This window comes from Psychrobacter sp. L7 (assembly GCF_002810365.1).
GTDB classification, from domain to species: Bacteria; Pseudomonadota; Gammaproteobacteria; order Pseudomonadales; family Moraxellaceae; genus Psychrobacter; species Psychrobacter celer.
The window spans coordinates 1-57,671 of sequence record NZ_NEXR01000006.1; the positions used below are offsets into that span (position 1 = coordinate 1).

The following is a 57,671-nucleotide window of genomic DNA, read 5'->3' on the forward strand; positions in this document are numbered from 1 at the left end:
ACTGAACAGACATGGCCATCGTATTCTTTGGTTGCCACCCTACAGCCCTGATCTAAACCCCATTGAAAAGAAGTGGGCACAGGCAAAATTTCTACGTCAAGGCTGGATGGAGAATAATCTACCTAAGCTGTTTCATGATATGGGTTGTATCTCTTTTATTCTAGACTGACTATAACGGTAGGCTTTTTATATCTTGGAAAGTCATATCCTTGAAAGGTAACTCCCATAGGTTGAACATCACCTTCTTGAAACGCTTTGTATTCAGGATTAGCGTTATATAACTCTTCGGCCGTCATATTCAAAGCAATTTCTAAAGGTTTATCAGGCATAACAACCTTTGTTTTAGTTTGGCAAGAAGTAGCTATTAATATGATAAAAAAAGAAGTAATGAACCTTAATCGCTTCAATATATCTATCTACTCATTCAGATCAAACATCAAAGTGCACTGCTTCTTACTATTCTAATTTCTATCATTAAGTCAATCGATTTTTTGGCTGTTATAAGATTTTAAAGCATCATATGTTTTAACCGCATCAAAGCTTGTATTTAAATAACCGATTGACTTTAGTTGTAACATTTCTTCTGATGTTAAATTTGAAATATTATTTACTTTATCTATTATATGACTGCTGACTATTTCTTCAGAAATTAAACGTGCTCTTTTTCGTACTGCGGAGCTTTTTGCCTTATCTGTTGATAAAGCTACAAAATATTCAAGTGGAGCTGCACCATTTTTAAGCATACATATCTTATAGTTGATATCTGAACGATATAATATGTAATCTTTAACTTTTTTTATGTCAATTTCACTTATCTTCTTTAAAGTATTTTCATTAGGTAAAGCTCTGTTTTTTTCTTCAGCAGTGCATAGATCTATAGTGTTCTCGTACTGTTCTATTGCTGATTCTAGAGTAATTTTATCCTCTAATTGTGTCTCTGTTTTAGCACAAGCCGATACTGAAAATATGATTAATATTAATGAAAAGAATATAGTTTTTTTCATGGTATACATCCATCGTAAATAGATTTAAAGAATTTAATTTCATCGTTACTTGCTCCATCATTTTGAAGGTCAATGACAGCCATACCTGCTATGTCTTCAACTTTTCGTCGAGTTATCTTACTCACGTCTCTCATACCTTCTGCAAGCATTATCCAGTCTGTTGATTTTACTGCAACTTCTGCATTTAAAGTTGTTCCGCCTATAAAGACAGTAGCTACTCCTCCTATACCTAAAAATCTTGTTAGCCAGCTACCAAGTTTAAGACGAGAGTTAATGTCATCTAAATATTCAGATCCCTTTGCACTGAGCACCAAATTATCAAATACAGGACAAGCTTTTAAATTTTTGTTCCCCTTTGTAATCTTCACCTGTTTAGTTTCACCATCTAAGGTAGTTTTATCTGTAGAATATTGAGGCGGTTTTTGCATAACTAATAATCTCCATTCGTTGATAGGTAAAGGTGAACATTAAAGTTTTCCTCAAGTGATGATACAAGGTTTTCAGTTTCACCCTCAGCATTAGTGATTCCAAAATAAATTAACTCTTTTACCTCAGATATTGCACGATAATGAACATGGCTATAAGGGTTACCATCATCATCAGTAAATTTAAATTTAAATTTAACTTTATAAAGTTCAATAGATCCCCAAGGGTCTTCATTTCTTAGATGCACTTTAATCTTATTGGAGTTAGAGCTAAAGAAAGTTTCCGTATTTCCCTCAGTATCAGTTATGCCTTCAAAAGTCTCTTTTGTATTTTCATTAATAGCAATATACGGTGTATTGGCATAAGCAATATCATTATCGTCAGCAAATCTAAATTGTGCCTTGTACATTGCTCCCGCTATCAAACTCGGCAATACCCCAAGCCCCAGCCCATCCATTCCACCTCCCGCCTTACTATGCTTACCCCCTTTCTCCGTCACCTCTTTGGCGGCGATAGTGATATTGCTACCATCAAGAGTAATACTCGCACCGCCTGCCGTTATCGTCACTTTATTGGTTGCCACGACTTCTACCTCTTTAGTTGAGGAGGCGATGTTCACATCTTGCTTGGCGGTTGCTTCCAGTTTCCCTGTATGGGCGGATAGGGTGATATTTTCTTTGGCATTGGTCATGCTAAATTGACCATCGGCGACTATATTGAGTGATTCGCTGCTGATTTGATTATGGCTATCGCCACTACTGATCATCATGTTCGCTTGAGTCGTAGTAATCATTTCACCCATTGAACGTTGAATGAGCGTGTCTTCACTGACATAGCTGCTATCAGCCGCACTATCAATCAGCGTGAATGGCGTGGATTGATGGGTTTTGGTTTGCTGTTCCTCTGCAATAGTCTCAAGCTGGGCTTTAATCGCTTTATGGTCGTTCACATTACGACCAAGTCCCGTTGCCAGTTGCGTCAAACGCTCAGTTAAATGCTGACCACCTAATGCAGTTTGGGCCAGAGTCGGGGTGTGGTGCTGGTAGTTATGCTGTCCTGTTTGCGCGTGGGTCTGCGGCTGAGTGGATAGAACAAGTGCTTCCCCTGATTTGATACTGATCTGCGCGTTGGTGGCCGCATTGATCCCTTGACGTTTGGCGGTGTCTGATGGATTGATCACGCCCATTTTTAGACTGGCGGATATCCCAGCACTGTCTACTTGTAGCTGAGAGTAAGCTTGCTCTGTACGGTGGTCAGTCACCCATTCAGATAGGCCGTTTTCAGTGTTGCGATAGCCGCTCTCGACCGCTTGCTCATTGTCAGTGGCAAACAGGCTAGGGCGACTTGATGATAATAAGCTACCGGTATTCGTCAGATGCTCACTATCACCGATAGCTTGCATCAGAGTTTGGTCATCTGCTCTATGGGTAAAGTGGCTGCCATAATTGCTTCCTGCTTGGGCCTCAATACGGTTAATTGCTTGGGCGGGGTTATCTAATAAGTAGTTGCTTGTTGGGGTGATAAGATTATAGCAAAACAGTTTGTAGCCACTCCTGCTTTCCGCTGCTATTTTAACTGCCCACAGGAGCAGGCACTAAAGACCGTGCCGTTCCTGCTTTGCGATAACGTCTCTGCCTGAGTTCCTGTAATCCTGGGATCAGCCAAGGATATCCTCTGCAATCAGGGCTAGCGGTGGCATCTGACGTTCGCAGAGGGTGGTCGTGGTTGGAGTTTTTATGCTGAGTAATGCCTATAATTTGAAGTTAAGTTGAATGCTTTGAGTTTGAGATGTTTCTTATTTAACGAACGACAAAAAAACCACCCGAAGGTGGCTTAAATAATTACTTATATTAAGTCATCTAAATCAAGTAAGTTTGAATCATCATCAACGCCAAATGCTGTTTGTCCTAATCTCTTAAAGTCGATGTACTGAATCTCAATCAAGTCGGGTAAAAGATTGAGATGGACAAAGATATTCATCTTATCTATATTTTTGATAGAAGCATTATCACTAATCGCAAGGGCAGGGACAAAGCCAAACATTTCATCGTATTCAAGTGCTCCAAATTTTTTCACACAACGCTTGAATAGAGGTTTGCTATTGTTATCAACCATATCAACATATTTTGTCTCTTTAAAAGCAAAAAATAATTCAATTTTTCTATCTGCTAGGCCTTTTGCAATATCTTTCGCTTCCCCTTTTTCTTGATAAACCCAACCAAGAGTTGGAGTAATTGTATAGGCATGACCTATTTTTTCACCCCAAACGTATAACTTGCCAAAGCCACTACGAGCGATAACATAGTAGTTATCTTGTTTTAGAACGTCCTCACCTAACCAAAGGGCTAGTTCATCTTCATAATCAGTTGGATTGACTATCCAAAACAAGCCTTGCTTAAAGCGGCAGAAGCCCATTTTCTCCCAATAGAAAAGAAGCTTATCAGGCAATTTACCTTTATAATAATCTAGAATTGCCTGATCGGCAGGCTGTTGCCAGTCAGGTTGTCCAAAATCTTCCATAAACAAGTCAAATCCTTCATCAATAATAAAATTATTCATTACAATTTCCTATTTTAATTATCTACAACGGTTTAATTCTACCTTCATTTTGGTTTGCCCGCCTTGAGACTTTTGTGCTTCTTTAGCGGCCTTATCCATCTGTGCAACTCTACTATTTGCTTCAACTTTATTAGACCATTGTCCACCTATGGACTTATTCACATCAGCACGACCCAGTCGATTAATTTTATCTTTACCACCTGCAATCATATCAGGATCATGTAAAGCATTCAGGTCTTTCATTATTTCAGGAGTGCGTTTGTTCGCCAACCGTTTAGCTTCTCTAGGAGATTTTCCTTGTTTCTCATAGCTATTTTTTAAAGACTCATTGATCTTATCTTCATACTCTGTTCTAGCGTTTGCCTGCGCCCCATTACTTTTCGGTCTGCCATGCGTTTTAAAGGCATCACGACCTGTCAAATACTCATCAACAGTTAAGTTGTTCAGTCCAGCTTCTTGGTCTTTTAATTGACGATAGTACTCTTTTTCAAACTTTGCATTTGCTTTACTGTCTTTAGCAAACCTACTCTTTAAGCTTTTACTTGGCTTAAAGCATTTAGGGGTATGTTTTTTCATAACGCCTTTTCTAGCAGGTCTCGACGTGATACTGCTATTATGACTGACTGTTTCGCCAGAAGCTTTTCGGTTGGTTGATGCCAATGCTGTGCTGGGTTTATTACCAGCTGTCCGACCCACACCTGCGCTATTAACACTCGCCGTAGCCGGTGTCATCTTTGACCATCCATCAATCTCATTGATAATTTGCTGACCGAAACGATCAAAGTCCTTTTGAATCTGTATCAGCTTTTGCTTATTAGACTTACTTAAACTGTTTAGAAACTTAGGGGTCAAGATACTATTCAGTAACCCTTTTAGCTTACTAACATCTAACGCTTTCTTTAGCGCTTGCTCTGCATTACCTTTACCAAATTTTCTGATAAAGGCAAATAAATCAGCAGGATTTTTACCGCCAATTTTCACTGCTTTAATGGCACTTTTGACCGCATCACCAACGACAGGGATCAGCCCTATTAATGCTGCTATGAGTAAAAACCACAAAGTAGTATCAGAGGGCTTGTCTTTTAGGTTCATGACTGCCTTGATGATGTCTCGCGCATCAATAAGCTGTCCTGCAATAGGAACTGCACCGATCACAATTTCAGCGAATAGTGCCCAAGACGAGGTGTTTTCACCTGCTAGAAACGAACCTGTCTCTTCTTTTAATGCTTTAAACCAGCCTGTGGGCTTTTCTTGTTTGGCTTTCTTATATTTTTGAGGAGTGTAATCCTTCCCTATGTTACTAATCCCTAGTGCGCCGCCGCCAAAGCCATTACTACTCATATACCATCCTCCATATCTATATCAGGCTTGAAGTCAGCAGGGTCTTCACCATAATAAACATGAGCTTGACCCTTAGGCACACCTTCTAAACGAGCAAAGCCATTTTCATCTAAAATGCCTTCTCTGACAGAGCCATCTGCGAACTCAACTCTATAAGGCGCACTGCTTACTGGAGTCTCATCATCGTGTAGATAATTAAGCTCGATAAAGGTTGGTGGTTCGTCCAAGATATTAGAAGGTAAGCCTGAAACAAATTGACCATCAACACCGCCCCCAGCCTTACTATGCTTCCCAGCTTTCTCCGTAAACTGCTTAGCCGTAATGGTAATATCACCACCATCCAAAGTGATACTGGCTCCACCAGCCGTCAGCGTAATCTTATTCGTTGCTACTATCTCAACTTCCTTAGTCGAGGAGGCGATATTCACATCTTGTTTTGCCGTGGCTTCCAGTTTTCCTGTATGCGCTGAGAGGGTGATATTGTCTTTGGCATTGGTCATGCTAAATTGACCATCGGCTACTATATTGAGTGACTCGCTGCTGACTTGGTTATGGCTATCACCACTACTAGTTAACATATCTTGCTGCGAGGTCATTATCATTTCACCCATTGACCGGTGAATGAGTAGGTCATCACTGACATAACCGGTATCAGCCGCACTATCAATGAGCGTGAATGGCGTTGTTTGATGGGTTTTGGTTTGCTGTTCTTCTGCGATAGTTTCAAGTTGGGTCTTAATCGCGTTATGGTCATTAACCTGTCTACCAAGTCCCGTTGCTAACTGCGTTAAACGCTCCGCTAAGTGCTGACCGCCAAGACTAGTTTGGGTGAGGGTCGGGGTGTGGTGTTGGTAATTATGTTGTCCTGTTTGCGCGTGGGTTTGCGGTTGAGTGGAAAGGGCTAAGGCTTCACCTGACTTGATATTGATTTGGGCATTGGTAGTGGCGCTAATACCTTCGCGCTTAGTGCCATTATCTGCAGGGTTAATGACGCCCATCTTTATCGTGGCACTAACCTTGCCACTATCGACTTGTAGCTGTGAATAAGCTTGCTCTGTACGATGGTCAGTCACCCATTCAGATAGGCCGTTATCCGTGTTGCGATAACCGCTCTCGACCGCTTGCTCATTGTCAGTGGCAAACAGGCTAGGGCGACTTGATGATAATAAGCTACCGGTATTCGTCAGATGCTCACTATCACCGATAGCTTGCATCAGAGTTTGATCATCTGCTCTATGGGTAAAGTGGCTACCATAATTGCTTCCTGCTTGGGCTTCTAATCGATTGATAGGTTGAGCAGGGCTGTCTAATAAATAGTGGCGTGTCGGCGTCATATGATTGCGACTGTCCGTGTCAGACTGGCTATCTGTGAGCCCCGTCGCTGGCGGGAGTGCTTGTCTGCTGTATAGCGCACCTACCCAAGGCGTATCAGCGGTGATCAGTCTGAGCTGGGTTAAGTGAGTACCTGCTTTTAGATCTGAGGCATGGCGCTGCTGATGACGACGGCTGATCGTGAGTCCTGTGACATGAGCGAGGCTATTGCGTGCTAAATGCACGATATGAGTGGCGCGGTAATGCTGATTAAGATGGTTATGACCTACTAGAGTAAAAGTGTCCGCAACGTTTAAATCAGTACAGTGAGCAAGCGCATGGTAGACGCTGTAGCGACTGTGGTGACTATTTGCCATGATAGTAGCGTCATCAATCGTCTCGGTATCAGTCACTGGAGCAAAGGCGGCTGGAGTGTCGATCGTAAGGGTAGACGTATTGGTTTGGCTATCTGCCTCACTATCACTGATAGCTATATTTGCTGACTGGACCGGGTGGGCCACGCTAGCGCTATTAAAGCGTTGCACCGTGACGGTACTCGGCTGGGTGATGATTTGTTCACTAAGGGCTAAGATTGGCGCGTGAGCGCGATCATGTAGCACTTGCTGATAACGTACTGAGCCGATGCTTTGACTGATACCATCTTCATCACTAGGATGAGCTGAAGTAATAATAAGGGTGGGCGGTGCGTGCTCCTCGGTTTGCGCGTGCCTGAGGTAAGCGGTGAGTCCTTGGCGTGAGAGGCGTTCGCAGATATGACTCCAGTCACTGCTTTGCCACTGGGTCATGCGTGCTGGGGTCCAACTGGCGTTTTTCTCACTACTGCTATCAGTACCACTATCATCGATCACGTCTATCTCTTGCATGGCGACGCGTTCTGTTACCATGGCTTGTACCGACAGGTCGGTATCTATCTGGCTGCGCAGATGCTGATGCAAGCGATAAGTGGCGGGCTGTGCGATGAGTCGATAGTAGCCATAGCTGCCATCATGATCGAGCTGGCAAAGGGCGGTGATATATAGATGACGATAGGCATGCCCACTTGGGGTGTCAAAGCTTAGGGTTAAAGAGCTACCAACAAACGCATCTAGCGACATAAATGGTGGGTGATGACGTTCATGAATGTAGATATGCAGCACATAGGTGTCAATACCGTGTTGCTGGCTGTTATTGGCGTTGAGGAGTGCAAGGAGACCGGCTTCATTAGTCGTTCTAATGAGATTCTGCAGCCAATTTTTATGCTGTTTTAGTTGCTGTTTAGCGCTTGCATAAGCAGCTTGGGTATTGCCTTCACTGGCATATAGCCTATCGGCATGCATGGGTACGATAGTGTTGGTTAGGCGTAGCATGGGTACGGTGCTCCTTATCGGTTGTCCCGACTCCTATTATTCGGCCAGAGTGAATTCAATACGGCGATTGCGTCGGCGTCCCTCGTCGCTGTCATTACTAGCGATAGGATCCTTATCGCCTTTTCCCGCGGTACTCAATCTTGTGGCATCAATATTACGACCAATTAGATACTGCTTAACTGCTTCAGCACGTTCGTTTGAAAGCAATAAGTTGGCCTCTGGGTTACCTGTATTGTCAGTATGGCCAGTAATGACAACCGATTTATCACCAATACGCGTAAGCACGCCTGCCATATCATCTAAGATACCCAGCCCTAAAGGTGTCAAGTTGGCACTACCGGACTCAAACTCTACGATACGATTACCCAAGGTGTCATCGATCAAGCGTTGCTCACCTGCTGTGACCACCAACTTATTATCAAGCTGGTAAAGATCTGTTAAGCGAGTGTGGATGCGGTTTTGGATGGCTTGTTTTTGTTCAATACTATTGACTTTGCCATGTAGGCTGATAGTAGTACCATGAATATCAATACGTCCTTGTCTGATATTCGAGATATCACTGTCGATAATGGCAGTCGCTATTTGTTGCCAATTGGTAGGGATGTTGATATTTGAGCGAACTTCTATCTCATCTCGTACAGGTTTATTTGGATATTGGGCCTTGAGTTTATCAAGCAATTGATCTTTATCGGAGCTGGTAGCGACCACCCCTTTGATGACAACGGGTACCTCTACATGGTTGGTGTCAATAAAGGTGTTATCTTGAGCGGCAAAAACTGCAATACTGGCCAGTAACGCAGTTGTAAATATCATGATAGGAGCCCGGCGGGTAAGGGCGGATCGTTGCGAGAGTGCAGATATGCGCATACAAATGCCTTTTTATTTTTTATACTGATAAAACTTAGAGGTCAAAGCCATCAACTATGATGACTGCTCAAATATTATTTTGCCAAAAATATCGTCTTGAATAATTGCCTAACATCATATAAATAGGCATCATCTTGTAATAATATATTGTGAAATCGAGTCAGGCCGATATCATCATCAATAAACTGCTGTGTCCATGAGCTATCGGCGATATTGACCCAGCTTTCATGTTTTGTTGACGTACCTGTCAGTATTTGCATCAATGTAGTGGCGGCCGGTTTTGAAAAACTCATTAGGAGGTGATAATGCCCGTCACGCCAGTAAAAATAGCTGTTAAAGTACAACTGATGCGGTGCATAAAACCCATGAATGAGGTCGTGCCAAAAAGAAGCAAAATAAATGGCTTGCGTCTTGTTATCAGGCAATGACCAGTAAATAGCCTTATTTAGACCATGGAAGCCTTTGGTAAATGTGGGTAAAAACAGTAACCCTGTCGCGATGATCTGCTCAATCAAAGAGGCCTTATCAATATCTATCATCATCGCGCCTTCTTGCAATGTGGTAGAGTTAATAAAGTCGTAATAATGTGTACTGGCATTATGATCAATCGAAACAAAGCTTTGGTTGAGCGTCTCCGTTATCTGTGTGTTGTCGACCTGAGATCGTGCTTGATCTAAGGTTTGATGGATATCATGCCACATGCCCGCTGATTTTATGGGTAAGTATTGCATCCATGCTTTAGGCTTATTGAGGTGCATAAGTCCAAAGCCGATGAATGGGTATTGGCGATTACCACTATCATAGCTAGATATTAGTACGCCAGTCATGATTTTGTTTTCTGCGGTATCAACATGGCTAAAGTGGAGGGCTAATGAAGTATCCATCTCATCCGCTGATTCAGATAGTGCTTGACTGACCCACTGATCAATGACATTGATCTCGCTCATGTGCGAGCGCGAACGAACAAAATCGCCACGACAAGGTAGTTTGCCAAAGTAAACCAAAGGAAGCGTATCAGGTATCATGATGTTGGCTCCTCGATGAGCGCATCGCTTGGGCGGCTGGCGCCGGTAGCGTTATCTGTGTTAGGCGGACTGAGTACGCCGTCATCATGAGCTGTCATGTTTTCAGCTGAGCCCTCATTGCTGCTTATCGGCGTTTGGGTGCTTTGGGGTGTAGAATGCTGGCTATCCTCATCGGTGGGTTTGGCGGTGCGAGTTACACCAATGCCAATGACTTCTTCAGGCAGTTTCATGCCAGTAAATGGGTTGTCTGATTGCCCTGAAGCGTTTGTATTAGCACTACCACTGATGATTCTAAAGCGTACCGAAACCGTCACCCCATCACCTGCCCAAGTCATCTCAAACACATCATTACCAAGCTCAGTTCTTTGTGCTGCATTAATAAAACGCTCTACGCCAAAACTACCAGCTTCTTCTAAGATCGTATAATCCCGACCATCGTAGTCTTTGGCGCGTATGCTTGCTCCGGGTTGACTGCTTGGATTTGGCCATACAAAGGTCGTCCATGCCTGCGTACCCATACGGTACCGTAACTGCTGACCATCTAAAACTATCGTGTACTCGGTCAGTCCACTGACAGGTAGAGGCATGATTTGAAAGGTGGTTTGCTTAGCAGTACTGTTACTATTAGAGGAGTTTGTGCGTTGGCTCCCTGTGTAATTGACAAAGTAGCGTCCAAAATCGGCAACAAACTTAGGATTTAGACCAAGTCCTGCACCATTCCAAATTTTGCTCGATATCTGATCACCGCGGCGAATAATAAAGGGAGAGAGGATCTCATCTACAAACCTTGCTACATAGCCATCATCACCAAAAAACTGGCCAATCTCAGCAGGTGTTGCCTCTAAATTTGCGTTTTGAGTAAAAGGATACTTGCCAGCTAGGTCGTCCAAAAATGGCTTATACACTTGAGCTTGCCAAACTTTATTAATTTCAGTTTTGGTCGGTGTGAGCAGCATGTTAAACGAGCGGGTAAGCGGTTCACTTAATAAGGGCCGAATCAGCTGTTTGATTTGTGAATTGGATTGGCTCAAGATTTGTTCATCTAATATCTGTAAAGATTGAGTCAGCTCGGAGCCCTCACTACTTAGTGTTTGGGAAGCAAAGAGCAGAGCATCAGGGCCAATGTCATCACTTCTCGTGATATTGTTGAATCGTGTCCTAATTCCACCCAAGCTTGTCAAGTAGTTATCTAATAACGATAAATCTTGGTTGTCCTCGCGCGGCGTAACCAATGCATGTATGGCGGCAAACTCTTGTGCTATTGCTCCAGACTTTGTTGCCGTGGCAGACGCTGAGTGTGCGGCGTTATTATTTAGCATTGTCTGAGCTTGTTTTAATTCTGTAGGACTTTGACGCAATATGGTTTGTTTAAACCAATCCACAAATGATCGTTTTGACTCATCAGATTGAGCTGGGTTTTGATAGTTTGCGCTATCCCATTGCGTTTGACGATCAACAGTATCAAATAGAGTAATAAGAGGAGATTGCTTGGTATTTGATAATTGACTTAACAGCATGGCATGATCTTTGAAGTCTTTACTATCTCGTATATATACTTGAGACAAAAAACGTTTCCACTCTGCAATATATTCTTGCTTATAGCGATTGACGAGATACTGGCGGATTTGTTCAGGACTACCAGTTAGTGTCAAGTCATCTTTGCTGCTGGTTGCCAGTACCCAGTCATCTGCGACAATTTTGTTGGTTGCTGCCTTATCAATTTCATTACTAATAAACGATGACCAAGCGTTTTTGGTAAAGGTGCCTGAAATCACATAGCCCCCAAGCAATGCCTCTGTAGGGGGATTTCGAGTTATTTGTGCCACTGTCACTGAGGGAAAGCGCGATGAGGCGCGCATTTTTATCTCAGCATAAACGCGCTCGCGAGCAGGCTGTCCTTTGCTCACTTTGGTCAAAGTCGCGCGTGTATTATCAACTAGAGCCAAATCGTTTTGAATACGAGGGAAGCTGGCGTCATTAGTATGAGATAGAGTGAAAGCTAAAATACGCTCAGCTTGACGAATCATTTTATCACGTTGCATATCGGCACGATTGGCTTCTAGCCAAGTACGCCAAAACCTAGTCATTTGATCGCTGAGATGGCTGGCTTCTAAATGCTCATGATCGCTCAACATTAAGTACGCTTTTAGCGCGTTATAAGCATCTTCTACGTCGGTTGGGTCTGACTGCACGTAGGTATCTATAGCGTCTTTATCATCCTCACTTGTCTGTTTGGCCTTAAGTTTTGACGCATTGGCATTCACCTGTGTCAAAAACGCCTCAATATTTTGTTTGGTCGGCGATAGTACAATAATATTAATACCGTGAAAGTACTCTGCTAGCAGTTTATGTTTGAGAGTATCGCCTTGATATAGCCCAAAACCTAACGATAATGGTCGATCTTTTTCATAAGCCTCTAGTTGTTCGATGCGGCTTTGCAAAATAGCCAATGACTCAAGTTGTGTTTGCAAATCACCATTCGTGTTGTTTTGCATGTGAGCCACTTGTTGTAAATCAGCGATAACACGCTCAGTTAATTGTTTGTTATTAGCATATGACCAAGTCCATAAGCCGGAGGCGGTACACAACAGAACGACGGCAGCAAGCGTAATGACAGCTCTATAACTGCGTTTTGTGCGATTTTTGTACTGCTTGACTAAGTGCTTGTCCTTTAAAACCACCTTTGAAAACAAGTCATGTAAAAAGTAAGCGGTGTTGTCGTTTTTATGGTGGTTTTTATCACTAAGAGGCGATGTGGTGCTTGGCTGTAAATGATAGTTTTCCACCATTTGCAGCGTCATTTGACTATTGACCTGACCTTCTTGTAAGGCGCTGGTAAAATAAAACCCGCGCAATATTGGCTTGAACTGAAATGGGTTGTCTTCAAACAAAGCATGCATGAGTGTTCGTATCATAGGGCGTAACGACTGAAACTCCATAGGAAATGTCATTAAGCTTGGCGATACGGTACGCTGATGGCGTAATGAAAGCTTGGTTGTGCTCAGATCTTTTAAACCATTAACCAAAATATTAAAGTGTTCTTCAAAGACATCGGTGATATTAATATTGTCGGGATCGTCTGGGTAAGGGATGGTCGCGCCCCATACTTGGTCACGCTCTGCTTGCTCATAGTCCTGAAAAAAATCACGAAAACCTGATACCAAATCCATTTTGGTAAAGACCACATAAACAGGTGCGTACACTTCTAGCTGTTCTGTTAGGTCTTGAACGCGGCTGCGCAGGTTTTTTGCCAGATCCAGTGCATAATTGGGGTCATTTTTAGTCAGCTCGGCGATACTGACCGCGATGATAATGCCATTGATGGGTGCCTTGGGGCGGTTTTTTTTGAGTAAATTTAAAAACGATAGCCACTCTGAACGATCTTCGTCGTAAGCTGAATAACGACCAGCCGTGTCCAACAAAATGCCTTCGGTTGAAAAAAACCAATCACAGTTTCGCGTGCCGCCGACCCCTTTTACTGATAACTGGTTGGTCTTTTCCATAAATGGAAAGTTAAGTCCGGAGTGAAGTACAGCTGAGCTTTTCCCTGCGGCAGGATTACCAATGACCATATACCAAGGTAGTTCATACAAAGCCGCTTTGCCAGTTTGATCCCCCAGTTTTGATTGACGGATGGTTTTGATTGCCTCTTGTATTTGCCCGCGAAGTGCTTGTACTTCTTGAGCGTCTTCAGTCTTCGTCACAGGATGCGTGGCTGTGTCATTATCTTCAACCAAGTTTGCCAGATCGTCAGATGCCTTTTTGCGTTTTTTGTACCAATAATAAAGGCCTGCTCCTAATAGTGTACTAATGAGCAAAAGCGCCACAGTGATCAAAAAAGCCTGAAAGGGCAGATAATCGTACAACAATATAAGGGCAACAATGGCGCCTAAAAAGAGTAACACTCGAGGATCATAGATGAGGTGATAGAGCCTTGAAAACATACTTGCTACCTAGTGCGTTTGTGATGCTATAAACAGAAGACTGAAATAATGTAAAGATTATGAGGGTGAGTTACGGCGAAATAGTATGCCATAGCACACAATACGGCTTATGTTTGGTCACTAAAAATAAGAAATCTGATGCGGTGTGATCAGATTGTGTGTGATTAATAAACAAAGATATTGCGATAAACGGTTTTAACCAAGGGTTAAGTGGCATATAATGCCCTAAATGATGTTCATTTACTAGCGCTTGTTGTGCTAAAAGCGCATCTGCTAACGCCATAAAGGTGCTGGTATCATAAGCTTGTGATACTGGATTTATGTCAGACATTAAAATGATATCCATATCAGTCATCACGTTCTTATCGTAATTATTTACTTCGTTGGTTGTGTTGTTTTGATTGTACTCGTCCGCTGACAACCGATGGTGTAAGAGGTACTCTCTGATGATCGCAAGGTCGTGAGCATATTTCCGAGTCTCGTTGTGGGACGGCTTTTGGACTGCTGCCTCGTTGTTTGCAGGAGTCATGGCACAATAAACAGCGTCATCGATGAGAAGCGTTTTTTGGGCAGCGTTATTATAAAACATAAGTAACACACCAGCTTCTGTAGGAATGCTTGATGCATTGACTGTATTTAGCGCTATCCAGTCCTCACTGATCTGTGAGTCTGCGATGAGCAGCATACAGACCTTAGGGGTGTCAGACATGGATAAGGCTGCAAGATAACTGTTGATGAAGTGATCAGGGCTGCCACTACTATCGGTCAAACTGCCATCTGATTCGTGATCAGGAGTGTTGTCTTCTATGACTATGCTATCGATAGTAAAAGCTTCTGTAGGCAAGGTGAGCTCGTAAAGCTGCTCGCTCAAAACACTTTTGAGTATTGACGCATCTGCCTCTTTAGGAAGACATAAAAATACCGATAGATCGATAGAAGGCCTGCTATCAGGCAAAGCTGGCTCCGTTGCCGATGGGGTGTTTTTGACGATGTAGTGTTGCTGCCACTTTGGATGTGCCTCTATTGCAGCGTTATGCTCGTTTTCAGTCGATAGTGTTGCTGATAGATGCTCTGCGATTAAAAAGATAGTCTCACTGTGAGCATGTAATAAGGCCTGCATGATGGCTTTTACTCGTAAAGTAGCATCAGGTGGGACCTCGTCATCATATGTTGCTCGAATAGGATGATCAATATCAGGAATGGGTTTGGTTAATACTGGCATACCGTCGATATCAGATAGTTGGTCGCTTAAGACAGTCAGGTCTTGCTGGTCATTACTGATATCGAGCCAGTCACTGCCTTCTGGTAGGCACACGCTACTTTGAATATACAGGTGATAAGATAAAGGTGTTTGGATAGGCGGAACATTTTCTTCAGACTTATCGGCATTACTGGATGGGTTTTGAGCGCTTTTTTTCCATGTGTTGAGCGCAAAAATAAAGCCCATCAATAATACAGGCACTGCGATAAACCATAAGACAATGTTGACTATAGTTAGCTGCTGAGTGTTGTCTGAAAAATACATCCAAGCCAATAATAGATGAATGACTAGTATGGTGCCTAAAATTTGTCGACTATATTTAACGATCGTTTTTTTTATATTCATCGATTATTCTCAACTCAGCTTGTGGAACTAACGAACAACTGACAGGTATTGTTGCAGGGTATTCTATGATATTTAGAGCATCGTTGCTACAATAGCGCCCTAACTTATCCTGCAATTGTTTATTTTTTTTGGTTTTTGTCATTTATATTATGGTCTACCTGATTGCTGTGTTGTTCACTGTGCTTTCTATCGTTGTGATGATCACCTTATTTGATCCGCAGCTATATAGCCGTCTTCGGTACACGCTAAAAGGTCGCGTGCGTGCTGTCTCCGGTTGTTATAGATATCCAAATTTATCGACGCTTAATAAAGCTGTAATGAGTGGCTATCGTCATATTAATAAGAATTTGACCTCCTATCGACAAAAGAGTTCAGTGATAACGCTGCTCTCATCATTGATAATTATAACGACAGCGGGCCTATGTTATTTGCTGCTAAACACCCATTCATTGGCTGTCTATCATGCTGATACTGTCGCTTCTAATGCGAATCTACAGGTTAATCAAATACTGCTGGGTGAGCGGTTGAGCCCTCCACCTCCACCACCTGAAGATTTGTTTGAACAGTTAGATGCCGAAATTGCCAGTTATCGAGCAGAACAGGTAGATATAGGTTATTGGTCCAATACTAACTCTACTATGTCACAATCTGGCTCGTCTTTACTGAGGGCAGAACCAAACATGGATATTCAGACAATGGATGACACAGCAGCCTACTCAGACGATATCTTGTCATCTCACCTTATCAATGAGCATATTAATATTAAGAATGCCGACCGCAATTGGAAAAAAATGAATTCAGACTTTGTTCAGCGGTTACTGACAGTTTACAAAGTCATGAGCGAGCAGTATGGTTACGATATGGTGCTGCTTGAGGGGTATCGCAGTCCTGCGCGTCAAGCAAGGCTACTAAAAAAAGGCAGTCATGTTACCAAAGCTGGCTCTTACAAAAGCTATCATCAGTTTGGGCTGGCAGGGGATAGCGCGTTTATCAGAAATGGAAAAATTGTCATTAGTGAAAAAGATCCTTGGGCCATGCAAGGTTATAGGCTGTACGGCGAAGTAGCGAAATCTGCTGGCTTGGTTTGGGGTGGTGACTGGAAGATGATGGACTTAGGTCATGTTGAACTACGTAAAAAAGGCGTGCTTGGTCGTCCTGATATGGCCGAGATTTTAACCCGTCAATAGCATTACGTGATTACCAGAGCAACAGTCAAGATAACTCATTGATAAAAGAAACAACCATCCATCGTTTTAACCATTAAATAACGTAGTAGGGCAGATAATTAGTATGAATCAAACAAAAAAGCTGGCAGGCGCAATCGCGATTATGAGTGCATTGTCGGGGGTAATGTTGGTCGGCTGTAGTGCCAAGCCTGAGATAACTGCTACAGGAGAGGCGCCATCAGACGGAGCATCGACATTAGCGGGTAGCTTAAAAAATATGATAGCGGACTCTGATTCTAAAGCGGAGCTAGCAGCGCTTAAGGCACAGCTAAAAATGCAGCAACAACGTCTTGAGGTTATGAGTGAAGAGCAGCAGTCTTTGCAAGAAGCGCTCAAACGTCAGCGTATTACAGTTGAGGTTCACCCACTGGCTGATGCCAATGCAGGGCGATCAAATAGCGCTACCGCAAGTACAGCGTACATTGCTTTTTTAGAAAATAAAGAGCAATTGGCAGATATAGAAACACTTGCTTCTAAAGAGTTTAGCGTTATTCCTAATCGTCAGAATAATGTAACGGTGTCTATTCCGCAGGGCATGGATTTTATTGCTATTAAGCTCAATCTAAGATACACAAAAAAGCGTTCACAGTTTGTGATCCCGTTAAGTAGTCTAGATTTTGATACCCCCCTGACTCTCAATATTGGTGCGTGTGATGTGAATATTACCTCAGGAGTTAATCCTGAGCTTGCACCTGACTTTACCCAAAAACTTAATTATTATCAGCAACCATTGGTCAGCTGTTTGTAGGAGATTGTTGTGAGCAAACATAATGTATTGTGGGGCGAGGGTTTGTTTTTACGTCCTCAGCACTTTCAAATGCAGGACAGTTATCATCATGCTCAGCGTGCGCTTATTATGTCAATTACGCACCCTTATACTTATGGTATCGTAGATATACAGATGGACGAGCAGTTATTAGACAGTAATATACTAGCGGCTGAGCATATATTCTGCATACTGCCAGATGGTACGATATATCAAGCACCGCGTACTGATTTGCTGCCAAAGCCACTTACGCTTGAAGGTCAAGGCTTTGGTGATGAGCTATATGTCTATTTAAGCTTAGAGATCATACAAAACAATGGCAGTAATATCCAAAGCTCAAGTAATGACAATCCGACAAGATACAGCAAAGAGACCATTGAGGCGTCGGATTTATATACTCAGGCCGCACCCGCCATGATTGATGTGGTCAAGCTCTCACCAAGCTTGCAAATAAACGGTACTAACCAGCCGCCAAGCCAAGACACGATCTCGCTACTGATAGCCAAGCTTGAGAGAACCACACAAGGCATGTACCAAGTGGATTCCGACTATATCGTGCCAAGTCTACATATCAAGAGCAACCCTGCTTTACTCAGTCAGCTGTATCGCTTGATGACTATGATAAACACTAAATCAACTGCCTTATATGATCACCATCGGCAGACCAGTAATGATTTGCTAGAGTTTCGTGCTGCTGATATTGCTTCTTTTTGGTTGTTGCATGCGCTCAATACATCCTACTCGCAGCTTAGCCATCTGTATAACCAGCCAAAGCTGCATCCAGAACGTCTCTATGAAGCACTGTTAAATGTGGCCAGTCAGCTTGCTACATTTAGTTCATTGTATAAAGTGAGTAGCCTACCACAATACCAGCACGATAATGCTCATGAGGCTTTTACGAGTATTATCGCGATTATCCGTGAGCTGCTAAACACCGTTATTGCCAGTAATTTTGTCTCAATTCCACTACAGCAAACCCGACCTTCTTACTATACTGGTGAGCTTAGCGGCGATAAGATCACACGCAGTGCTCAGCTTTATTTGTCAATCAGTTCCTCTATACCTATGCATGAGCTGATTAATTTGGTCCCAAGACGCTTTAAGGTTGCCACGCCTGATGCTGTAGAAAAGCGAGTCTTATCAGCATTGCCAGGATTGCCGATTTCTCATATTACTCAAGTGCCAAGTGCCATACCTGTCAGGCCAGGTTTTAGTTATTTTATGATTGAGCCATCAGGAGAGTTGTATGATGAGATGATGAAATCTGAATCGATTTGTATTTATGTGCCCAATGGTTTTGATGATCTAAAAATTGAACTGATGGCTATTATTTAGCCTAACTTTATCATTTGATAGCGCTATTATTCAGATACACTTTATAAGGCTAAAGCACTATGTCAACAAATCAATTCCCTCCAGCTGCCCCTTCTTTGCTCGACTCCGGTGAGGTTGCGTCTACTGTTTCAACAGATGGTCTAGACAAACGTCTCAGTAGTCAGTCATTAATTGATATAATGTATGACGGGTTTTACTTGGTTTTTTTGCTACGCAATGGCTATTTTAGTAATGAGCCTACAGGTTTTCGTCAAAAGATATATGATTTTTTGAACAAGTTTGAGAGTAGTGCAAGAAAAAAAGGGTTTTTGTCTGAGGATATCTATGAGGCAAAATATGCGTATTGTGCTTTAATTGACGAAACCATCATGACCTCACAAGAGCCTGAGTTTCAGTCCTTGAAAGATGCATGGGAGCTAAACCCTTTACAGTTAGATTTGTTTGGTTCGCAAGTAGCAGGTAATGAGTTTTTTGAACGCCTAGATCATCTGCGAGAGCAAGGTGAGAAAAGACTGGCGTCATTAGAGGTATATCATTATGCCATGTTGCTTGGCTTTCAAGGTAAGTATCGGTTAGAAGCCCCTGAAAAAATTCGCTATCTTATTTCTAGATTAGGCGATGAGATTGAGCATTTACGTGGTAATAAAAACGAGTTTTCTCCGTTTTGGGCGATTCCTGATCAAATCAAACATACTTTGACAAGTGAGACACCCTTATGGGTGATCGTGGCTGTCTTGGTCACATTGTTGACGGCAATTTTTTCTACGATGTGGTACTTATCCAACCAAACGACAAACAATCAAATAGTAGCCTACAGCCAAGTCATTCAAGAAAACAAAGAACAGGCACATATTTCAATATTTTTGCCATAACCTATATAGCGAAAGTCAGATCGATTGGTCGTTTTGAGGCAATGTGATGATATGTTGTCGCTTGACAGCTAACGTCTTGCTTTTGCGATATTTGCTGACCGCAAAAAACAATCTCTGTGTTCATGGTGCTCTGCATGTTTGAACACCGTCATAAAACTTATAAAGGACAATTATGCAAATCACGGCAAATTTCGATGCAGGTAATATCGATATTATCAATACACAAAATAAAGACGACATTCAACTGGCGATTCGACCAGACGTTGGGGGCGAGTTTTTTCAGTGGTTTAATTTTCGCCTAACAGGTCAGGCAGGTGAGCAGTACACTTTAAATATCGTCAACGCAGGGGAGGCGTCATACGTTGCAGGGTGGGAGAATTACCAAGCAGTTGCTTCCTACGATCGGGAGTATTGGTTCCGTCTGCCTACCACTTATAAAGATGGCAAGTTGACTATAGTGGCAGATTTGGAATATGACACCATTCAAATTGCCTATTTTGCCCCATACAGTTATGAGCGTCATCAAGACCTGCTGGCGGCTGTCCAAACGCACCCATTGGTAGCGTTGGAGCATCTGGGCGAAACCCTTGATAAGCGTGATTTAACGTTAGTAAAAATCGGTAATGGTGATAGCAGTAGTGAGGTAAATAAGCGCAATATTTGGATTACCGCTCGCCAGCATCCCGGCGAGACGATGGCAGAATGGTTGGTTGAGGGGCTGATATATGCGTTGCTAGATAGCGATAATGCCACTGCCAAGCAGCTATTAAAAAAAGCTGATGTCTATATCGTGCCAAATATGAACCCCGATGGTAGTGTGCGTGGGCATCTAAGGACCAATGCTGCTGGTACCAACTTAAACCGCGAATGGTCTAACCCAAGCTTGGACAAAAGCCCTGAGGTCTTTTATGTAATCAATAAGATGGAGGAGACAGGCGTTGACTTGTTTTATGATGTGCACGGCGATGAAGCGTTGCCATATGTGTTTTTAGCCGGCTCACAGGGCACGCCAAGCTATAATGATCGTCTGGCACATTTGCGTGATAGATTCTCAGAGGTGTTAAAGCTTGCTTGTGCGGATTTTCAGTCTGAATATGGCTATGAGATCGACGCACCAGGTACCGCAAATATGACCGTCGCTACCAATTGGGTAGCCGAGCATTTCGATTGTCTGGCCAATACGTTGGAGATGCCATTTAAAGACAATGATAATGGCCCTGATGCAGTGACAGGCTGGTCGCCTGAGCGTTCTATGAGGCTGGGTGAGGCATCGTTGGTTGCGATGTTGGCAGTCGTCGACGATTTACGCTAGTTTTAAAGCTCTAGCCACCGATACTGTTTGAGTCATCAATACCTCTTGTTATTACCATCTAAAAGTAGCGCCTACATGGGCGCTATTTTTTTGTCAAAAAAAAGAGAACAATGATAAAGCGGTAAACACTGCCTTTATCGGAATTATTATCAAGGTTTTTTCATCGAAGTGTCATAACTGACCGATACACTGCTGAGCTACACAAGACAAGTAATTTAATAAATGACGATTAAATAGACAGTCATTTAAATAGACAGTAAGCGACTAGGTGAGTGGATATGTTAGAGCTAAGACAAGTAACAAAGAAATATGAGGACAAAGTAATATTTGAGGATCTTTCACTCAGGATAAATAAGGGTGAGATAGTGTCCATTTTAGGGCCATCTGGCTGTGGTAAGACCACTTTATTGCATATGATTTTGGGGTTGACCGACATCAATGGTGGCCGCATCGCCTATAACGGCGAGGATATTACCCGTGTCTCTATGAGACAAAGAGGTTTTAATATCGTCTTTCAGGACTATGCGTTATTTCCGAATCTGAGTGTCAAACAAAATATCGAATATGGTCTGCGTAACAATCCGAATATGAGCACACAACAAGAAGTCGATGAACTGGTTGACTTGCTCGATATCAAGGCGCATCTAAATAAGCGTATTCATCAGCTATCAGGTGGTCAAAAGCAGCGTGTCGCGCTGGCACGCACGCTGGTGATGAAACCCAAAATACTATTATTAGACGAGCCGTTATCGGCACTAGATGGCGTAATCAAAGAAACCGTCAAAGCGCGTATTCGCGAGATTGCAAAGCGCTATCAGCTGACTACCTTGATCGTCACCCATGACCCAGAAGAGGCGATGACGTTATCGGATCGTATCTTGCTGCTATCAGAAGGCAAAGTGGCGCAGTTCGCTCAGCCCACTGACATCATACATAACCCTGCCAATGATTTTGTCACCAATTTTATTCTCAATCAGCTCAATATCAAACGCCGCAATATCTTAAGCTTATTTGCCGACGGAATCTCTGAAACCGACCCGCTAAGCAAATACACGCAAACTCAAAACTATGGCCATCATGAGGCTGATATTAGCTCCCGTCCTACAGACTCTCATACTCTCACCGCTCATGATAAACAACAGTCAAAAAACGCGGTAAAAGGCTAAGCTGATAAAAGCCTGTAGTAACTGTATTGGTGACTGAAAGACTGACGATAGATGTCATTTAGTAAAAACCTGACCATTTGATTGTTTTGGACGTTTATGAAGCTGAGTAACCCACCCCAAGCAAAAGCCATTTGGCTATTTGTGACGATTTTATTCATCGTTTTTTTATTTGTACCCTTAGGTAAGATGCTGGCGCTGTCACTAAATGTCGGCGATGGTATCGGCTTGGACAATTATACCGCCATCGCAAGTAGTGAGGGCTTTCAGCAAGTGATGCTTAATAGCTTTTTTGTAGCGACGATGAGTGCGATGAGCGCCACCGTGCTTGCTTTTATCTTAGCTTATACCGTGCACTGGACCAATTTACCAAAGGGTTTTAAAAAGGCCATCAAGGTTGCCGCCTTATTGCCCATGTTGTTGCCCACGGTGACTTATGGTTTTGCTATTATTTATACCTTTGGCAAGCAAGGTCTGTTGACTCAAATACTCGGCTTTCAGTTGTTTGAACATATATATGGCTTTCAAGGAATGTGGCTTGGCTATACCATTTATACCTTACCCATCGCCTTTTTATTACTCAATAATACCTTTCAGTATTTAGACAAAAAATTCGTTATCGTCTCAGAATTAATGGGCGACTCGTCTCTGCGCCAGTTTGATATGACGGTGATTCGCCCATTGATTGGTACTTTTGCCGCGGCCATGATTCAGTGTTTCTTTTTAGCCTTTACCGACTTTGGCATTCCGGCGTCCATTGGTGGGCAATATAAAGTCATCGCTACCGAGCTTTATACCCAAATATTAGGCGCGTCGCCTTCGTTTGAAAAAGGGGCAGTGGTTGCATTATTTATGCTTATTCCATCGATATTGAGTATTGCCATACTCTGGTATGTCGCGCGTTTTAATGTGCGTTATGATTCGGTTGAAAATATCGACCTGCCTTCTTCGAAAATCAAAGACCGAGTGTTAGCGCTATTGTCGAGCGCTATCTTGTTTTGCTTACTGATGGTCTTTGCGGTGATATTTATCATTCCATGGATCAAGACATGGCCTTATCAAATGCAGTTCAGCACAGAAACCGTCAGCAAGGTTTTAGAATCTGCCAATCTCATGCGCGTCTACAAAAACTCGCTCATCGTCGCGGTATTGACGGCTGTCTTTGGTACCTTACTCACTTACTTTTCAGCACTGCTATGCGAGCGCTCAGGCTTATTTAACATCGGTAAGTTCAGTATTCAAAGCTCAGCATTGGTGACCAACACCGTGCCAGGGATGGTGGTGGGTATTGCGTATCTTATGATGTTTTCAGGCTCTGCTGTCGCCAATACTATTTTTATTATCGTGATAAGCAACATCATTCACTACTTTGCCACCCCTTATCTGATGAGTAAAAACGCGCTGGCTAAGATGAATCTGGGCTGGGAGACGACGGCGAGCTTACTGGGTGACTCGTGGTTTGCGACGCTGCGGCGCGTGGTGATTCCCAACTCGTTTTTTACCTTAATCGAGGTGGCGTCCTTCTACTTTATCAGCGCCATGGTGACGATTAGTGCGGTTATCTTTATCTCTGGTGCCAAAACCATGGTGCTCACCACCAAAATCGTCGAGTTGCAGCATTTTGCGCGCTTTGATGAGATTTTTATCTTATCACTGATGATATTGCTGACCAATATCTGCGCCTTGAGTCTGTTTGCCATCATTCGTCATCTATATAGCAGACGACTCTACGGTACATCGAAAATAATCACCGAAAAAGTTGTTACCGCAAAGGCTGTTTAATCTATCGCTAGTTGTTATGTAAGCCACTTTTAATAACTAAATTCTAATAATTAAACCTTCAATAAAATCGATAGGATAAAAAATGCTCTCATTTAAAACGCTAATAATAGGTCTCACGTGCGGCATGATTTTGACTGGCTGTAGCTCAGCTTCTTCAGAAGAAAGTAGCGCAGAAGAAGTCATCATTTATAGTAACGCCGACGAAGAGGCGGTCGAAGTCATCCAAGCGGTATTAGATCAAGCAGGCTATGAAGGTCAATATATATTTCAGTCCTTTGGCACCGGTGAGCTTGGCGGGCGTTTATTGGCGGAAGGTAAAAACACAGAGGCAGACTTGGTCACCATGAGCTCGTTTTATTTAGAGAGCGCGCAAGCAAAGCATTCGATGTTTAAGGATGTCAGCTTTGAGGTCAACCCGAAAATCGCAGTACCTAGCTACTATGCGCCCATCTTAAGCTTTACTGGGGCGATTATTTTAAATACTAAAGAGATGGCCGCGCAAAACCTGCCTAGACCAACCAGTGCTAAGGATCTAGCAAAGCCCATTTATAAAAACAAAATTGCGATGGTTGATCCCAATGGCTCGTCGACCGGTTGGTTATTTGTGCAAAACATCACCGCCACGTATGGCATGGATGCCGAAGGACAAACACTCATGAATCGTATTCGTGACAACGCGGGGCCAAATTTAGAATTATCAGGATCAGGTCCATTGAAGAAAGTCATGGCAGGTGAGGTGCCCATTGGTTTTGGTATGCGTCATCAAGCCGTCGTTAATAAAGCAGAAGGGCTACCCATTGATTATATTGATCCTAGCGAAGGCAACTATACGCTGAGTGAGTCCATCGCTGTCATCGATAAAGGCGATAAAACCAACCAAAATGCGATGAAAATGGCTGAAATCATCGTCAAAAATGCACGACCCCAGCTGCTAGAGATATACCCAAACATCATCTATGACGGCGAGACGGTGGCATCTGAGAACCAAATTAAAAATGTAAAAACCTATGCTGAACCGCTGACCGCTGAGTTATTAGATAGGCATAGAGCGTTTTTTCATGGTCAAAAGCTATAAGTTAGGCCGCGCTTGCTGAATATTAACATTTGTCAAATTATTCAAAGTACAGAGTAGAGAAAGTCATGATGGAATCAATAAAAAAGCTATCTGAGAAAAAATACGATGTGGTAATCGTCGGTGGCGGCATCATCGGTCTTGCCAGTGCTTATGCCGCGGTGAAAAAAGGGCTGAGTGTGGCACTGGTCGAGCGTGAGTCACAAAACAAAGACGCGTCGGTACGTAACTTCGGTTTTGTCACCGTCAGTGGGCAGCAGCGCGGGACGCATTGGCAACGAGCCATGCATACGCGTGATGTCTGGGCAGATATAGCCACCAAAGCAGGTATTGAGGTGGTACATCGAGGCCTGCATATGCTCATTCAGCGTCCAGAAGCGATGGACGTGGCGGAGGCGTTTTTACAGACAGAGATGGGCACGGATTGTCGGTTACTGACGCAAACTGAAATAGCTAAAAATGCCCATTATCTGAAAGACGGCTTGGGCGTGCTGTATAGCCCTCATGAGATCAGAGTCGAATCAAAAACCGCTATTGGCAAATTAGCTCACTGGTTACATCAAGCGCACGAGGTAGATTTTTATAATAAAACCACTGTGCACTCCATCGAGTTACCTCAGATTTATACCAGCCGAGGTACGCTGCAAGCAGAGCATTGCGTGGTCTGTCCCGGTGCAGATTTTCATAGCTTGTATCCTGAGACGTTAGCGCAGGCGCAGGCCAAACTTTGCACACTCAATATGATGCGCGTCATGCCAAAAAAACCATTTAAGCTAAATGCCGCGGTGATGTCGGATTTGAGCTTGGCTCGTTATGATGGTTTTGCCCAATTACCTGAAGCAAAAGGGTTGATTGCTTTATTAGACGATGTTCAGTCAGCTGAGCGCAAAGCAGGCGTCCATCTGATCGTGGTGCAATCCGCTGACGGCTCTCTCATCATTGGTGATAGCCATGACTATAGCGATAGAGAATTGCCATTTAGGGATGTGCGACTTGATGATTTAATCATTAAAGAGTTCCATCAAGTGATGGCTATTGGTGAGATTGACATCGTCCAGCATTGGCTAGGCGTCTATCCCAGCGCAGACGATGTGGTGTTTAAAGCCACTCCAGAAAAAGGTGTGGTTGTCGGCTCTGTCACTGGCGGCACTGGCGCCTCGACAGGCTTTGCATTTGGTGAAGAGTTAATTGATCTAGTATTGGAGTCAAAACAATGAGTACAGATATAAATAGTATTAAAGAGAAATTCAATCATATTAAACTATGTGTGTTTGATATGGCAGGCACCACGGTCAACGAAGACAATTTGGTGTATAAAACGGTACGTGATGCGATCAATCAAGCGCTTAGCGATGAGGATAAAAGCGCTCAAGAAGTGGGTCTGGATATTTGCTTGGCCTTCGGTGCTGGCAAGGAAAAACGCCAAGCCATTACTGACATACTAAATGAATTGAATATCGCGAAAGATGATGTTGAATCACTTACCGATACCGCATTTACGATATTCAAAACCCGATTGGCAAAGGCTTATACCGCAGAGGCTTTGGCTCCTTTTGAGGGCATGCTAGAGCTGTTTGATCGGCTAAAAGCAACGGGTAGAAAGGTAGTCTTAAACACCGGCTACGATACAATTACCGCCAATAACATCTTAGCTATTTTAGGATGGTCGGTGGGTAATGAGATTGATGCGCTGGTGACCGCCGATGATGTGACTAATGGTCGCCCTGCGCCAGATATGATTATGCTGGCGATGGACAAGTTTGGGGTAAAAGATACCCCGCAAGTACTAAAAGCGGGGGATAGTGGTATCGATATCGAGGAAGGCAAAAATGCCAATTGTGGTCTTTGTATTGGTGTTCTATCAGGCGCGCAAACCCGCGCTCAGCTTGAGACGTCCTCACCAGATATCGTGTTGGATAAATTGACTGATTTGGCTCAGTTGCTATAACAAAGCGCGACTGTCACAAAAAATCGCTCATATTTAGCCTAACATCTAAGTAAATGCTCGAGTGAGAAATGGCCAATGAGGTGATGAGCCCAGATAAGTGGTGATATAATGCCGCCATTATCGATATTTTATAAAGAGGTTGCAGGATGGCTCGTACCGCTAGCGCATTACATATTTTAGTAAAAGACAAAGAGTTGGCCGAAAATATCATTGCCAAGCTTAAAAAAGGCGGCCAGTTTGATGTGCTGGCCAAAAAGCACTCAATCTGTCCTTCAGGCAAAAAAGGTGGCAACTTGGGTGAGTTTAAAAAAGGTCAAATGGTAGGGCCCTTTGATAAAGTATGTTTCACCGCTGAGCTTTTTACCCCGCATTTGGTAAAAACCAAATTTGGCTGGCATGTGGTTAAAGTGCTCTATAGGACATAAATGTTTTGGCTTATAGAGCATGCTGCGCTTCGCTGTTTGGCCGTTACAATGAAAGCAGACCTGCAATAGGTCTGCTTTTGTCATTATAAGGTGTGTAAGGATTTAGTTGCTATACGTTTAAAACTGATAGTTAAGACCTAGTTTATACGAGCGTCCTGGCGCAGGATAGCGACCGACAGGACTGGTATCGATACCGCGGAAATAATACTGCTCATCAAATAAGTTATTGATGCCAAACTGCACAGACAGCTTTTCGTTGTCGGTATCTTGCAGCGTTTTTTGTAGGCTAAAATTCCACACTTGGTAAGTAGGCGTCTCGCCGATAGCACCGTCTGTACTTTCTGCCACTGTATTGGCATTGTCGGTGTAAGCTTTGTCATAGTAGACCCCAGATAAGGTGGCGCTGTAGTCTTGATAATCGTAACTGGCATGCCAGCCCAACTGGTGCGGCGAGCTGTAGGGCAGCTGATTGCCTTTATTTGCGCCTTCTTGTAACGTAGCATCGAGATAGTTGTAGCTCAGACCGACACTTAGATTGTCGTATTTTTTCGGGGTGTAGGTGATAGCCGTCTCTATCCCTTGGTGCAGCGTCTCTCCGACATTGTCAAAGCTTTGATCGCGGCTGTTCCATTGCAGCTGGTCTTTAAAGTCTATGCGATACAGTCCCAAGTTGGCTTGCAGATTATCGGTGGTATAGCGCGTGCCGACTTCATAGTTCCATGCAAGCTCACTGCCTTCTTCTCCATTGCCGCGAATATTGGCAATTTGCGGTGTTCTGAGCGACTTTTGCGCATTGGCGTAGACCAGCCAAAGCTTGTCATCAGACTTGGTGAGCGCATATGAGGTGGTCAGCCCAGGCAGCCATTCTGTGATGGTATTGTCTGTTTGTGTGTTATTGCCAGCGTCATTAAACGTCATTTTGGCATTCTCATAACGAATGCCAGGCGTCACCTTTAGGCGCTCATCCAAAAAGCTCAGCTCATCACTTAGATACGCCGCCCATGCATCGGTCTGTAAGTTCCAGTCGCGCGGTGTGCTTGTCGTACCATCCGCCAGCTTGGTTTGGGTGAGTTTATAATCGATGTCTTCATTGACGTAGCGCACGCCACTGATGAGGTGGTGCTTGATATTGTCATCGTCGCCAAGCTTTATAGAAAACTTTGGCTCCACGCCATATACGTCAAACTCACGCGGGGAGGTGCGTAGGCTGTCTGAGGCAACCGCTGGATCTGCCCAGTGCACGCCGTCATTGTTAAATTGCGAGTTAAATCCCCATTCAAAGTTACGCGTGGCATGATGGCCAAAGGTAGTGAGATCTAACACTGCTTCGTCACCGATATTTAAGTAGTTTTTATACTTAGCATGCCAGCGTGTTGATTTGCCTTGATAGGCTTCAAAAGGTCGCTGGCTTTGCTCGACATCTTGCTCGTAGGCGGCGGGCGAGAGTGCGCCTGGCATCTCTGTATCAGCATCATAATGTTGCAAAAACCCTTCAAGCTCTTGGTTTTCGTCGATATACCAAAGCGCTTTGGCCTGCAAATTGGTGACTTCGGTGTCTGAGTGGTCTCTAAAGCTGTCACCTTTGATACCATTGGCCTCTAACTGTATGCCAACGTCATCATTTAACCAGCGGCTATGGCGGGCATATAAGCTGGTCAATGGCTTGCCGTTTTGTTCAAAGACGGTCAAATCAGTACCAATCTCAGTTTGTGTCTCATTGGCAATCGGTTTGGTGACGAGGTTAATCACGCCGCCGACATTGTTTGGACCGTATTGGGTCGCCGCGCCGCCGCGTACCACATCGATACGCTCAATATTGTCGAGGGTCGCTGGAAATATAGACTGACCCGTATGACCATAAGGTGCCAAGGTCAAGGGAATGCCATCCATCAAAAACTGCGCCTGCCCACTGCGGCTGGCATGCAGACCACGTATAGAGATGTTAGGTAGCACGCCTGTGCCTGTTTCATCATCAATCTTGGCACCTGGGATAAACTGTAATGCACCGTCAATGGAGTTGCTCACGGTTTTTTTAATAAAATCGTTATCGATCACTGTGCGATTGCCAGCAAAGGCTTTTACCTGATTGGCACTAGAATCACCAAGCGTTTCTGCTGTGACGATGATGGGCGCTGCGGTAAAAGAGGGGGTCGCAGTTTTTGTTTTGTGATTAATAGTGCTGGCTGTAGGGGAGGCATTCAAATCTGAATTTAAGTCCGAATGTAAGTCTGAGTCTGTGGGCGACTCAATACTCACCTCCTTGTCGGCAGGCGTCAGCTGGGCATAACTTTGCTGATAAATACAAAGCATCGCCAGACAAAGTGCCGAACGTTTAAAAAAAATAACCATATTTATTCCAAGTAGTTAGCGTGTATTTGCAGGGGTCAAGAATGAACAGTGTTGCTAAAGCGTTGCAATTATAAACAGTAATAGTTATCATTTGCAAAATTATTATCATTGATGTATGCAAAAAATCTAGATTTATTGACAACGATTGTTTGCTAAATTATTGGGAGTGTTTCAATAAAAGAGATTAAAGCACCAATTATTGTTTAAAGACCATTATTTTAAAAAGTATGCCCTTACGCGCTGCTCGCTAAGCGTTGGCACGCTTATTCATTGTTCACACAGTCTATGGCCTATATATGACGACTAACTCCCCTAAGCGGCTCGTAATTGCAGTTCGTACGCAACCTTGGCTCACCATCACCATGACAGCAGGTTTGACGATGGCGGTCAGCGCGTCATCGCTTGCGCAAGAAACAGCCAATCTGCCAGTAGATACTGAGCCAAACCCCCAGCCCTCTGTAACGCTAGCGCCAATCACGGTCACAGCAAAAAAATATGAAGGCTACGCCGCTTATAATCCCACATCAGGCACCAAAACCGATACCGAATGGCTGGATGTGCCGCAGTCGGTATCGGTGGTCACCAAGACCGAGCTGGAGGATAGGGGCGCGGTACGGGTTTTGGACGCGGTCAAAGGCGTTGCTGGTCTCAATAACACGCTGAGTGAGGGCAGCCGAGATGAGTTTGTGCTGCGCGGGTTTAATGGTTTAAACGATGTGTATAGCGAGGGCATGCGTGATGATGGCAAACTGCAGTCCTATCGTAGCCTCGCCAACGTCGAGCGCGTCGAGGTGGTCAAAGGCCCAGCAGGCGCTTTATATGGTCGCGGCAGTGCTGGCGGTATCATAAACCTCGTCAGCAAAAAGGCAGAAGGTGATGAGTTTGATAAGGTGCAAGCGCAAGTAGGTAGCGATGGCTTGGCCGTGGCGCGTGTCGATAGTTCCCATAAGCTCTCAGATACTCTCAACGCGCGGATCAATGCTGAGTATCGTCGTAGTGACTCCTTTGTCGATCATGTAGACTCAAACGATGTGTTTATTGCGCCGACAGTTCGCTGGCAGCCAGATGATCAGCAAACGCTAGATTTCTCTCTTGATTTTACGCGTCAGCACCTTGTGCCTTATCGCGGTGTGCCCGCCAAAGATGGCAAGCCTGTTGATGTGCCTGTCCATACTTTTTATGGTGGCACCAACGATTATCAAGATTCAGATACTTGGCACGCGACGGTCAATCATGAGTTTGCGATCAACGATGAGATGACATGGACCAATCGCGCCTCATACAGCCATATTACTTTAGAGCAAAAAGGCACCCGTCAGTCACCAGCGGAGATGACTGACAACCAAGTTGGCCGAACCGTAAATAACTTTGGTTATGATCCACGCACCAGCAAGACGGTGCAATCTGAGCTGGCTTGGAATACTGGCAACCATGAATTGCTCTTTGGAGCCGATTACAATGATATCGACATTGACTTGACCCTTGCCACGGACAAAAACATACCGCCCATATCTGCCACCAATCCAAGCGCTGGCGCGACACCCAACCCAGGGTTTCCTAAATTTCGCAAAAACAGCACCCAAAGTGTCGGCGTCTTTGCCCAAGATGTCTATCATATTGGCGACTGGTCGCTGGTCGGCAACGTCCGCTATGACAATATCCAGCTGGATCAACGCTTTCAAGGTCAAGACAGCGAGCTAAATGATGATAAGTTCAGCTACCGCGCAGGTATTGTCTATAACTTTACCGATGCCACCTCCGCTTATGCGACTGCCGCGCGCTCGTGGCAGCTGCCTTATTCAGGCATTTATATCAATCCAAAGCTTGCTGCGCTGTATCAGACTGATCTCAAAGAGATAGGCGTTAAGACGTATCTGCACAATGACGATATCATGCTCAACGCTGCCGTCTATCAGATTGATAAAGAAGACCCAAAAACCAATGACAACCGAGAAGTCATTGACAAAGATGAGTTTCGCCATCAAGGCCTAGAGCTGGAAGCGCGCGGCAAAATTCGGGACAACTGGGATATATCGGCAGGCTATAGCTATCTGGATGCAGAAGATAAAAAGACAGGACTGGTGCCAAACGATGTGCCAAAGCAAACCTTCTCACTATGGAGCGCCTATCAGCCTACTGACCAGTGGCGCGTGGGCGGCGGTGTCAATTATGTCAGTGATCGCTACGCGGGCGACGCCGAGGCCGTCAAGCTGGATGGCTATACCACGGTGGATTTGATGACTGCCTATAGCGCAGGCCAGCATAATGTACAGCTCAACCTAAACAATGCGTTGGATAAAAAGTATGCATTTGGGGCGACCAATGGCAGCTCAGGTAAAAATCAGATCGGGTTTGGTGCGCCAAGAACTTGGCTATTGACCTATAACTATGAGTTTTAACGCCCAACCCATTTTATGATAGTAAGACAGGTTATTTATGAATCAACGTCCAAAGCTCGCGCTTATTCTGCCTTTATTGGTCATCGTATTGATTGTCGTTGGCGGCATTGTTTTTATTATCACTCAAAAAAACAATATGACGACAACGCCATCATTGAGTACTGATAATGACACATCGGTAGCAGCCACTCAGTCAAATGTCAGTAGTAGTAATAGCAATCGCGACAATCATGCTGTGCAACTACTAACCGACACAGAGATCAAAGCGCGGTTGCCCAATCTAAGCAACTATCCGAGTGAGCCAAAGCGCATTGTGGTTTTGGAATACTCATTTTTAGGGGATGCGTTAGCGTTAGGACTCAATCCGGTTGGTATTGCTGATGATAATAAACCAGACAGCATTATTCCTGAATTTACTCAGCAGCTATCTGGCTATACCTCGGTCGGTTCACGCTATCAGCCAAGCCTTGAGGCCATTGCGGATTTACAACCTGATCTTATCATTGCCGATGACGAGCGCCATACCGTCATCGCCGATGAGTTAAATCATATTGCGCCATCGGTCGTACTAAAGAGCCGCGGTGAGAGTTATGCAGAAAATATCCAGACGGCGCAATTGGTCGGGCATATCGTTCACCAAGATAAAAAAATGGCGCAAGTTATCAATACCCATCTAAAAAAGATGGCAGATCTACAGTCGCAGTTGGCAGCCACTCCGCTTGCTAGTCACAGCGTTCAATTTGCCATTATCAGTGATAAGGGCATGTGGCTGCATGGTCCAAGCTCGTATGCTGGCAGCTTGCTTGATTATCTCAATATCAAAAGCCCCATTCTAGAGCAAACGGATGAGGCGTATATCGCAACCAGTCTTGAGCAGTTAATAGCGGCTGATCCCGATTGGCTATTGATTGGGCGTTATAACGAGCACACCATTTATGATGAGTGGAAATCCTCGCCGCTGTTTCATCAGCTAACGGCGGTCAAAAACGATCAAGTCATCGAAGTCGACCCAAACTATTGGGCGCTCAATCGCAGTATGCAGTCTGCTGAGCACATGGCAGCTGAGCTGCTTGAAATTGTATCAAGCCCAGGCAAAGAAGGATTAAGCCCTTCTGTAAAAGAGTTCAATTAATGCGCCATTATAAGACTGTCTGTTTAAAACAGGGCGGCTTTTATGGTTGAGACAAAACTGAGCCGCTCCTTTTCTAGACCGCCAAAGCCTTCTATTGCAAAGCGTCCGATAACACAGGCGCTATTGTGGTGCGGATTGTTCATTATTTTGCTAATAGGCTGTTGGCAAGGGTTGACGGCGTATTCAAAATTCTCCCTGTCGCTTTTGGATGCCTTCTCTTTATTTGCTCAGTCGAATGCTAAAACCTCATTAGCCGCGCAATTATTAATAGAGATTCGTCTGCCACGCGTGCTTGTGGCGATGATAGTCGGAGCTAATTTGGCGGTGGCGGGGCTGCTGATGCAGGTGATGACGCGTAATTCACTGGCGTCTCCTGCGGTATTGGGTATCAATGCTGGGGCGGCGTGTGTGGTGGCTTTATCCTCCATTGGTTTGGGGTTTAGCTTTTTAACGTCTACCTTTTTACAAGCGCTGGTCGGGTCAGTGCTTTCTTGCGCCCTTGTTGCAGGATTGGCCGGTTACTTCTCCGGTCGTCCGGTGCATCCTGTGCGTCTGATTTTGTCAGGCGTTGCTATCAATGCGCTGCTGGTCGGTATGACGCGAGCGGCGCTGATCACCACCGATGAGCAGGCGTATGGGGTGCTATATTGGCTGGCAGGCTCTATTGCCAATACGCGCTGGGAGTCTATTCCGATGCTTGCGTTGATATCGCTGCTGGCATTAGGTTATGGCTGGTGGCTGTCGCCTAAGCTAAATGTCTTGGTGCTGGGCGATGAGGTGGCAAGTAGCCTTGGGGTAAACCTGCGAGCATTGCAGTGGTCGTGCGGGGCATTGATTACCATACTCACGGCGATCAGTGTGGCAGTCGCAGGCCCCATTGCCTTTGTGGGTTTGATTATCCCGCATGTTGCCAAGCGTCTGTTGAGGTTGGTGTCCAATATGGCTTATGAGCAGCTTTTGCCCTTATGTATGCTACTTGGCAGTATATTGATGGTATGGGCAGATGTCTTATCAAGGGCTATCGCTTATCCAGCAGAGACGCCAGTGGGGCTATTAACCGCGCTGATTGGTACGCCAGTTTTTATTGCGCTGGCATGCAGGCGACGGCTTGATAGCTAATTGAGACCGTGAAATCAGGCAACCCTTTATCAAGAAATAAAAGTAAGCAATAGATGACCATAAAAACCAACGCCTCTGCATCGCTCTTACACTCATTATTTGCTCGTAAATCGGCAAGTAGAGCAGTGGTGCTCATTATAATGCTGCTATTGATACTAAGTATGAGCAGTGTGTTTTTTGGTGCCAGTGAATTAACGTATGGGCAAATCTGGCAGCATTTACAGCAAGGCTTTAGTGGCGACAAAGACTTTATTGTCTGGCAGCATCGTCTGCCGCGCACGCTATTGGCCATATTGGTGGGCGCAAGCCTTGGTCTATCAGGCTCATTGGTGCAAGGGGTCATCCGTAACCCGCTGGCATCCCCTGACTTGATGGGCATCAGTGCAGGCGCGGGGTTTTGCGCGACGCTTTTACTGGTGATGATTCCTACGGCCCCTATTTGGTGGCTGTCTGTCGCAGCGCTACTTGGCGGATTATTAGCCTTTTGTATTATCATGCTATTGGCACAGATATCACAGCCTACGCCTGCGCGCTTGGCACTGATAGGTGTCGCCATTAGCGCGTTTTTAGCCAGTGGGATTAACTTTTTATTGGTGATTTATCCTGTTGAGATTAATACTGCGATGATTTGGTTGACCGGTAGCTTGTGGGGGCGCAGCTGGCAACACATTCCGATGCTAACGATGATATTTGCCGTATTAATGGTCATCAGTATGTATCTGGCATGGCGTCTGGATGTGTTGGGACTGGGTGAGGAGACAGCCTATCATTTGGGTGTGTCCGTCAAACCGTTGGAGTTTAGCGCCTTGCTCATCGCGGTAGTGATTGCAAGCCTAGCGGTCTCGGTGGCTGGGACGGTCAGCTTTATCGGGCTGCTTGCGCCGCATATCGCACGATTGCTCTTTGGGCATCAGCACCGTATCTTATTGCCAGCGTCCGCGCTGATAGGTGCCATTATATTGGTTTTGGCTGATGTATTGGCACGCAGTTTATTTGCGCCAATTGAGTTGCCAGCTGGCGTCTTAACCTCAGTGATCGGTGCGCCTTATTTTATCTTTTTGCTATCGCGCTATAAGGGGTGGTGATGCTATCGGTGAATGAACTCCAGCTTGGCTACCATAATGGTCAACGTATTATTAAAGACTTATCACTTGAGCTGCCAGAAAATAAAGTCATCGGGCTGATTGGTCCAAATGGCTGCGGAAAATCCACGCTATTAAAAGGCTTGTGCCGCTTAATTCAACCGCAGTCGGGCAGTATTTGTCTTAGACAACAAAACATGGCGCAATTAGACAATCGGCAGATTGCCCGCCAGATATCGGTATTGCCGCAAGTGCAGACCAATCCTGAAGGCCTAAGTGTCAGACAGTTGGTGGAATACGGCAGAACCCCTTATGTCTCGCACTGGGGCAAGCTAAGTGCGGTGGATAGTCGGATAGTAGATAGCGTCATGCATGAAATGTCCATTGATTCTTTGGCTGACATGTCGCTTGACGCCTTATCAGGCGGTCAGCAGCAGCGCGCATGGATTGCGATGATTTTGGCGCAGGATACTGACATTATCATGCTTGATGAGCCTACTAATTATCTAGATATCTCCTATCAAATAGAGCTGATGCGGCTCATTCGAGCACTAAAAGAAAAGGGGAAAAGCATTATCGTTGTGCTGCATGACCTTAACCAAGCAGCGAGGTATTGTGACCTATTGGTGGTGTTAAAATCGGGGGAGCTGCAAATGATGGGCACGCCTTGCGAGGTGATGACAGAGGTGATGCTGGCTGAGATATTTGACGTGCAAGCCAAAGTGATTACCGATCCTGTTGCAGGCTCGCCGATGTGTGTGTATTTGTAGCAGACCAATATTATGATTAAAACGGCTTCGGGTTTAATCGGCCAATGGTTTTATTGTTTTTACGGTATCCTATTTCGCGGTATCGATGAATACCGTTAATAATACTGTAAAAAATTTCGTTTACAAGCGTATAATGCCGTAAGTTATCGGGGTCTATTGTAACTTGTCGGAGATTGAACCCCTTAGTTTTCGGGGTTTGGCGAGGATTATTGAGGGTTGTCGATAGCAATGATTGGCGCGCCCACCAAGACTCGAACTCGGATCGGTCGCTTAGGAGGCAACTGCTCTATCCTGTTGAGCTATAGGCGCGTTGTGGAGAGACATTGTAGAAAAAAGCTGCGCCAAAAGCAATGAGCAATCTACAAATAGGCAGATTATCTTTATTTGCCATTACTGAGCGCGTCGGCGACGTCTACGGGGTTTTCACCTGAGGCTTGTTTGGCGCGTGACGTTGGATTAAATAAATCATCTACGCTGTTTTTATAGCCATCGATATTATAATAATCGTATTTTTTTAATATATCCTGTCCTGCGCTCGATAGCAAAAAGTTACGAAAGCTGATGGCAATGCTATTATCGGACAAAATCACCCCGTCTAGGCTTTCTTCATCTGTTAATGCATAGCTAAATGCATTTAAACTGCGCGCTTCTTGATTGTCTGTTTTGGCTTTAGTGGCATTTTGATTCATCTCTGTATCTGCCGCTTGGTCATGAGAGGCGGTACTGGCTTCCTTTTTATTAAACGCATTTTGCATCAGCGTTAGCTGGGCCTGCAAAGGCTCAAGGCGTTTGGCTGTCAAACTACTGTGGGCGATGATCATGTCTGTACCGATGTTTGAGGCAGGATGCTCGGCGGTCATGTCGCTATCTGCTAATTGCAAGAGCGCATGAGAGGGCACATAATTGGCCAAAACTTGTACGTGCGGATAGCGAGACTCAAAGCTGACAATCACATCGTCTAAAGGCACTTGTAGGCGCTCTTCTGCTTGCACATACAAGGTGGAGGTTGAAACATCGTCCTCTTCACTCTCTGCCGTTATGGCTGACGCTTCATTATTGCTTGCCATAATCGGCAAGGGGTCTATGTTTTTACGGTTACTGATCCACAGCCACGTAAAAATGGCGATAAAAACGATGAGCAGTAGTAAAATTAGCCCAGCCAGTAGCAGCTTGTAGTCTTTCATATATGACTGCTCTTCTTATATTCGGTAGTGAATGGTTAAGGGTGGTATTCGGATAACGCAAAAAATCAGACGTCGAGGTCGGAGTGCGCCCTAAGAGCTGCTGCTATCAGGTTATTATCCCTAAAGCGACTGATGTAGCACTTCCTTTGCCAAATCTGCCAGCATGTCTGCAAAAATATCCGTCGTGGCAGCGGTATTTACGGCCGAGTCATTGCCGCTTGGACCATTAGTTTTTAGGCGGCTGGGCGCGCTGATATTATCATTTTTGCTCGCCGCTGCTGGATGATAGTGTGAAGGGGAAGTGGGTTTGTTGTCAATGGTTTTTACTTGATGAGCGGCAAGCGGCGACTCACCTGTTGATAGCTTGTCTTTGAGCCATTTAAAGCCATGCGCCTGCCACCAAGTTTCAAAGCGTGACAGTGAGCTACCGTGGACGGCGGCGGGGAGGTTTAGAGTACGGAGTTTTTGTGCCAATACCGGATCGCTGATGGCTTGATGAATGCTCAAGTAGAGTCCGCTACTATCGTCGGTATAAGGCTTTCGGTTTTGCCAGGCGTTATCGTTGATTCGCATACGTGGCAGTTGCCAGAGCTCGCCGCGATAATAGACGACGTACAGCCGTTTTTTTGGATGGACGAAAATGGCATCAATAGGGCGCAGGGGCATAGTAGTTGTTTATCTCGTTGACAAAAGAGTTAAGGTAAAAACTTAACGACATCCGTTGTCGCAGGCTGTCTTGCTGAGCAGATGATATACTGGCAAACCGCCATAAACAATGGCACACTGATCAGTAAGTGACGCATCTTGCGCTTTTTATCGTTATCAAGCTGCTTTATCATGCATTCTGATATCGACATCATGCTAGCAGAAATGTAACAAGCGAACGACCATCAAACATGAATTGATGAGTGTCGTCGCCAGCATTGCTATTATGCTCTGCACCATGACAGGCTGTGTTTGCAGGTTACTGTATCTGATCGTACCTAGCATGCTTCCGTCGCCTCGTTATTTTATTATCACTCCAATTAGATCGCCTTTATGTTTAAAATCATTCAGTCCCACCGTACCGAGCTGTTGGTTGAGCAGCTATTAGCTGCCTATAAGTCCAAAAACCAACCTGTTTTTGAAAAGTTTGTGGTCATTGTGCCATCTATGGTGCTTGGTGATTGGCTAGATAAGTCTATTGCAAGTCAAGCGGGTATCAGTACCTTAGTGACGACGACGTTTTGGGGGCAGTATCAGTGGACATTGATGCAAGATGTGTTGAGCCGTCACAATGCTTATTTGCTAGAACAAAACCCCAAAGCGGCCACATTGAATGTACCTGAGGTGGCGGTGTTGTCGCCAACGGTGATGCAGTGGCGCTTGTTTGGGTATTTGACTTATTATCAAGAAGCCATTGTCGCTGATGAAAAACATCCCGTTTATCCACTGCTGGCATCTTTGATTGATGAGCCGCAAGAAGAAGTGCAGCAGGATAAGGCACAGCAAGACGCGCGCATTTGGCAGCTGGCGAGTGATTTGGCGAGGGTGTTTAACCGCTATTTAACCCACCGTGAGGACTGGCTAGATCTCTGGTCGCATGATAAACCGCTGACTGTAGAGGCGCTGATCGCTGAAAAGGATGCTCTGTCGCTGCGCTTCGATAAGTATGCGCGAGGCACGCCTGATTGGTTGGTGGCGCATTATGTAGAGCTAGAGATCGCGCAGCGTTTCTTATGGTCGCATTTGTTTGCTGATGTGCATCAGCACCGGGTGGCGCTTGAGGATACCTTTTGGTCAGCCTTAAAAGACAACAAGGCAAATGAACGCGCGCAACTGCCCAAAGTGCTGCGCATTTTTACCATTCAGCAGCTTCCACAGACCGAGCTCGACTTTTTGCAGCGCTTGTCACAATACATGGATATTACGCTACTACACTATAATCCGTCTAAGCTGTTTTGGGCGGATATCGTAGACAAGTCGTGGCTACAGCGTCAGCAGATTATCAACCCTGAAAGCGTGTTTTTGCGTGATTATGGGCACAGTTTGCTATCGCGTTTGGGCAAGCAGTCGCGCGATACTTTTGCGATGCTTGCTAATTTATCGGGTAATGAGCAGTACCAAGACGCACTCGTCGAATGGCAGGATATCTTTGATGAGGGCGATGATAGCAATAAGGGCTTGAGCGATGCGTTTGGTATTGATTTTGATGACAGTGGGCAACAAGTGCAAGACAGCCCAAGCCTATTAAAACGTTTGCAAAATGATGTATTGATGCTAGATGAGCAGTCTACCCAGCAAGCGACCGCAGCCAAAGTCTCGCAAGAAGTCAGTGAGCAAATAGAGCTGTCTTTTGATCAAGTTGATCAAAAGCCGCAAGAATCGGCGTGGTATGACGATGAAGTATTAGAAAACAAGCGCTTTGAGAAGGAGCGTTTGTGGGCGATGTCTGCACAAGACAATAGCCTAAGCATTCACTCATGCCATAGTCTACAGCGTCAGCTAGAAGTGCTGCGCATCATGATTGGGCGCTGGCTCAATGAACCATTAACACCTAATGAGAAAAAACGCCATATATCCGATATTGTCGTGTTGCTGCCCGATGTTGAGCGGCATCATGCGCTGATCAGCTCTATATTTGTCAATGGCAAAGGTCAAGATGGCCTGACGCTACCTGCTAAGGTGACGGGAGTGGTTGATGCCGATATTCGTCAACTATGGGAAGCCATTATTGGTTTTTATAAGTTATTAGGCAGTCATAGCGCCCGCTTTGAAGCGGCTGAGGTGCTTGATTGGCTGATGCTGCCACCGCTGTATGAAAACTTCGGCTTAACCCATGAGCAGATGAGCCGTGGTTGTGATCTGCTGATCGAGGCAGGCTTTATCCGCGGTTTTGATGAGTGGCATCTTAAACAAACCCTAGATAGCCACGACTATGATTACCGATTTACCTTTGCTCAAGCGCTAGATAGATTGACACTCGGTTTGGTGATGCCAGAGGCCAGTTTGAGCGATTGCTTATACCCTTTGGCACAGGAGGACTGGCCAAGCACCGCCTTGCCAGAGATGACTCTGCCGCTGCCACAAGTGAGCCTAAATGATGCGATTATCATTGAAGCGCTTTGCCGTATTTATGCAGGCTTGACTGCGCGCCGTGATGACCATACACAAAAACTCAAAGCCGAGGACTGGCTGGCGCAGATTGAGACACAAGTGATTCATCGCTACTTCGGTGATGTCGATCAAACCCGTACGATGCGCGCCATATATAACGCCATGAATGGCTTTAAATCAAGCCTGAGAGCCAATCGCCACTATCGGCAGTATGCTCGTAGCGATAGTGCCAACAGGGAGGTAGAACACAGGCTGGCAGGTGTCGAGCAGTTGCCGCTTAAGCTGAGCTTTATGCTGGACAGTATCGAGGCGGAGCTTGAGAGTCAGCAGGTCAGTGCCGAGCCGACTGGAGTGATTACTTTTGGTCGATTTGGGGCGCTCAGAAACGTGCCTTTTGATTTGGTAGTGATGCTCAATATGGATCTGTCTGAGTTCCCTGGGCGCGACCGTGATAATCGCTATGATTTGATGAAAGCTGCCAATGCTCGCCGCGGTGATAGAGTCAGTGAAGATGACGATAATGGTGCGTTCTTAGACGCACTACTGTGTGCGCGCAGTGCGTGCTGGATATTTTATAATGGTCAAAGTCTGACAGACACCCACGAGCACCTGCCTGCCAATCCAGTCAGTGAGCTGTTGCAGTTTTTGCAAGGCGAGGTGCAGTGGCAGGTCAACTCGCTTGAAGCCTTAGACACGTTAGACGCATTGCCTGAGAATGTTGATTCTACCACCGAGAGCCTTAAGCGTTATTTACCCAAATTGATTAAGCAATGGCTGGTGACCGAACATCCGGCACTGCCGTTTCACGAGAGCTTGTTTGAAACAGATAGTGAAGAAGCGAATGCTTTACTTCATCCCAACCAGAGCGAGAGCGTCGATAAAGACAAGACAGATGCGCTGGATGCTATTTTGCATACCGCCATGCGCCAAACCAAGCTTGCGCAACAACGCCAATTTCCGCCCGCACCGCTGTGGCAAGCGGTGTTTCATACCTTAAGGGATAGTGTATCTTATGAGCAGACAGAGCTGGTTGGTTTGCCGACTAAGTCCCAGTATGAAGCCATCGCTCAGCTGCTTGGACACTCTCTAGGTCAATTGGGGCAAGTAGACAATCAAACCTTAGCGGCATTGGCTGAGATGCTATCACTAGACGCAGAGTCTGGTATAGACACCATTGATATCGACGCTATGTTTGATACGGTGTTTAATATTGAAGAGATAGACGTTGAAGGCGCATTGGCCTATCAAGTGCGTCATCCTGCCAAGGCGTTTTTGCGTACGCAAAAGGTGCATGTGGTGCAGGGCGAGGAAGCGCTGGCGCAGCAAGAGCCGCTATTTTTAGATAATCTGACAACTTATCAGATCAAAGCGCATTTGCTCCATGAGCTGGCGAGCGATGCCGCTAATAACCCTGTTGATAGCGCATACAAGCAAGACCGCCCAATTTTAATGTACCAAAAAATCATGCCAGCAGGGGTGGCGCGGCAAACGACCTTGCCCAACCAGCAGCAAAAACTGCAGCAGCAATGTCAGGAGTTTAAAGAGCAGCTAGTTGCTAATGGCTTGGACAATGATTTGGATAATGCCCAGCTAGTTGATGGAAATGGTATAAGTGGTTTGCTGCTACTGACCCCAACGATCGAGCATCCCGTTCAGCTAGCGCTAGCATCTGTGCTAACTGGTGCTAGTAATGAGGCTGATGATACGCTATTACTAAAGCTATTACCTAAAGTGGTTAAAATAAAAGGCTCAGTACCAACATCAGTACCGATAGATGCTAATAATCCTCATGCTAATCTACAGGCTGGCGTATCCTATGCCGAGCAATCCCCCAAGCAGTGGTTAAACATACTGCCCAATTCTGCCAGTCCCAAGCATTTAATCAAGTTTTGGTTGTCACATCTGTATTGGCAAGTTGCCAGACGTACCACTGCTGAGCAAGTGGCTCTAAATGATGGCATGAGTATTTGGCGCTTTAATAAGCCAAGCTCACAAGTTAAAAGGTATGAAAAAATAACCGCCTTTCAGCTCAGCCCTATTGTGTATGAAGATGCCGTAGCTGAGCTGATAAAGTGGGCGATATTTGGCAAGCTAGTCGGTCAAGTGCCGATTACCTTATTGCCAGAATATGCGCTCAGTTATCTTGATAAGTGCGCAAAAGCGGCAGAGAGTAAAGACGAAAGCGGCAGTTATTGGCCAAAACGTGCAGATTTCTTAGATTGGCTAAGGCCCAATTATCCCGTAGATACGGTATACGATACCTGCTCGCAGCATGCCATTTGGCAATACGTACTGCGTGATCAGGACGCGTTTAAAGCCCTATCAGCAGCCTTAACGACGTTAGCACAGCCGCTGTATGAGCCAATGTTCACAGCGCTACAAGGTCTAGATAGTTAGCTGGCTAGTTGATTGCTTACTAGTTGTTTACTTATTATTTAACACGGTTCGTTTTTTACCCTTTGGTATGACAAATAATAAAAAGTGTACGCCCCTATGAAAGAATTTACTGCCACTACTCACACAATGGATATTTCTACCCAATCACTTGCATCCGATGCATGGCAGGATATGGATGACCGTGAGGGTACGCATGATGACATGACTAAGCCTAAGAATGAGGCAGAGGTGATACCAGCGATTGAGGTGGCATTGACAGGTCGGCATCTTATCGAAGCATCAGCCGGTACGGGTAAGACTTGGACACTTACGGGCATCGTACTGCGCTTGCTCATTGAAGCACGGCGCGCGCCAGAGCAAATCATTGCAACGACCTTTACTCGCGCTGCGGCAGCCGAGATGCGTCAGCGCATTCATGATCGTTTGGTGGATTTTTATCAACTGCTGCAATGGGTCAATAGCCTGAGTACCAACCCTGCAAATAAAGAGCATTTATATCCATCCATCCTACAAGTGACGCCAGACAGCGATAAAGATAAGGAGAATAGTCAGGTAAGTCAGCACGCAGACACGGATACGACTGCTAAAAAAGACGCTGATGAACTCAACCAAGACATTGCTTATGACTATGGTAAAGCCCATGACAAAAAAGCCGCGGCCAAAAAACGTGTACAAGCAAAACAAACTCGTGAAAAATGGCTAGTCGCGCAGGCAAAAGATGCGCGCTTAGATGACATCATGCAAGATCCTATCAATCTGCATCTGGTTGGCTACTTGCTTGATCATGTATATAGCTATCCGATGACAGAGGCGATTCGCCGCACGGCGCTGGTATTAACCACCTTGGACAAGCTGTTTGTCGGTACCCTCGATAGTTTGGCGCAAAAGTGGCTTACAGAATACAGTAGCGAGACAGGCCACCAACAAGGCATGGCCATTATTGACGACAGTAGTATCGAGCAAGTGACGGACAGTATCATTCATGATGAGCTGCGTCAGTTTCAAAGCCGACTGTACCATGAGCAGCCCAAGCTTTATGCATTGATGCATCAGCAAGGCAAGCTGACGGCGGTGGGCGACCACAAGGGCTTTGTCACGCGTTCGCTGAATTTTATCTCTGCGCCGATTGATGAGGTAAGGCTAGCAGATTTTGATTTTAGTCTATATGAGCAGCTATTGCATGAGTTTTCGACATTGGATTTGGCAGATATTCAGCCGTATTTAAACCCTGATTATCGAAAGTCTCAAGGGTTTAATGGTGGTTCCAATTTATTCAAGCAATTTGATGCCATTATTGAGGTGCATCAAAAAATAGCGGAACATCAGCTGGCGTTTACCAGTTATCTAAATGAACGTGAAAATAAGATTCTTACCTCATTGCAGGATTCTAGATATCCCAATGAAGAAGGTAAAATTAAGAATTTTAATAAGAATAGAGAAAAAGAGCATGAAGCGTTTTTCGCATTAGACACCATTAGCAAGCTCATGGCTATCTTAGATATGGTTGATGGTTTAAATCAGCATATTGTGATGTTATTAGCCAATCTCAATCGCCATATCGTGCTGGCGGTGCGTGACAGACTGCCGGTTATCTTAGAAGAGCGCGGTGAAACCACCTTTAGCTTGCAGATGGTACGTTTAAACCAAGCATTGACCGGTCGGCAAGGAGAGAAGCTGACACGTTATATTCGTCATCATTATCCTGTGGCATTGATTGATGAGTCGCAGGATATCAATGGCGAGCAAGCCATTATGATTGAAAGCATCTATCTGCCGAAGCGTAAACCGTCGGCCAATGATAAGCATGCTGCTAGCAATAAAGCCAACCATGAGTTTTTGCTATTGGTAGGTGATCCTAAGCAGGCCATTTATGGCTTTCGCGGCGGTGATGTCGCCAACTATAATTATATGAAAGCCCAGTTTGACAAAAGCAGCCTATGGACGCTCGATGTTAATCGTCGTTCAAACGCCAGTGTGATTAATGCCCTAAACTGTTGGTTCGGTATGCCTGCGCCAGTGACTCAAAAGAATAGGCTGGCACAGTTAGGTAGTGGTATTTATTACCAGCACATTAAAGCTGAAAAGCAAGAAAACCAGCTGTCTTGGTTTCGTCAGCCAGACATGCCAAACAGCGACCTAAATAGCGATTCGGTAGATGACTTAGTAAATGACGTGCTCTCTGCTCAGCCCGTAAGTGTATTGCACCTGCCTTATGATAAAGCGCTTGAGTACGACGAGTTTGAGATCACAGCGCGTCATATTGCCACCTTGCTCAGCAGTGGTCAGACACTTAAAGGTAAGCCTATTCAACCGAGCGATATCGGCGTGCTGGCACGTGCCAAAAAAGACTTAAAGCAAGTCGAAGACGAGCTTGTCAAGCTTGGTGTGCCGACTCTAGCCACCAGTGATGTCAGTATCTTTGAAACTATCATGGCAGAGGATGTGGCAGCGCTGCTAAGTGCCATGCTATACCCGTATCGTCACGATATGATCAATCGGGTGCTGACCAGTCATTTATATGGCCTGAGCATCAGGGATGTCAAAGCCATGATGACGAACCATGAGTCAGGGGTTATAGATTTAAATAGCGCTAATATACAAGCCATTGATAATAAGAAAAGCTATCAAGACTTTATTAGCTATTTAAAAGAAGGCGCCCAGCGTTGGCAGCACTTTGGCATATTATCGGCCATGCATTACTTGTTGGACAAAAGCCCTGTACAGCCACAAGGCGTGTGGCAAGCATTAGCCGCGCATCCAGAAGGCGCACGTCATATCATGGATTTGCGCCATGTGATGGATATCTTGGCGCAGTATGGTATCGGCATGGGTGAGTATGAGCTGCTAGCGTGGTTTAGACAAAACATAGATAGCGCGCCGAGCAGTGATTGGGCTAAGCAATATCCGCTACCGACAGAGTCTGGCGTGCAGCTAATGACCATTCATAAGTCTAAAGGACTAGAGTTTCCCATTGTCTATGTGCTGGGTATGGACGATGCCAGTAGAAAATCAGGTAATAAAGAAGACTATGGATTGTATCTCTATAATGTGCAACAAAACCCTAGCCAGCAATATGCTACTCAACAAGATGCTGTTCAACAAAGTCAGTCAGCGTTGGCGCAGCAATCGACAGGCAATCAGCGCCGATTCTCACCAGTGCAAGACTCTGCGACCACAGACGGCTACTATACCGATATTGAGACGCAGGAGGGCTTTGATGAGCTGCGCCGGCTTGGTTATGTCGCCTTTACGCGCGCCAGTGAACAGCTTTATGTGGTATTAAAAGATGCTTATAGAAATACTGATTGCAACTTCAGGCCAGTGTGTTATTGGTTTGACTCCGAGGAGGCCAAGTTTGAATTGCCAGATAGGCTTAAAGGCACCATAGGCATGATTAGAGGGCATAAGATCGATGCGTTTTATCGCGATAACTGCGCGACAGCAATAAGCTCATTAACGAATAATGGCGCGCTTGCCACGACTAAGCCCAAAACCGAGCCTATTAAGTATGATGATTTTTCAGAGGTTATGAAAATCAATTATTTTTATGGTTGGGCCAAGACCAGTTTTACCGCTTTAGCACGTCAGCTAGATGAGTCGGCGCAGACAATGGCTGTGATGGATGAGCGTATAGATGATGCGGTAGATATTGATGTTGATATCAATATCACCGAAACGTCAGTTTCACCGTCACTGGGTGGTCATGAACCAGATAGTCATGAGTCTGCCGCGCAAGTCGATCAGGCAAGTCTCAAGTTAGAGGATGATATTCGTTTTACCTTTGTCAAAGGTGCCAATGCGGGTACGTTTTTGCATGAGATATTTGAAAAAATTGATTTTAGCAATAAATCGCAGTGGCCACAGGTTATCGATAGGGCTGTCAGTAGCTATCAGCTGCCGCTGGTGTATAGCAGTGCTGAGGCCCAAAGCCGTCGCCTACAAGCAAAGACGCAAGACAAAGGTGGTAGTGCGTCATTAAATACTGATTTATTGGATTCGGAGGCGATCGATGTTAGTAAGCATGAAGCGCTCATTGACTGGATAGAAGAGGTGCTGCATACGCCGCTCTTAGCGTCTGATCAGCCGTTACACGCTATTGATGCAGGTCATAGGTTTGCCGAATTAGAGTTCAATATGGGGCTATCAGAGCGTTTTAAAGCACAGAATATCAATCAGCTCTTTGAGAAACACCTACCAGATGAGACCGACAAACACATCAATCTGGTTCCGCAAAACAAAGCGCATTTATATCGTTATTTACGTGGTGAAATCGATTTGGTGTATGAGCATGCTGGCAAGTATTATGTCGTCGATTATAAAAGTAACTTTTTAGGAAATAGCCTAAGTGATTATGACGAAACCACGCTCAAGCGAGCAATGTCGAAAGCAGGGTATTGGTTACAAGCCGCCATTTATCAAGTGGCATTGCATCGGTTTTTGTCGATGCGAATTGCTGATTATATAGGCAATGAAGCTAAGTATTTGGGCGCGGTGGAGTATGTCTTTTTACGAGGCGTATATGATCCAGCTGCCCCATTAGCTATTGAAGCAGAAGATGTTAATACCCTTGACGGAAGCAACTCAATGTATAGTAATTCAATGAAGCATAAATCAATAAGTAGTGCCCGCTACGGATTGGTGACTTGGGACATACCCATTGATTTTATTAAAGCCCTAGATGCATTGTTTGGCCTGCCCAGTTAGCAGGCTATACAACATGCATGAAATCACGAATTTGATGCAATAAATTACTATAGCGATTAATTCTATAAATATAGAGAAGAACAGACCATGAGTAATAGTCTATGAAGAATAATAAGAGTAGCGCTGCTATTAGCTTACAAGAAAGTTGGGCCAGCAACATCAGTGACTATATTTTGCTACGTCGTCAGCAAACGCAGGTGGCCTATAGCAAGGCCGATGCAACGGCTAAGGACAGTAGTGCAAAAGTAGACTCAGCATCAGATAACGGCTTATTTACCGCTCTATTTACTATGTTGGCTGCGCATTTAGAAGAGGGGCATACTGTACTCACCATTCAGGAAACTGAGAATGAAGCGCCGCATAGTGGTCAGATTGGTGGCGAGACAGTGACACTATATGCGTGGCAACAGCAGCTGTTAGAGATGCTAGCAATGCCGCTTATTGCCTTGATTGACACTCAAATAGCGGTTCAATCAGAGGTTGATATTACGGCTGAGGCATCAATATTTGTGTTGCTGGAGAATTTGTTTGCTAAGCAAGACCAGCTATGGGCGCAGCTGGCACTTAGCAATCATGAAAAAGAGATGTTGGTTAAAAGGTTTCATGCAGCAGCGGCACTCTACCAGTTATTGAAAAATAGTAACTTAACGTTTTTTTCTAAGTTAATCGATGAGCACACTTTGTTCGCTGACGTTAATGCTAACGCAAACCATAATGAAAATAAAAATAGCCTAAGCAAAAATAATCAACCTATCGTTTATCAGCACATTAACAACAAAGAGGCTGATAAACACAACGCAGCAATCACGTTTTGGTTACACCGAGCGTGGCAAGCAGAATTTAACTTAGCGGCGCGCATCAATACTATTTTAGACCAACAAGTAACGCCGCTTGAGATAGCAATACCTGACAACCTTCACGAAAATCAGATAAAGGCGATTGATATTGCCAATAAAAATGCCTTTAGTATCATTACAGGTGGCCCAGGCACGGGCAAGACTTACACCGTGGCGCAGCTGGTGATGGCATTGCAGCAAGCGACAGAGGGTAGGGGAGCGGCACATGAAAAAATCAAGTTTAGTACAGACAGTGCTAGCCTAGCGTTAGCCGCGCCAACGGGTAAAGCGGCACAGCGTATGCAAGAGTCTTTGCAAGCCGCGTTAGACGCCGCGAACGTCGAGCTACAATTACAAGAAGCCAAAACTATTCATCGCTTGCTGGGCATTGGACGTACGGGCAGACCGCGTTATGATGCCAATAATCCACTGGGCGAAGATATCATTATCGTCGATGAAGCATCGATGCTAGGGGTAGAGCTGGCAAATCACCTTGTCAGTGCAGTAAAGCCTGGGGCGCGACTGATATTGTTGGGTGATGCCAACCAGTTGGCTGCGGTAGATGCAGGGGCAGTATTGGCTGACTTGTGCCGTATTCCGCGCTTGCAGGCGATTCATGCGGAGCTCACAGAGAGTCGCCGATTTACCGCTGACTCTGGTATCGGTAAACTTGCTTATCAAATAAACAAAATAGAGACGGATACGCAGGCTATTTGGCAGTTGCTAAAACATGATGAGGCGCTGGGCTTTGAGTATATAAACAATATCAATAGCTTACCAAATTCATTAGCTAAAGACATTGCTATAATAAATAGCCTAAGCAATAAAGAAAAAATCTCGAAAACAGCTAAGCATTACAACCCATACTTAAATAAAATCAAAACTCTCCTGCAAAACCCAATAGAAAAATCCGTGCCAAAAGCAGTCAAAGCAACTATTAGCTCACTAATGAAAACCTTCAATCAGTTTCGCATACTAACTGCTGGCCACAATGGTGAGTGGGGCGATCACTACATCAATAACTACTTTACCCAGTGGCATCTTGATGAGCTAAAGCTGCCTCTAGGTCAAAACACTTGGTTTCATGGGCGCCCTGTCATGATTCTACAAAACAACTACGAGCTAGGGTTGTTTAATGGCGATATTGGTTTTTGTTTACAGACTGGCGATAATCGCAGCCGACTTGAGGTGTTTTTTGAAAATAAGGAGCAGGGGATTGATGTTAACTTGCTCAATGAAGAGGTTATCGCCACCGCTTATGCGATGACCATTCATAAATCACAAGGATCAGAGTTTGATCATGTAGTCATTACTTTTGACAATAGTAATGCAAGACTGCTGAGTAAAGAGCTGATTTACACCGCTGTGACACGTGCCAAAAAGCAAGTAACCATATACAGTACAAAACACGCACTAGAAAAAGCTGTTCAAACGCCCACTGAGCGCCATACAGGGTTAGCCTTACAGTTTTAGAGTCACTACTAACCTGTAAGCAAAAAAAAGCATCCGATTAGGATGCTTTTAAAAATGCCCGCTTAAATAAAGCGCTTACGCTTCTTCTTTAATGGCATAAATACCTGGCAGATGACGTAGATAACCATGGAAATCCATGCCACAGCCATAGACATAACGGTCTGCAACGTTGATACCGACAAAATCTACATCAAAGTCAGCAACTTTGCGATCATGTTCTTTATTTAGCAGCACGCAGCATTCGATAGACAGCGGTTTTTCTTTACCAAGTTGTTCTACGATGGCTTTTAGGGTGATGCCTTCGTCAAAAATATCATCGATCAGCAGTACGTGCTCACCTTCGATACTGACATCAGGCTTAAATTTCCAGTCTAGCTCATTGGTACCTTCGTTATCACGGTAGCGTGAGGCATGGATATAATGCATACGATGATAAAAAGTCAAATGGGTCAGTAGTTGACCAGCTGGAATCAATCCGCCGTTCATAACGACCATGACGATAGGATTTAGGCCAGCGTAGTGCAGGTTGAGCTGAGCGGCCAGGCGCTCATAAGCTGCGGCAACTTCGATACTGCTAATAAGGCACTCTGAGTTGCGTAGGGTTTTTTCGATTTCTTGGTTACTAATTTGGGTCATGGGTTGCGCCTTTGATAAAAGTGCCGCCTATTTTAGCAAATTTTACTAAATTTGCCCAACACTACAGCCTTAATAAAAATATAATATTCGCTATTCTGGCTTTTTTACGATAAAAGGGCGGTAATAATTGGCCAAACGGTTTAAGGAAGTATCTGGCAAGTCGGGCAATAGCTTGTTTAATGCCATAGACATGCCTTTGTCGATGGCCGCTTTGGCAACGGGCACAGATTTGCGTTTGATCATGCCAAGCTTTAAGGTTTCAGCATAGCGGCTGACAAAGTGTGTCAACGTTTCCTCGTTCATGGTTTCAAGCGCGGTTTTAAAGATTTTCATATCTGTATGCTCAGGCGTAATCGCTGCAAAGCCTTTGTCGATGGTCATGGCGTCTTTGTCAGACAGCTGAAAACCAATGCGCTTGATACCATCATTATCGATAAACGTCGCTCGATCTCTTAAGAAATGAAAGCTGGGTAGCACTTCTTCGTTGTTTTCTTTACCCAGTAGGATATTTAATAGCGTGTCCGTCGCTTTTTCAACGGTGCCGATCACTTTACGCATGGCTGCTTGACGCTCAGGGTTTGGAATAGTGTCCACTAAGCCGACGAGTAGGTTGTCAATCAGGTCACGCGCGGTTTGGTGAGTCAACGCGTCGCGATAAGGGTAGTAATCTACTGACTCATTTGATTCAACCACTTGCTCTGCTTCAGTAATAAGCGCTTTTAATTTGTCTGAAGGAACGAATCCAAAATAATGTGCCATGCTAACTCCTTTATTTGTTGTTTTTAACGTCTTACTACTGTTGTAACCTTTGTAACCTTCAATAAATCAGTTACTATCTAAGGCATGTCTTTTATCAAAACATACAGGAAGTGAAGACATGCTTATAGATAGACAAAGAAAAATTCATCAAAATTTGTATTCATTTATCAAGCGCCTTAACCTTACAATACCATATGAAAAATCGGTGATTGTAACCAGTGATCAGCTGCTATGTCTTTGATAGCAATGTTCTGAGGCTTTCATCGCTCACTAATTTAGCATACTTTTTGGATTTTGATTTAAAAAGCTTGAACTCATAAGGCTATCTAATACTTGTCTAGGGAGAGATAAGATGAATAGTGCTATTGTACTGCTAATCGCAGTTGCCGCCATGCTCTGCGGCTATGTGTTTTATTCAAAGTTTATCGCCACAAAAATTCTGGCATTGGACAACAGTCGTCCCACGCCAGCTCATACCATGAAAGATGGGATTGATTACGTCCCTACCAATAAGTATGTATTGTGGGGCCATCATTTTACCTCAGTGGCAGGGGCGGCACCGATCATCGGTCCAGCTATTGCAGTGATTTGGGGCTGGGTGCCTGCCATCATTTGGGTGGTGTTGGGTACTATTTTTATGGCGGGTGTCCACGATATGTCCGCTATTTGGGCGAGTATGCGTAATCGCGGTCAGTCGATTGGCTCTATCGCTGGTACGGTCATGGGCACACGTGTGCGCAGCTTGATGATGGTCGTGATATTTTTATTGTTATTGATGGTCAATGCGGTGTTTGGTGTTGCTATCGCCAATATGATGATTAAAACGCCGTCTGCTGTACTACCAGTATGGGGCGCGTTAGTCGTGGCCTTTATCATCGGTCAGTGTATCTATCGCTATAAGATGAATCTGGTTTGGGTATCTATCATTGGCGTCACTGCTTTATATGGGCTGATTTATCTTGGCCCTATGTTCCCTGTGGTGTTACCTGAGACCTTTATGGGTCTTCCTGATAATGCGCTGTGGATCATTATCTTATTTGCTTATGCGGCGATTGCATCGTTATTGCCAGTGTGGATGCTATTGCAGCCGCGCGATTATATCAATGGTTTGCAGTTATTTGTCGGTTTGGTTTTATTGTATGCGGCAGTATTTATCGCAACGCCAAACATCGTTGCGCCAGCCGTCAATACCGCACTGCCAGTCGGTACGCCTTCACTATTACCATTATTATTCGTGACTATTGCTTGTGGTGCTATTTCAGGGTTTCATGGATTGGTGGCGACTGGGACGACCTCCAAGCAGATCGATAAAGAAGAAGATGTGCGCTTTGTTGGGTATTTTGGTGCACTGGGTGAGGGGATGCTGGCGCTCGGTGCCATTCTTGCGGCCACTGCCGGTTTTGCCAGCTTAGGAGATTGGCAAGCGGTTTACCAAAAATTTGGTGACGGCTCTGTTGGGGCGTTCATCGATGGCGGTGCCACTATACTCAATGCCGGTGTGGGTATCGATATCGTGCTATCCCAGACCATGCTTACCGTGATGGCAGCTTTGTTTGCTGGTACTACGATGGATACTGGTGTTCGCTTGCAGCGCTATATATTCCAAGAGTTTGGTGAGATTTACAAGCTCCCCGTACTGAGCAAAAGCGTCGTGGCTACCTTGCTCGCCGTAGGAAGCTGCTTGCTATTGGCATTTGGCGCAGGAGGTATCGATGGTGCTGGTGGTATGATTATATGGCCACTATTCGGTACGACCAACCAGCTCATGGCGGCCTTAACCTTGATGATCGTCACAGTTATCTTACTGCGTAAAGGTAAGCCTGTCTGGTATACCTTAGCGCCTTTGTCATTTTTGCTGATCATGACTGTCTTTGCCTTATTAATTCAGCTAAAAACATTCTTTAATGAGGGTAATTGGCTACTCATTATTATGGATATTGTCATTTTAATCGCCACGATTTTAGTGACGTTTGAGAGTCTGTCGGTACTGCGTAAAGAATGGACATCGCATAAAGGTAAAACGGACTCCTAGTTAAGGTTAGAACCTATCATCCATATCTTTATAAAAAACGCTAGCAGCAATTGCTGGCGTTTTTTGTATGAGGTAGGCATCATAGATATGATAAATAAGCAAAATAAGAAAGAGGTAAGGACATCATGGAAGACAACCCAATAGCAAATCAGCCAAAAGGCACCAACCAACAAGAAAATAAAGCACCATGGTGGCAACGGTTTGCTGCTGGACTCAATGAGTTTTATCACGCGCCATATCGCCAGACGATGGCACGGGCAGCACGGGACGAAGAGGATTTTTTTATGCTGATGATGTTTGCAGAGAGTCTCGGTATTGATAATCCTGCCAGCTTTTATACCCTTGAGCTACAGCCTTTATTTTTAGAAAACTTCCATGAATGGCACACCCGCATGGGTATGGATAGATGCCCCTTTGATCACGTTGGCTGCTGCTAGGTGCTGATTTAGAAACTGTTATTGACTGTTATTGTTAGTTATTATGATTAATTGCTCCGTGAAATTTAATTGAGACATAAATATGGCTTTACGTCCTCTGCATAAACTCATAGACCAACTGGCAGATCAGCCGATTATATTCATCGGTGGTAAGGGCGGTGTGGGTAAGACCACCACTGCTGCAGCGCTCGCCAGCGGTTATGCTCGCCAGCAAAAAAAGACACTGATTATCTCAACCGATCCGGCCCATAGTCTGGGTGATGTGCTCAATGTACGGTTGAGCCATGAGAAAACAGCGGTCACGCCTTATCTTGATGCTATCGAGCTAAACCCTGACATCATCGTCGATGCGCACTTTGCTCAAGTGCAGCGCACCATCAGCGCCTATGCCAACCCCGATATGATGCCCAAAATTCGTGAACACCTGCGTCTATCTAAGTCGGCACCTGGCGCACAAGAAGCGGCCATGCTCGAGTCCATGTGTCAGCACCTCGTCAGCGCCGCAGATGCCAACTCTGATAAGAAGTATGAACATATCATATTTGATACCGCGCCAACTGGCCATACGTTGCGTTTGTTGGTATTGCCTGAGATGATGGGCGCGTGGACAGATGGACTATTGGCACAGCAAAGGCGGCAAGCCAAATTGCGCTCGGTGGCAAACCATTTAGACAGCCCCCATCAAACGCGTGGTAGTGGTGGTCGAAGTGGTCAAAAAAACAGCGATCATGATGTGCCAAATCCATTTGCTGCAAAAAAATCTGATCGCTGGGAGCAAGCAGTATCCGTACTAGAAAAGCGCAAAGCACTGTTTCGTCAGGCAGGCCTACTGCTGCATGACCGCGGCCAAACGGCGATTGTCTTGGTAATGACCGCTGACGTGTTACCACTGGCTGAAACCAAACGCGCTGTCTCACAATTAGAGGACAGTAAACTGCCGCCTACGGCGATAGTGGTCAATCAGCTGATCACACCGACGCAGGCAGATGCGTTTTGGCAGCATCGCGCCGAGCGCCAGCAGCAGCTACTGCAAGACATTGAAAGTAGTTTTCCCCATTATCCGCTATACCCAATCCATTTGCAAAAAACAGACGTACGCGGTACGGATGCATTAAGTACCTTGCTAGAGGCTTCATGCTAGCTGGTCACTCAGGCTCACGTGATTGTAATTTACTCGCCAGCGACCATGCCATATCGGCACGTAATAGCTGAGCCTGCTCGGATTTACCGCTACTGAGCGATGACCACTGCGGTTTGCCGCGCGCTTTTTTGAGCTCGCTTGGTAGTTTGTGTGTCGGCCATGGTGTGACGGTATGGTCGTCGTCATCTAACGCTGGCTCTATATTGGGTTTTTCACCTTTATATAGCAATTGCGTGGCATCAGTTGCTGCATGACCACGATGGCGCAGGGCGGTGAGCAAGTCTATCGCGCGCGTGGCGAGTAAGGTTAGAGTGGCAGGGTCGATATATAAGCGCTTTACCCCAGTGATTTTATCAGCAATGCTACTGGTATTAGACAATAGCCCACCTGCGATACCACCGATGGCAGCGCCCAATCCCAACGTCGTGCCAAGGGCCGCCGCATCAATACCCAAGCCTAATAGTGCACCTGCTGCCGCGCCCGATGTGGTGCGGATACCATAGCTTTTGAGCAGCTCAGGATCAAAAGGATCTTGCTGATAGGCTTGTAATTCAAGCGGGGTGGCTGCTACCGCATTATCATAAAACTTATATAAATTGAGCAAATTGTGCTGCATCGCCCGTTCGCTTTGTCTCACCGCTTCTTGCATTTGTGCAAGTATGGGCATTGGGTCATCATCTTCATTAATCTCATGGACGAAAGCGGCAACATTTAATAAAAAGTCGGCAATGATGATATTGGCTTCATCATACAGCTGCGCCCAGTTCTCCGTACGGCGCGCCATTAGTTGTTCAAGCATCTCTGAGTGAGTGAGCATGGTGGCGAGATTTTGCCATAGGCGCATCTCGTCTTCAAATTCAAAGGCGACGGAATCAAAGCGCGTCGAGATATGCAGATTGCGTCTTGCCAGCATCGTTTGCCAGTCATCGATATTGGCATCCTGACTGTCGGTAAAATTAAATACTGGCATCACCGGTATCGCCGCCCAAGATAGAATAGCCAACTCGTCTTTGTATTTACCGAGTACTGGCTCGCGCGCATCGACGACATAAATGGCCATATCACTTGCCAGCAACTGCCGAATCACTTTGGCTTCTTGGCTATAGTCGTCATTGCCGCCACTGCTCGTTAGGGCATTACCACCTTGGGCGATATCTGCGGCCAAAAATTGCTGCAAACGCTCAATACCATCACGGCGACTGGCCGTATTGTCTTCTAGCCAATCCATCAGCCCTGAAGCGTCTTCGAGGCCAGGGGTGTCATATAGTATGACTAAGTCTTCACCGGTTTGGCTGTCTGTGAGTTTGGCTTGCTCCACATGACGCGTGGTGGCCGCTTCGTTCTTGACTTCACCAAAATAAACATCGCGTAATAATGTGCGCAGGATAGAGGTTTTACCTGTATTGGTATGGCCAACGACTGCCAGTTTCAGTGCTTCGCCACTGGCGATGGTCGTTTTTTTGCCAGCGTGCGCTGCCAAGTCGTTTGATTCTTCAGTAGCGTGAGTCTGCGTAGATGTAGTAGATTCAGATACTATTGGCGCGGTCTTTACATGAGGTTCGTCTTTTAGGGCTTTATCGGCAAATAGGCCGACGGGCTGATCATTGGTTTTATTATTATCCATTTTATGTTTCCGTATTATTTATATATATAAACGCTAGAGCTTTTGTGCACATACTAGAAAAAGTGGCTAACTATCCACCAGGCCAATGTTTCGCGCCGCAAGCGCGGTTTGCCACTGTTGATAGCGAGTGTCTTGGTTTGCTATGGTCTGCCTCGGGTCTTTTGCCAAGGTGCCATCACCAAGCAGCTGGATAATAAGCCCGTCTGCCGCATGCTCTGCGATACGATCGAGTTTACGCAGTGTGCCGCGATCAGGCAGCGCATTACTATGAATGCCTAATAACACCTGCACGGGGTGTTTATCAAGATGACTTATCAAGCGCTCCATATCATCGCGGTCATCAACGATACCGAAATCCTCTATCTCACTATTATCATTAATATCGGCATCAAGACCAGATTGCCACCAGTTGTCTTGCTTTGCTGGGTACTCGAGCAGGGCCACCAGTTTTTTACCAGTGCTGACTGTCGCTTTTGGCGCGACAGGGGCTGGTGCTTCTGTAAAGTCGTCAGCATCCACCACATGACGCTGCCAAAAATTCAAAATCTTTTGATAATAAGGCTGCTTGATATCTAGGCGCATTTTTTTGCGGCGAAACATCAACGCACAAAACGCCCAAGCGAGTGCTCTGGGTACGATACCATACATCAGCAAGCTTCCTACCAACAACCCCGCCCATTGCCGCGCGGCAGACAGCGGCATCACCTCAGTCACCAGACGGCTTTGGGCGATAGCGGTACTATCTGGCACGTCAAACCCTACCATACTTGGCAGCCAGCCGAGTATCTGAGTCAGCGTGATAAGCGCCTGATCAGACAGTAAGGTCGACTCCCAGCTAAAACTGTACTGACGCACGATCAATAAAAACACAATGGCCAGCAGCATACCCGTCAAGGTAGCGAGCCATAATTGATGGCTAAAACGCCCCAAATACCAGCGCATGCCGCTGTGCTGTAGTTGACGCTCGTACAAGTCAACGGCTGCTTTGGTCACATCGTCTTTACCACGAATAAGATAGCTGGGACTGACAAAACTGGCAAACCAATTGGACGACTGTTTGCCTTGATTGATGAGCGTCATCGCAAGCCAGCCTAAGAGCATAATAGTATGAAAGCCAAGCAAGCAGACCAGCACATAAAAGAAATTAACC

The 57,671-nt window shown here is 45.1% G+C and carries 41 protein-coding genes and 1 tRNA gene (1 of these 42 running past the window's edge); 23 read left to right on the forward strand and 19 right to left on the reverse strand.

The window, feature by feature from the left end; genetic code table 11:
• Position 1: 1 nt before the first annotated feature.
• Positions 2-169, forward strand: a complete 168-nt coding sequence (locus CAP50_RS07470) for a transposase (RefSeq protein WP_342365019.1) — start codon at positions 2-4, stop codon at positions 167-169.
• Here CAP50_RS07470 and CAP50_RS12710 read toward each other — a convergent pair.
• The 11 genes from CAP50_RS12710 to CAP50_RS07520 form a co-directional block, all read right to left on the reverse strand.
• Positions 156-329, reverse strand: coding sequence for a hypothetical protein (locus CAP50_RS12710; RefSeq protein WP_172953089.1), 174 nt, complete (start codon positions 327-329; stop codon positions 156-158). The genes CAP50_RS07470 and CAP50_RS12710 overlap by 14 nt on opposite strands.
• Before the next feature lie 150 nt (positions 330-479).
• On the reverse strand, positions 480-1,004 hold the full coding sequence (locus tag CAP50_RS07475) for a hypothetical protein (RefSeq protein WP_100749580.1): 525 nt from the start codon (positions 1,002-1,004) through the stop codon (positions 480-482).
• The gene (locus CAP50_RS07480; RefSeq protein ID WP_100749581.1) at positions 1,001-1,432 is read right to left on the reverse strand and encodes a hypothetical protein; all 432 of its coding nucleotides are present in this window, start codon (positions 1,430-1,432) and stop codon (positions 1,001-1,003) included. Before CAP50_RS07480 ends, CAP50_RS07475 begins: the two co-directional genes overlap by 4 nt.
• A gap of 2 nt (positions 1,433-1,434) precedes the next feature.
• Positions 1,435-2,832 (reverse strand): DUF2345 domain-containing protein, encoded by a 1,398-nt coding sequence (locus CAP50_RS07485; protein ID WP_100749582.1) that lies wholly within the window; start codon positions 2,830-2,832, stop codon positions 1,435-1,437.
• A gap of 443 nt (positions 2,833-3,275) precedes the next feature.
• Complete coding sequence (locus CAP50_RS07490) at positions 3,276-3,989, reverse strand: GAD-like domain-containing protein (protein ID WP_075100798.1); 714 nt, start codon at positions 3,987-3,989, stop codon at positions 3,276-3,278.
• An 18-nt stretch (positions 3,990-4,007) separates the two neighbouring features.
• Entirely contained in the window at positions 4,008-5,330 is a 1,323-nt protein-coding gene (locus CAP50_RS07495; RefSeq protein WP_075100799.1) for a polymorphic toxin type 15 domain-containing protein, read from the reverse strand.
• Positions 5,327-8,008 (reverse strand): DUF2345 domain-containing protein, encoded by a 2,682-nt coding sequence (locus tag CAP50_RS07500; RefSeq protein WP_075100800.1) that lies wholly within the window; start codon positions 8,006-8,008, stop codon positions 5,327-5,329. The genes CAP50_RS07495 and CAP50_RS07500 overlap by 4 nt, the downstream gene beginning before the upstream one ends.
• A gap of 36 nt (positions 8,009-8,044) precedes the next feature.
• Positions 8,045-8,821 (reverse strand): OmpA family protein, encoded by a 777-nt coding sequence (locus CAP50_RS07505; RefSeq protein WP_172953090.1) that lies wholly within the window; start codon positions 8,819-8,821, stop codon positions 8,045-8,047.
• Positions 8,822-8,949: 128 nt separating this feature from the next.
• Positions 8,950-9,900, reverse strand: a complete 951-nt coding sequence (gene tagF, locus CAP50_RS07510; protein WP_075100801.1) for a type VI secretion system-associated protein TagF — start codon at positions 9,898-9,900, stop codon at positions 8,950-8,952.
• Positions 9,897-13,805: a type VI secretion system membrane subunit TssM gene (gene tssM, locus CAP50_RS07515; protein ID WP_172953091.1), complete on the reverse strand. Its 3,909-nt coding sequence runs from the start codon at positions 13,803-13,805 to the stop codon at positions 9,897-9,899. The genes tagF and tssM overlap by 4 nt, the downstream gene beginning before the upstream one ends.
• A gap of 109 nt (positions 13,806-13,914) precedes the next feature.
• On the reverse strand, positions 13,915-15,306 hold the full coding sequence (locus CAP50_RS07520) for a hypothetical protein (protein ID WP_153045435.1): 1,392 nt from the start codon (positions 15,304-15,306) through the stop codon (positions 13,915-13,917).
• Positions 15,307-15,599: 293 nt separating this feature from the next.
• On the opposite strand from CAP50_RS07520, the gene CAP50_RS07525 reads away from it, so the two are divergent.
• The 11 genes from CAP50_RS07525 to CAP50_RS07575 all read left to right on the forward strand — a co-directional run bounded on the left by CAP50_RS07525 (position 15,600) and on the right by CAP50_RS07575 (position 27,351).
• Positions 15,600-16,637 carry a M15 family metallopeptidase gene (locus tag CAP50_RS07525; protein WP_198411599.1) on the forward strand — a complete coding sequence of 346 codons (1,038 nt, stop codon included), beginning with the start codon at positions 15,600-15,602 and terminating at the stop codon, positions 16,635-16,637.
• Between the two features lie 103 nt (positions 16,638-16,740).
• On the forward strand, positions 16,741-17,424 hold the full coding sequence (locus CAP50_RS07530) for a hypothetical protein (RefSeq protein ID WP_100749584.1): 684 nt from the start codon (positions 16,741-16,743) through the stop codon (positions 17,422-17,424).
• Positions 17,425-17,433: 9 nt separating this feature from the next.
• Positions 17,434-18,777 carry a type VI secretion system baseplate subunit TssK gene (gene tssK / locus CAP50_RS07535; RefSeq protein ID WP_172953092.1) on the forward strand — a complete coding sequence of 448 codons (1,344 nt, stop codon included), beginning with the start codon at positions 17,434-17,436 and terminating at the stop codon, positions 18,775-18,777.
• A 59-nt stretch (positions 18,778-18,836) separates the two neighbouring features.
• Complete coding sequence (icmH, locus tag CAP50_RS07540; RefSeq protein WP_100749586.1) at positions 18,837-19,649, forward strand: type IVB secretion system protein IcmH/DotU; 813 nt, start codon at positions 18,837-18,839, stop codon at positions 19,647-19,649.
• A 172-nt stretch (positions 19,650-19,821) separates the two neighbouring features.
• Entirely contained in the window at positions 19,822-20,961 is a 1,140-nt protein-coding gene (locus tag CAP50_RS07545; protein WP_100749587.1) for a M14 family metallopeptidase, read from the forward strand.
• 278 nt (positions 20,962-21,239) lie between these two features.
• Positions 21,240-22,127 (forward strand): ABC transporter ATP-binding protein, encoded by an 888-nt coding sequence (locus CAP50_RS07550; RefSeq protein WP_100749588.1) that lies wholly within the window; start codon positions 21,240-21,242, stop codon positions 22,125-22,127.
• Positions 22,128-22,223: 96 nt separating this feature from the next.
• Complete coding sequence (locus CAP50_RS07555; protein ID WP_100749589.1) at positions 22,224-23,906, forward strand: ABC transporter permease subunit; 1,683 nt, start codon at positions 22,224-22,226, stop codon at positions 23,904-23,906.
• Between the two features lie 82 nt (positions 23,907-23,988).
• On the forward strand, positions 23,989-24,981 hold the full coding sequence (locus CAP50_RS07560) for an extracellular solute-binding protein (RefSeq protein ID WP_100749590.1): 993 nt from the start codon (positions 23,989-23,991) through the stop codon (positions 24,979-24,981).
• A 65-nt stretch (positions 24,982-25,046) separates the two neighbouring features.
• Positions 25,047-26,195, forward strand: coding sequence for a TIGR03364 family FAD-dependent oxidoreductase (locus CAP50_RS07565; protein ID WP_241900702.1), 1,149 nt, complete (start codon positions 25,047-25,049; stop codon positions 26,193-26,195).
• Positions 26,192-26,926 (forward strand): HAD family hydrolase, encoded by a 735-nt coding sequence (locus tag CAP50_RS07570; RefSeq protein WP_100749592.1) that lies wholly within the window; start codon positions 26,192-26,194, stop codon positions 26,924-26,926. Before CAP50_RS07565 ends, CAP50_RS07570 begins: the two co-directional genes overlap by 4 nt.
• Positions 26,927-27,072: 146 nt before the next feature.
• On the forward strand, positions 27,073-27,351 hold the full coding sequence (locus CAP50_RS07575) for a peptidylprolyl isomerase (protein ID WP_100749593.1): 279 nt from the start codon (positions 27,073-27,075) through the stop codon (positions 27,349-27,351).
• A gap of 117 nt (positions 27,352-27,468) precedes the next feature.
• Here CAP50_RS07575 and CAP50_RS07580 read toward each other — a convergent pair whose 3' ends face one another.
• Positions 27,469-29,700 carry a TonB-dependent receptor family protein gene (locus CAP50_RS07580; protein WP_100749594.1) on the reverse strand — a complete coding sequence of 744 codons (2,232 nt, stop codon included), beginning with the start codon at positions 29,698-29,700 and terminating at the stop codon, positions 27,469-27,471.
• A gap of 296 nt (positions 29,701-29,996) precedes the next feature.
• Between CAP50_RS07580 and CAP50_RS07585 the strand changes: the two genes are divergently transcribed.
• The 5 genes from CAP50_RS07585 to CAP50_RS07605 are packed head-to-tail and all read left to right on the forward strand — an operon-like array spanning position 29,997 to position 36,202.
• Complete coding sequence (locus CAP50_RS07585; protein ID WP_100749595.1) at positions 29,997-32,099, forward strand: TonB-dependent receptor; 2,103 nt, start codon at positions 29,997-29,999, stop codon at positions 32,097-32,099.
• Positions 32,100-32,136: 37 nt separating this feature from the next.
• Positions 32,137-33,231 carry an ABC transporter substrate-binding protein gene (locus CAP50_RS07590; RefSeq protein ID WP_100749596.1) on the forward strand — a complete coding sequence of 365 codons (1,095 nt, stop codon included), beginning with the start codon at positions 32,137-32,139 and terminating at the stop codon, positions 33,229-33,231.
• Between the two features lie 42 nt (positions 33,232-33,273).
• Positions 33,274-34,350 carry a FecCD family ABC transporter permease gene (locus tag CAP50_RS07595; RefSeq protein ID WP_100749597.1) on the forward strand — a complete coding sequence of 359 codons (1,077 nt, stop codon included), beginning with the start codon at positions 33,274-33,276 and terminating at the stop codon, positions 34,348-34,350.
• A 53-nt stretch (positions 34,351-34,403) separates the two neighbouring features.
• The gene (locus CAP50_RS07600; RefSeq protein ID WP_241900703.1) at positions 34,404-35,435 is read left to right on the forward strand and encodes a FecCD family ABC transporter permease; all 1,032 of its coding nucleotides are present in this window, start codon (positions 34,404-34,406) and stop codon (positions 35,433-35,435) included.
• Positions 35,435-36,202, forward strand: a complete 768-nt coding sequence (locus CAP50_RS07605; protein WP_100749598.1) for an ATP-binding cassette domain-containing protein — start codon at positions 35,435-35,437, stop codon at positions 36,200-36,202. The genes CAP50_RS07600 and CAP50_RS07605 overlap by 1 nt, the downstream gene beginning before the upstream one ends.
• A 233-nt stretch (positions 36,203-36,435) precedes the next feature.
• Here the strand turns inward: CAP50_RS07605 and CAP50_RS07610 are convergent.
• The 3 genes from CAP50_RS07610 to CAP50_RS07620 all read right to left on the reverse strand — a co-directional run bounded on the left by CAP50_RS07610 (position 36,436) and on the right by CAP50_RS07620 (position 38,052).
• Positions 36,436-36,511 (reverse strand) — tRNA-Arg (locus tag CAP50_RS07610).
• 71 nt (positions 36,512-36,582) lie between these two features.
• Positions 36,583-37,386 (reverse strand): hypothetical protein, encoded by an 804-nt coding sequence (locus tag CAP50_RS07615; RefSeq protein ID WP_100749599.1) that lies wholly within the window; start codon positions 37,384-37,386, stop codon positions 36,583-36,585.
• A 120-nt stretch (positions 37,387-37,506) separates the two neighbouring features.
• Positions 37,507-38,052, reverse strand: coding sequence for a hypothetical protein (locus CAP50_RS07620; RefSeq protein WP_100749600.1), 546 nt, complete (start codon positions 38,050-38,052; stop codon positions 37,507-37,509).
• Between the two features lie 372 nt (positions 38,053-38,424).
• Between CAP50_RS07620 and CAP50_RS07625 the strand changes: the two genes are divergently transcribed.
• From CAP50_RS07625 to recD, 3 genes are all read left to right on the forward strand, one after another.
• Complete coding sequence (locus CAP50_RS07625) at positions 38,425-42,879, forward strand: exodeoxyribonuclease V subunit gamma (protein ID WP_100749601.1); 4,455 nt, start codon at positions 38,425-38,427, stop codon at positions 42,877-42,879.
• 96 nt (positions 42,880-42,975) lie between these two features.
• Positions 42,976-47,583, forward strand: coding sequence for a UvrD-helicase domain-containing protein (locus tag CAP50_RS07630; protein WP_100749602.1), 4,608 nt, complete (start codon positions 42,976-42,978; stop codon positions 47,581-47,583).
• 101 nt (positions 47,584-47,684) lie between these two features.
• A complete protein-coding gene (gene recD, locus CAP50_RS07635) occupies positions 47,685-49,892 on the forward strand; it encodes an exodeoxyribonuclease V subunit alpha (protein ID WP_100749603.1) in 2,208 nt (735 codons plus the stop codon).
• A gap of 75 nt (positions 49,893-49,967) precedes the next feature.
• Here the strand turns inward: recD and CAP50_RS07640 are convergent, their stop codons facing one another.
• Together CAP50_RS07640 and CAP50_RS07645 are read right to left on the reverse strand one after the other, a co-directional pair.
• The gene (locus CAP50_RS07640; RefSeq protein WP_075100823.1) at positions 49,968-50,528 is read right to left on the reverse strand and encodes a hypoxanthine-guanine phosphoribosyltransferase; all 561 of its coding nucleotides are present in this window, start codon (positions 50,526-50,528) and stop codon (positions 49,968-49,970) included.
• Positions 50,529-50,618: 90 nt separating this feature from the next.
• Positions 50,619-51,287, reverse strand: a complete 669-nt coding sequence (locus tag CAP50_RS07645) for a hypothetical protein (RefSeq protein WP_075100824.1) — start codon at positions 51,285-51,287, stop codon at positions 50,619-50,621.
• A gap of 352 nt (positions 51,288-51,639) precedes the next feature.
• Between CAP50_RS07645 and CAP50_RS07650 the strand changes: the two genes are divergently transcribed.
• The 3 genes from CAP50_RS07650 (at position 51,640) to CAP50_RS07660 (ending at position 54,897) form a co-directional block, all read left to right on the forward strand.
• Positions 51,640-53,319: a carbon starvation CstA family protein gene (locus CAP50_RS07650; RefSeq protein WP_100749604.1), complete on the forward strand. Its 1,680-nt coding sequence runs from the start codon at positions 51,640-51,642 to the stop codon at positions 53,317-53,319.
• Between the two features lie 125 nt (positions 53,320-53,444).
• Positions 53,445-53,756 carry a cory-CC-star protein gene (locus tag CAP50_RS07655; protein WP_100749605.1) on the forward strand — a complete coding sequence of 104 codons (312 nt, stop codon included), beginning with the start codon at positions 53,445-53,447 and terminating at the stop codon, positions 53,754-53,756.
• Positions 53,757-53,838: 82 nt separating this feature from the next.
• Complete coding sequence (locus tag CAP50_RS07660; protein ID WP_100749606.1) at positions 53,839-54,897, forward strand: ArsA family ATPase; 1,059 nt, start codon at positions 53,839-53,841, stop codon at positions 54,895-54,897.
• 4 nt (positions 54,898-54,901) lie between these two features.
• Here CAP50_RS07660 and CAP50_RS07665 read toward each other — a convergent pair whose 3' ends face one another.
• Together CAP50_RS07665 and CAP50_RS07670 are read right to left on the reverse strand one after the other, a co-directional pair.
• Complete coding sequence (locus CAP50_RS07665) at positions 54,902-56,521, reverse strand: GTPase/DUF3482 domain-containing protein (RefSeq protein WP_100749607.1); 1,620 nt, start codon at positions 56,519-56,521, stop codon at positions 54,902-54,904.
• A 66-nt stretch (positions 56,522-56,587) separates the two neighbouring features.
• On the reverse strand, positions 56,588-57,671 hold the 3' portion of the coding sequence (locus CAP50_RS07670) for a DUF2868 domain-containing protein (RefSeq protein WP_100749608.1). The gene runs 284 nt beyond the window's last position; the window shows 1,084 of its 1,368 coding nt (coding positions 285-1,368); its start codon lies off the right edge, out of view — the gene reads right to left on this strand; it ends in the stop codon at positions 56,588-56,590.

Coding starts and splice junctions, on each gene's coding strand:
- CAP50_RS12710 (WP_172953089.1), bottom strand. CDS start 329: ATGCCTGATAAACCTTTAGAAATTGCTTTGAATATGACGGCCGAAGAG.
- CAP50_RS07475 (WP_100749580.1), bottom strand. CDS start 1,004: ATGAAAAAAACTATATTCTTTTCATTAATATTAATCATATTTTCAGTA.
- CAP50_RS07480 (WP_100749581.1), bottom strand. CDS start 1,432: ATGCAAAAACCGCCTCAATATTCTACAGATAAAACTACCTTAGATGGT.
- CAP50_RS07485 (WP_100749582.1), bottom strand. CDS start 2,832: ATGCAAGCTATCGGTGATAGTGAGCATCTGACGAATACCGGTAGCTTA.
- CAP50_RS07490 (WP_075100798.1), bottom strand. CDS start 3,989: ATGAATAATTTTATTATTGATGAAGGATTTGACTTGTTTATGGAAGAT.
- CAP50_RS07495 (WP_075100799.1), bottom strand. CDS start 5,330: ATGAGTAGTAATGGCTTTGGCGGCGGCGCACTAGGGATTAGTAACATA.
- CAP50_RS07500 (WP_075100800.1), bottom strand. CDS start 8,008: ATGCTACGCCTAACCAACACTATCGTACCCATGCATGCCGATAGGCTA.
- CAP50_RS07505 (WP_172953090.1), bottom strand. CDS start 8,821: ATGATATTTACAACTGCGTTACTGGCCAGTATTGCAGTTTTTGCCGCT.
- tagF (WP_075100801.1), bottom strand. CDS start 9,900: ATGATACCTGATACGCTTCCTTTGGTTTACTTTGGCAAACTACCTTGT.
- CAP50_RS07525 (WP_198411599.1), top strand. CDS start 15,600: ATGGTCTACCTGATTGCTGTGTTGTTCACTGTGCTTTCTATCGTTGTG.
- CAP50_RS07530 (WP_100749584.1), top strand. CDS start 16,741: ATGAATCAAACAAAAAAGCTGGCAGGCGCAATCGCGATTATGAGTGCA.
- icmH (WP_100749586.1), top strand. CDS start 18,837: ATGTCAACAAATCAATTCCCTCCAGCTGCCCCTTCTTTGCTCGACTCC.
- CAP50_RS07545 (WP_100749587.1), top strand. CDS start 19,822: ATGCAAATCACGGCAAATTTCGATGCAGGTAATATCGATATTATCAAT.
- CAP50_RS07550 (WP_100749588.1), top strand. CDS start 21,240: ATGTTAGAGCTAAGACAAGTAACAAAGAAATATGAGGACAAAGTAATA.
- CAP50_RS07555 (WP_100749589.1), top strand. CDS start 22,224: ATGAAGCTGAGTAACCCACCCCAAGCAAAAGCCATTTGGCTATTTGTG.
- CAP50_RS07560 (WP_100749590.1), top strand. CDS start 23,989: ATGCTCTCATTTAAAACGCTAATAATAGGTCTCACGTGCGGCATGATT.
- CAP50_RS07565 (WP_241900702.1), top strand. CDS start 25,047: ATGATGGAATCAATAAAAAAGCTATCTGAGAAAAAATACGATGTGGTA.
- CAP50_RS07570 (WP_100749592.1), top strand. CDS start 26,192: ATGAGTACAGATATAAATAGTATTAAAGAGAAATTCAATCATATTAAA.
- CAP50_RS07575 (WP_100749593.1), top strand. CDS start 27,073: ATGGCTCGTACCGCTAGCGCATTACATATTTTAGTAAAAGACAAAGAG.
- CAP50_RS07580 (WP_100749594.1), bottom strand. CDS start 29,700: ATGGTTATTTTTTTTAAACGTTCGGCACTTTGTCTGGCGATGCTTTGT.
- CAP50_RS07585 (WP_100749595.1), top strand. CDS start 29,997: ATGACGACTAACTCCCCTAAGCGGCTCGTAATTGCAGTTCGTACGCAA.
- CAP50_RS07590 (WP_100749596.1), top strand. CDS start 32,137: ATGAATCAACGTCCAAAGCTCGCGCTTATTCTGCCTTTATTGGTCATC.
- CAP50_RS07595 (WP_100749597.1), top strand. CDS start 33,274: ATGGTTGAGACAAAACTGAGCCGCTCCTTTTCTAGACCGCCAAAGCCT.
- CAP50_RS07600 (WP_241900703.1), top strand. CDS start 34,404: ATGACCATAAAAACCAACGCCTCTGCATCGCTCTTACACTCATTATTT.
- CAP50_RS07605 (WP_100749598.1), top strand. CDS start 35,435: ATGCTATCGGTGAATGAACTCCAGCTTGGCTACCATAATGGTCAACGT.
- CAP50_RS07615 (WP_100749599.1), bottom strand. CDS start 37,386: ATGAAAGACTACAAGCTGCTACTGGCTGGGCTAATTTTACTACTGCTC.
- CAP50_RS07620 (WP_100749600.1), bottom strand. CDS start 38,052: ATGCCCCTGCGCCCTATTGATGCCATTTTCGTCCATCCAAAAAAACGG.
- CAP50_RS07625 (WP_100749601.1), top strand. CDS start 38,425: ATGTTTAAAATCATTCAGTCCCACCGTACCGAGCTGTTGGTTGAGCAG.
- CAP50_RS07630 (WP_100749602.1), top strand. CDS start 42,976: ATGAAAGAATTTACTGCCACTACTCACACAATGGATATTTCTACCCAA.
- recD (WP_100749603.1), top strand. CDS start 47,685: ATGAAGAATAATAAGAGTAGCGCTGCTATTAGCTTACAAGAAAGTTGG.
- CAP50_RS07640 (WP_075100823.1), bottom strand. CDS start 50,528: ATGACCCAAATTAGTAACCAAGAAATCGAAAAAACCCTACGCAACTCA.
- CAP50_RS07645 (WP_075100824.1), bottom strand. CDS start 51,287: ATGGCACATTATTTTGGATTCGTTCCTTCAGACAAATTAAAAGCGCTT.
- CAP50_RS07650 (WP_100749604.1), top strand. CDS start 51,640: ATGAATAGTGCTATTGTACTGCTAATCGCAGTTGCCGCCATGCTCTGC.
- CAP50_RS07655 (WP_100749605.1), top strand. CDS start 53,445: ATGGAAGACAACCCAATAGCAAATCAGCCAAAAGGCACCAACCAACAA.
- CAP50_RS07660 (WP_100749606.1), top strand. CDS start 53,839: ATGGCTTTACGTCCTCTGCATAAACTCATAGACCAACTGGCAGATCAG.
- CAP50_RS07665 (WP_100749607.1), bottom strand. CDS start 56,521: ATGGATAATAATAAAACCAATGATCAGCCCGTCGGCCTATTTGCCGAT.